This is a genomic window from Pseudomonas sp. PK-RTE-24, from assembly GCF_054052265.1.
Window position 1 is genome coordinate 515,316 of sequence record NZ_CM133224.1, and the last position, 56,420, is coordinate 571,735.

A 56,420-nucleotide genomic window follows, 5' to 3' on the forward strand; every position below is an offset into this window, starting at 1 on the left:
AACCACCAGAGCTGGGTGGATATTCTGGTGCTGCAATACGTGCTCAACCGCAAGATTCAACCGCTGAAGTTTTTCCTCAAGCAGGAGCTGATCTGGGTCCCGGTAATCGGGCTGGCCTGGTGGGCGCTGGGCTTTCCGTTCATGAAGCGCTACTCCAAGGCGTACCTGGAAAAACACCCGGAGAAGAAAGGCAAGGACCTGGAAACCACGCGCAAGACCTGCGCGAAATTCCGCCATAACCCGGTGGGGATTTTCAACTTCGTCGAAGGCACACGCTTCACCGAAGGCAAGCATGCGCAGCAGCAGTCACCGTTCAAGTACCTGCTCAAGCCCAAGGCCGGCGGGATCGCCTTTGTGCTGGATGCGATGGGCGAACAGCTGGAGTCGATCGTCAACGTGACGATTCATTATCCAGCGGGGCGTCCAGGGTTCTGGGATTTGCTCTGCGGCAATGTGCGCGATGTGGTGGTGCATTTTGAGGAAATCAAAATCCCGCCGGCATTCATCGGCAAGAACTACGACCAGGACGGCGAGTATAGATTGCAGTTCCAGGGCTGGATCAATCAGCTGTGGCTGGACAAGGATGCGTTGCTGGAGCAGATGCACCGCGAATATCCACCCAAACACTGACCCCTGTGGGAGCGAGCCTGCTCGCGAAAGCGGTGGATCAGCTTGCAAAGATGTTGAATGAGATAAAGCTTTCGCGAGCAGGCTCGCTCCACAGTTGATCGTTCCCACGCTCCGCGTGGGAATGCAGCCCGGGACGCTCCGCGTCCCTGCCGAAGCGGACGCGGAGCGTCCAATGAGGCATTCCCACGCGGAGCGTGGGAAGGATCACCCAACACTAAAAAGCCCGCCGATGATCACTCACCGGCGGGCTTTTCATTGATGGCTAACGCTTAAATCGCGCCACGCTGCCGCAACAGCTCCAGCACTTGCTTGACGCTTTCTTCCAGACTCAGCGACTGCGTGTCGATCACCAGGTCGGCGTTGAGCGGCACGTCGTACGGGAAGGATTCGCCCGGGATATTGTCGCCGCCAGCAGCGTACAGCCCTTGCGGATCACGCTCGGCGCACACGGTCGGCGAGGCCTGCACGTAGACCGTCAGCAAGCGATCCTTGCCGATCAGTTCCTTGGCCTGCTCGCGACCTTCGGCACTTGGCGCGACGAACGCGGCCAGGGTCAGCAGCCCCGCTTCGTTGAACTGACGCGCCACGTGGGCGGCTCGACGCCAGTTCTCGGTACGCCCGGCGCGATCCTGTGGCAGACCTTTGTTCAAGTCATGACGCAGGTTCTGGCCATCCAGTACAAACACCGCGCGGCCCATGTCGAACAGCTTGCGCTCGACCGCATACGCCAGGGTGCTTTTACCCGCGCCGGACAGGCCGCTGAACAGCACGGTGGCCGGTTGCTGGCCGAAGCGCTGGGCACGTTCTTCGGTCGCCACGTGGGCCAGTTTGCCGTGGTGGGTGGCGGTGCCATGGGCCACTGGCTGAGCGACGATCATGCCGGCGCCAACGGTGCCGTTGGTCAGGCGATCGATGACGATGAACGCGCCGGTGGTGCGGTTGCTTTCGTAACCGTCGAGGGCGATCGGCGCGTCGAGCGCGATCTTTACCTTGCCGATTTCGTTGAGCTGCAACGCGCTCGCCGGGCCTTCTTCCAATGTGTTCACGTCGACCTTGTTGACGATGCTGGCGATGGAGCCCGGCACGTAACTGGTGGCGCGTTTGATGTCGTATTTCTTGCCCGGCAGCATCGGCTCTTCAGCCATCCACACCAGCATCGCTTCGAAGCTGTCGGTGACCGGCGGCACGTTGTCGGCATGCACCAACAGGTCGCCACGGGAGATATCGATTTCGTCTTCCATGGTCAGGGTTACCGCCTGACCGGGACCTGCGTGCTCCAGTTCACCTTCGAAGGTGACGATGGATTTCACCCGGCTGCTCTTGCCCGACGGCAGCACCACGACTTCGTCGCCCTTGTGCACGATGCCGCTGGCCAGGGTGCCGGCGAAACCACGGAAATTCAGGTTCGGACGGTTGACGTACTGCACCGGGAAACGCAGATCGGTGAAGTTGCGATCGCCCGCCACTTCCACTGTCTCGAGAATTTCCATCAGCGACTGGCCGGTGTACCACGGCGAGCGCTCGGACTTGTTCACCACGTTGTCGCCTTTAAGGGCAGACATCGGCACGAAGTGCATGCTGGTCGGCTTCATCTTCAAGCCTTCGGCGAACTTCAGGTAGTCGGCCTTGATCGACTCGAACACGCCTTCGTTGAAGTCCTTCAAGTCCATCTTGTTGATGGCAACGACGATGTGTTTGATGCCCAGCAACGAAGCAATGAAGCTGTGACGACGGGTCTGGGTCTGCACGCCGTAACGGGCGTCGACCAGAATGATCGCCAGGTCACAGGTGGACGCACCGGTGGCCATGTTGCGGGTGTACTGCTCATGGCCGGGGGTGTCGGCGATGATGAATTTGCGCTTGGCGGTGGAGAAATAGCGGTAAGCGACATCAATGGTGATGCCCTGCTCACGCTCGGCCTGCAGACCGTCGACCAGCAATGCCAGGTCGATGTCGTCACCGGTGGTGCCGACTTTCTTCGAATCGCGGGTGATCGCTTCGAGGTGATCTTCGTAGATCATCTTCGAGTCGTGCAGCAGGCGCCCGATCAGGGTGCTCTTGCCGTCATCGACGTTACCGCAGGTCAAAAAGCGCAGCAGCTCTTTACGTTCGTGCTGGCCCAGGTAGGCGAGGATGTCCTCGCTGATCAAATCAGAAACATGCGACATGACAGCCCCTTAGAAATAGCCTTGACGTTTTTTGTCTTCCATCGAGCCTGCGCCATCGTGGTCGATGACCCGGCCCTGGCGCTCGGAAGTTCGCGTCAGGAGCATTTCCTGAATGATGTCCGTCAGGCTTTCGGCCTCGGACTCCACCGCGCCCGTCAACGGGTAGCAGCCAAGGGTGCGGAACCGCACTTTCTTTTTCACGATGCGCGCTTTGTCTTCATCGGACAGGTGCTCGAGGATGCGCTCGTCGTCGATCATGATCAGCGTGCCGTTCTTCTCGATCACTTCGCGTTCGGCGGCGAAGTACAGGGGCACAATCGGAATGCCTTCGAGATAGATGTACTGCCAGATGTCCAGCTCGGTCCAGTTCGACAACGGGAACACACGAATGGATTCGCCCTTGTTGACCTTGCCGTTGTAGACGTTCCACAGCTCCGGACGCTGGTTTTTCGGGTCCCAGCGGTGCTTGCTGTCACGGAACGAGTACACGCGCTCTTTGGCGCGGGATTTCTCTTCATCGCGACGGGCGCCGCCGAACGCTGCGTCGAAACCATGCTTGTCGAGTGCCTGTTTCAGGCCTTCGGTTTTCATGATGTCGGTGTGCTTGGCGCTGCCGTGGGTGAACGGGTTGATGTTCTGCGCCACGCCATCGGGGTTGATGTGGGTAATCAGGTCCAGGCCCAAGTCTTCGACCATCTTGTCGCGGAACTTGTACATTTCCTGGAATTTCCAGCGGGTGTCGACGTGCATCACCGGAAACGGCAGTTTGCCCGGGAAGAACGCCTTGCGTGCCAGGTGCAGCATCACGGCGGAGTCTTTACCGATGGAGTACAGCATCACCGGGTTATCGAACTCGGCGGCCACCTCGCGGATGATGTGGATGCTTTCCGCCTCCAGCTGTTTCAGATGCGTCAGTTTGTCGACCATGGCTACTCACGAAAGCTTTCTTATGAACGGCCAGCGGGCCGTGTTCGAGCGAGGAATCCTAGCACAGCGACCTCTTCTAATCAGGACGCCAACTAGATCGAAAGGGTATATGAATATGCCCACCAGTTCGGCCGTCAGGGCCGAACGTGGGAGCGAGCCTGCTCGCGAAGGCGGAGTGTCAGGCACCTTTGTATTGAAGGTCTGACGCCTTCGCGAGCAGGCTCGCTCCCACAGGAGTTTGCGGTGAGCTCAGATCGGGTTGGGGCAATCGATGAAGATGTGCTCAAGGGCAAAGCGCTTCGCCAGATACTCGCCCAGCGCCTGCACGCCATAGCGTTCGGTGGCGTGATGGCCGGCGGCAATGAAGCTGATGTCGTTTTCCCTGGCACTGTGGAAAGTCTGCTCGGAGGCCTCGCCACTGATGAACAGATCGACCCCCGCCGCCACGCCCTGATCGATATAACCCTGGCCGCCGCCAGTGCACCAGCCGACGCGGCGGATCATGCCGCTGCCTTCGATCAGCAGCGGCTCGCGGCCCATGACTTCTTGCACCTTGCGCGCGAAATCCCGCGCAGTCATCGGCTCATTCAGCGAACCGACCAGCCCGACGACTTTCGGGTTGCTCGGGTCCAACGGCCCTTCAACAGTGATGTCGAGCTGACGCGCCAGTTGCACGTTGTTGCCAACGTCCGGGTGCAGATCCAGCGGCAGGTGATAAGCGAGCAGACTGATGTCGTGCTTGAGCAAGGTTTTCAAGCGGCGCTGTTTCATGCCGGTGACGCAGGGGTTTTCGCCTTTCCAGAAATACCCGTGGTGGACCAGGATCAGGTCGGCCTCGGCCTCGACGGCGGCATCGAGCAACGCCTGGCTGGCGGTGACGCCACTGACGATGCGCATCACCTGCGGGCGGCCTTCGACCTGTAATCCGTTGGGGCAATAATCGGCAATTTTCGCACTGCCCAGGTAACGGTCGGCTTCTTCGACGAGGGTGCTGAGGGCAACGGCCATGAAAGACTCCTAAATATCCCGTTCAGAGGCGCGCGCGGCCTCGTATAATGCGCGACATTATGGGCGGTCTGACCTCGCCTGCAACCTTTCCAGGAACGTGCTTAATGCTCAAGGCGCTGCGTTTTTTTGGCTGGCCGCTGTTGGCCGGTGTGCTTATCGCTCTGTTGATTATTCAGCGTTACCCCGAGTGGGTCGGGCTGCCGAGCCTCGATGTCAATCTGCAACAGGCGCCACAGACCACCATCGTGCAACAGGGGCCGGTGTCCTATGCGGATGCGGTGGGCATCGCCGCGCCGTCGGTGGTCAACCTGTACACCACCAAGGTCATCAACAAACCGGCGCATCCCTTGTTCGAGGATCCGCAGTTCCGCCGTTTCTTCGGTGACAACTCGCCGAAACAGAAGCGCATGGAATCGAGCCTCGGTTCCGGGGTGATCATGAGCCCGGAAGGCTACATCCTCACCAACAACCACGTCACCAGCGGCGCCGACCAGATTGTCGTGGCATTGAAGGACGGTCGCGAAACACTCGCACGGGTGATTGGCAGCGATCCTGAGACTGACCTGGCTGTCCTGAAGATCGACCTGAAAAACCTCCCGGCAATCACCGTCGGCCGCTCCGACAGCATTCGCATCGGTGACGTCGCGCTCGCTATCGGCAACCCGTTCGGCGTCGGTCAGACCGTGACCATGGGCATCATCAGCGCCACCGGCCGCAATCAGTTGGGCCTGAACAACTACGAAGACTTCATCCAGACCGATGCGGCGATCAACCCGGGCAACTCCGGCGGTGCGCTGGTCGATGCCAACGGCAACCTCACCGGAATCAACACGGCGATCTTTTCCAAGTCCGGCGGCTCGCAAGGCATCGGCTTTGCCATTCCGGTGAAACTGGCGATGGAAGTGATGAAGTCGATTATCGAGCACGGCCAGGTGATTCGTGGCTGGCTGGGCATCGAAGTGCAACCGCTGACTCAGGAACTGGCGGAGTCGTTTGGCTTGTCCGGGCGCCCTGGGATCGTCGTCGCCGGAATCTTCCGTGACGGCCCGGCGCAGAAAGCCGGCCTGCAACTGGGCGATGTGATTCTGAGCATCGATGGCGAGCCCGCCGGCGATGGTCGCCGCTCGATGAACCAGGTGGCGCGGATCAAACCGACCGACAAGGTGACAATTCAGGTCATGCGCAACGGCAAGGAACTGAAGCTGACGGCTGAAATCGGCCTGCGTCCACCACCGGCACCGGTGAAAGAAAAAGAAGAGTAAAAATGTTTTCGCGCCAGCGGCGCGAATAACAGACATTCTCAACGGGCATGTTATATTGTTTCAATTCTAGCAATTGGAACAACATAACATGTCGTCTCGCAAAAAGGCCTCACTGTTGGGCCTGACTCTGGGTTTGCTCTGCGATCCCGCCTTCGCCGATGAGCCGCAGCCCGTTGAGCTGGAAGCCATCAGCGTCACCTCCGACTACGAATCACCCACCGGCCCGGTCAGCGGTTATCGCGCGACTCGCTCGGCCAGTGCGACCAAAACCGACACGGCGATACGCGATATCCCACAAGCCATCAGCGTGGTCCCGGCCAGCGTGCTCTCGGATCTGGGCAGCAGCAGCGTCGAACGTGCGCTGGATTTTGCTGGCGGCGTATCGAAGCAGAACAACTTCGGCGGCCTGACCCTGTACGAATACAGCGTGCGCGGCTTCACCACGTCCGAGTTCTACAAGGACGGTTTCAGCGCCAATCGCGGCTACCCGAGCACGCCAGATGCGGCCAACATCGAGCGCATCGAAGTGCTCAAAGGCCCGGCCGCCAGCCTGTACGGCCGGGGCGATCCCGGCGGTACGGTGAACATCGTCACCAAGAAACCGCAGCCCGAAGCGTTCACCACTGTGCAAACCAGCGCCGGCAGTTGGGACCGCTACCGCACCGCGCTGGACGTCAACACGCCCCTCGATGATCAGGGCGATTTGCTCTCGCGCATCAACCTCGCCGTAGAAGACAACAACAGCTTTCGCGACCACGTCGACAGCCAGCGGGTCTTCGTTGCGCCCTCGATCAGTCGGCAGTTGAGCCCGGACACATCGCTGCTGGTGGAGAGCGAAATCGTCCGTCACAACTCGACGTTCGATCGTGGCGTTGTGGCGCCGAACAACAAATGGAGCGGCGTATCGCGCTCGACGTTCTTGGGCGAGCCCAACGACGGCAACATCGACAACCACAACAACCTGCTCCAGGCCACTCTTGAACACCATCTGAACGACAGCTGGAAACTGCGTCTGGCCAGCCACTACAAGGAAGGCAAGCTCTGGGGCGACGCCACGGAACAACGCGCGCTGAACGCCGACGGCCATACGGTCAACCGCCGCTTGCGCGAACGCGACACGAGTTGGCACGACAGCATCACCCAACTGGAACTGCGCGGTCTGTTCGACCTCGGGCCGTGGCAGCATGAATTGCTGATCGGCACCGAGTACGAGAATTACCGCAAGGACGAACGCGTCACCACCATTGCTGGCGGCCCCTACGCCATCGACATCTATAAGCCGGTCTACGGCCAGCCGAAACCCAACGGCGCACGCTCGGGCACCGACTTCTTCGAACACGTCGAAAGTCATGCGCTGAATCTGCAGGACCAGATCATCTTCACCGACAAGCTGCGCGGCATGCTCGGCGCGCGCTTCGAGCACTTCGATCAGCGCATCGACGATCACAGCCGCAACGCCAAAAGTCAGCAACGCCACGACGCGCTGACTCAACGCGCCGGCCTGCTCTATCAGCTCACGCCTAATACCGGCCTGTTCGCCAACGCCTCGACTTCGTTCAAACCGAACAACGGCCTGGATGCATCGGGCAAATCCTTCGACCCGGAAGAAGGTGTCGGTTACGAAGTGGGGATCAAGAACGAACTCTTCGATGAGCGGGTGAGCAGCACCCTCGCCTTCTTCCACATCGACAAGGAAAACGTCCTCGCCCTTGATCCGGGCACTGACACCAGCCGCGCGATGGGCAAGGCGCGCAGTCAGGGCTTCGATTGGCAAGTGAGCGGCCAGGTGACCGACGCGGTGCGGGTCATCGGCGCCTTCGCCTACATCGACGCCGAGGTGACCAAGGGCGACGCGACCATTCCTACCGGCAGCCGCATCCTCGGCGTGGCGAAACGCAGCGGCAGTCTGCTGGGTGTGTATGAATTTCAGGATGGCCGTCTGCGCGGTTCAGACGTCGGCGCAGCGTTCACCTACGTCGGCGATCGCTCGGGCGAATCCGGCAGCGACTTCGAATTGCCGGCCTACCAGACCGTCGACTTGCTCGCACATTACAAGGCCAGCGACAACGTCACGGTCGGCCTGAACCTGAACAACATCTTCGACGAGAAATATTACGAGCGCTCCTACAGCAACTACTGGGTCAACCCCGGCGAGCCGCGCAATTTCACCGTCAGCCTGACACTCAACCTGTAAAAGGACGTCATCATGCACTACGGCAAATCCCTTCTGCTCATCGCTGCGCTATTCACCGGCCAAGTGTCGGCCCACGGCCTGTGGACAGAGGAACGACGCGGCAACATCGAGGTGGTCTACGGTCACGGCGCCGAAGACAACGCCTTCAAGGCACAAAAAGTCAGCGGTGCCTGGGCTTATGACGCAAGCGGCAAAATGATCCCGGTCAGCGTCGAGCGCCTGGCCGATCATGCCCGTTTGAAACCATTGAAGCCGCCGGCGCTGATGGCCGTGGCGCTGAACAATGGCATGTGGTCGCAGACGGCGGACAAGAAGTGGATCAACGAGGGACGCAGCAAAGTGCCCGGCGCCACCGAGGCCACGCAGACCTTCAAGTACAGCCTGTCGATCTATCAGCCGGGGGCGAAATTGCCGAAACTGGACCAGATCAAACTGCTGATCCTGCCGGAGGTCGATCCGCTGACGGTCGGGCCGGGCAAATCGTTACCGGTGCGGGTGCTGCTCGATGGCAAACCGGCGGCAGGTGTGAAGTTATATGGCGACTATCGCAGCGCGCCAAACACCCTGAGCACCGAGACCGACAAGGACGGGCGTGCGCAGGTGCTGGTGCGTAATGAAGGGTTGAATGTGATTGCGGCGCAGGTTGAAGTGCCGGTGAAGGACAGTGTGGATGTGGACAGTCGTGGGTTGTTCAGTTCACTGACGTTCCTTGGCGAGCCGCATCACGAATAAAAGCACACCCTCACCCCAGCCCTCTCCCGGCGGGAGAGGGAGCCGACCGAGTTGTCTTGCGGGATACATCGACCTGAAAGACCGAGTTGATTATGGATTCAATACAAATCGTTCAAGTCGGTGAACCTCTGCAATATTCCCCATTCAGCCCCCTCTCCCTCTGGGAGAGGGGGCCGACCGAGTTGTCTTGCGGGATACATCGACCTGAAAGACCGAGTTGATTATGGATTCAATACAAATCGTTCAAGTCGGTGAACCTCTGCAATATTCCCCATTCAGTCCCCTCTCCCTCTGGGAGAGGGGGCCGACCGAGTTGTCTTGCGGGATACATCGACCTGAAAGACCGAGTTGATTATGGATTCAATACAAATCGTTCAAGTCGGTGAACCTCTGCAATATTCCCCGTTCAGTCCCCTCTCCCTCTGGGAGAGGGGGCCGACCGAGTTGTCTTGCGGGATACATCGACCTGAAAGACCGAGTTGATTATGGATTCAATACAAATCGTTCAAGTCGGTGAACCTCTGCAATATTCCCATTCAGTCCCCTCTCACTCTGGGAGAGGGGGCCGACCGAGTTGTCTTGCGGGATACATCGACCTGAAAGACCGAGTTGATTATGGATTCAATACAAATCGTTCAAGTCGGTGAACCTCTGCAATATTCCCCATTCAGTCCCCTCTCCCTCTGGGAGAGGGGGCCGACCGAGTTGTCTTGCGGGATACATCGACCTGAAAGACCGAGTTGATTATGGATTCAATACAAATCGTTCAAGTCGGTGAACCTCTGCAATATTCCCCGTTCAGTCCCCTCTCCCTCTGGGAGAGGGGGCCGACCGAGTTGTCTTGCGGGATACATCGACCTGAAAACCGAGTTGATTATGGATTCAATACAAATCGTTCAAGTCGGTGAACCTCTGCAATATTCCCCATTCAGTCCCCTCTCCCTCTGGGAGAGGGCTAGGGTGAGGGGCTTTTGCTTTTAGAGGTCGCCAAGGCCGTCGATCAACGCCTGATTCTGCTCCGGCGTACCCACCGATATCCGCAAGAACTGCGCAATCCGTTCCTGCTTGAAGTGCCGCACGATCACGCCCTGCTCGCGCAGCTTGGCCGCCATGCCCGCCGCATCATGCTGCGGGTGGCGAGCGAAGATGAAGTTGGCCGCCGACGGCAGCACTTCAAAGCCTTTAGCCTGCAACTGCGCCACCACCCATTCGCGGCTCTCGATCACCTGACGACAGGTCTTGTCGAAATACTCGCGATCTTCGAAAGCCGCCGCCGCGCCGACAATCGCCAGACGATCCAGTGGATAGGAGTTGAAGCTGTTCTTGATCCGCTCCAACGCCTCGATCAGATCCGGGTGCCCTACCGCCAGACCGACACGCAGGCCGGCCAGCGAGCGTGACTTGGACAGCGTCTGCGTCACCAGCAGGTTCGGATAGCGATCCACCAGATTGATCGCCGTCTCGCCACCGAAGTCGATGTACGCCTCATCCACGACTACAACCGAATCTGGACTGGCCTTGAGGATTTGCTCGACGGCGTCCAGCGCCAGCAGGCATCCGGTCGGGGCGTTCGGGTTGGGGAAAATGATCCCGCCATTCGGTTTGGCGTAGTCGGCCGGGTTGATCTGGAATTGCGCATCCAGTGGCACCGCATCGAATTCAATGCCGTACAGACCGCAGTAGACCGGATAGAAGCTGTAGCTGATGTCCGGGAACAGCAGCGGCTGATCGTGTTGCAGCAGACCGTGGAAGATGTGCGCGAGCACTTCGTCCGAACCGTTGCCAAGGAACACCTGACTGGTTTGCACGCCGTAATATTCGGCCACGGCGTTTTTCAGCAGATCACTGTTCGGGTCCGGATACAGGCGCAAGTTGTCGTTGAGTTCGGCTTGCATCGCCGCCAGCGCTTTTGGCGACGGGCCATACGGATTTTCGTTGGTATTGAGCTTGACCAGTTTGGTCAGCTTCGGCTGTTCGCCCGGCACGTAGGGCACCAGATCCTTGACGAACGGGCTCCAGAATTTACTCATCGCTCAGTTCCCCTGCCCTTTCAGAAAGTCTTGGTCTTTGATGCGGTATTCGGCGCTGCGCGCGTGGGCGCTCAGCGATTCACCACGGGCCAGTACCGATGCAGTTTTGCCCAGTTCGGAAGCGCCGGCCTCGGAGCAGAAGATGATCGACGAGCGCTTCTGGAAGTCGTAGACGCCAAGCGGCGAGGAGAACCGCGCGGTGCCGGAAGTCGGCAACACGTGGTTCGGACCGGCGCAGTAATCGCCCAACGCTTCGGAAGTGTGGCGGCCCATGAAGATCGCACCGGCGTGACGAATCTGCGGCAACCAGGCTTGTGGATCGGCGACCGACAACTCCAGGTGTTCCGGGGCGATACGATTGGCGACTTCGATGGCCTGGGCCATGTCAGTGACCTGGATCAGCGCACCACGGCCATTGATCGAAGTTTCGATGATGGTCGCGCGGTCCATGGTCGGCAGCAGTTTGTCGATGCTCGCGGCTACCTTGTCGAGGAACTCGGCATCGGGGCTGACCAGAATCGCTTGCGCGTCTTCGTCGTGCTCGGCCTGGGAGAAAAGGTCCATGGCGATCCAGTCCGGATCGGTCTGGCCGTCGCAGACCACAAGAATTTCCGAAGGGCCGGCAATCATGTCGATGCCGACCTGACCGAACACATGGCGCTTGGCGGTGGCGACATAGATATTGCCCGGGCCGACAACCTTGTCGACACGCGGCACGCTTTCGGTGCCGTACGCCAGTGCGGCAACTGCTTGCGCGCCGCCGATGGTGAACACGCGGTCGACACCGGCGATGCAGGCAGCGGCCAGCACCAGCTCGTTGATTTCACCGCGCGGGGTCGGCACGACCATGACCACTTCGGTCACGCCGGCGACCTTGGCCGGAATCGCGTTCATCAATACCGACGACGGATACGAGGCCTTGCCGCCCGGCACGTAAAGGCCTGCGCGATCCAGTGGCGTGACTTTCTGGCCGAGCACCGTGCCGTCAGCCTCGGTGTAGCTCCAGGAATCCTGCTTCTGTTTTTCGTGATAACTGCGCACGCGAGCGGCGGCTTTTTCCAAGGCCTCGCGTTGCGGCACGGTGATGCGGGTCAGGGCCAGTTCGAGACGCTCGCGCGGCAGGATCAGGTCGGCCATCGAGGCGACTTCGAGGCCGTCGAACTTCTGGGTGAACTCGACCAGCGCCGCGTCACCGCGCTCGCGCACAGCCTTGATGATGTCCAGTACGCGCTGATTGACCGAGTCGTCAGACACACTTTCCCAGCTCAGCAGATGATCCAGATGATGCGCGAAATCCGGGTCAGCAGCGTTGAGTCGGCGAATTGCAGTCGGTGCGGTCATAGCGAGAGCCTCATAGGAATTGGCAAAAAACTCAGGCGCCCGAAACTAGCATTCGATCCGCTTGGGCACCTGAGAATTCTGGCTATGAGGCGGATAGACGGCGCGGCCTCGGGCCGCGCTGGTAGATCAGCCGCGGTGTCGCGATTCCACTGCGTTGCGCAGGGTGTCGATCAACGCCTGGATTCGGGCGTGCTGCATTTTCATTGAAGCCTTGTTGACCACCAGACGCGAGCTGATCGTGGCGATCAGTTCCTGTGGCTCCAGGCCGTTGGCGCGCAGGGTGTTACCGGTGTCGACCACGTCGATGATCTTGTCGGCCAGCCCGATCAGCGGCGCCAGTTCCATCGAGCCGTACAGCTTGATGATGTCGACCTGACGGCCCTGCTCGGCGTAATAACGCTTGGCAACGTTAACGAACTTGGTCGCCACGCGCAGACGGCCCTTGGGCTCGGCCGCGCCGATCTTGCCGGCGGTCATCAGCTTGCACTGGGCGATCTGCAGGTCCAGCGGCTCATACAGGCCCTGGCCGCTGTATTCCATCAGCACGTCCTTACCGGCAACGCCGAGGTCGGCCGCGCCATGCTCGACATAGGTCGGCACGTCGGTGGCACGCACGATCAGCAGACGCACGTCGTCCTGGGTCGTGGGAATGATCAGCTTGCGGCTCTTGTCCGGATTCTCGGTCGGCACGATGCCCGCTTCAGCGAGAAGCGGCAGGGTGTCGTCAAGGATGCGGCCCTTGGACAGTGCGATGGTCAACATGGGAAACGTCAGTCCTTATCAAGGTACTCATGCCCGGTCGCAATCGGCGCCGGACACACATCGAGGGTGCGTACACCCTCGACTCGAAACGAATTCAGCGGACACGTCCCTGTGTCCCGATGCAGCGATCAGCCCGGAACGCGACGGATCTTGGCACCCAGCATTTGCAGTTTTTCTTCGATGCACTCGTAACCACGGTCTATGTGGTAGATGCGGTCGATCAGCGTGTCGCCTTCGGCAACCAGCGCCGAGATCACCAGACTGGCCGATGCGCGCAGGTCGGTGGCCATGACTGGCGCGCCCTTGAGCTTCTCGATACCGGTGACGATGGCAGTGTTGCCTTCAACCTGGATATGCGCGCCCATGCGGTGCAGCTCGTACACGTGCATGAAGCGGTTTTCGAAGATCGTCTCGATCACCGCACCAGTGCCTTCGGCAATGGCATTGAGCGAGATGAACTGCGCCTGCATGTCAGTCGGGAACGCCGGGTACGGCGCGGTGCGCACGTTGACCGCCTTCGGGCGCTTGCCGTGCATGTTCAGCTCGATCCAGTCTTCACCGCAGGTGATTTCCGCACCGGCTTCACGCAGCTTTTCCAGCACCGCTTCGAGAATGGTCGGATCGGTGTCCTTGACCTTCACGCGGCCACCGGTCACGGCAGCAGCGACCAGATAGGTGCCGGTTTCGATACGGTCAGGCATGACCTTGTAGAACGCCGAACCCAGACGCTCGACGCCATCGATGGTGATGGTGTCGGTGCCGGCGCCGGAAACCTTGGCGCCCATGGCATTGAGGAAGTTCGCCAGGTCGACCACTTCAGGTTCGCGCGCGGCGTTCTGCAACACGCTGCGGCCTTTGGCCAGTGCAGCGGCCATCATGATGTTCTCGGTACCGGTCACGCTGACGGTGTCGAAGAAGAAGTGCGCGCCGCGCAAACCACCTTCAGGTGCCTTGGCCTTGATGTAGCCGCCTTCGACGTCGATGACCGCGCCCATGGCTTCCAGACCGCGGATGTGCAGGTCGACCGGACGCGAACCGATGGCGCAACCGCCAGGCAGTGCGACTTCGGCTTCACCGAAACGCGCGACCATCGGGCCGAGCACAAGGATCGACGCACGCATGGTTTTCACCAGTTCGTACGGCGCGATCAGGGTCTTGATGGTGCGCGGGTCGATTTCGACGCTGAGCTTCTCGTCGATTACCGGCTCAATGCCCATGCGCCCGAACAGCTCGATCATGGTGGTGATGTCGTGCAGGTGCGGCAGGTTGCCAACGGTGACCGGGCCATCGCACAGCAAGGTCGCGGCCAGAATCGGCAGGGCGGAGTTCTTCGCGCCGGAAATGCGGATCTCGCCATCAAGACGAGCGCCACCGGTAATAATCAATTTATCCATTAGTATCTCGACGCCCTAGGGCTCAGGTGCGCTCGGCCCAGGCCGCGCGGCTGAAAAATTTCATAGTGACCGCATGGATGCTGCCATCGGTGATCCATGGGTTCAAATGGGCATAGACCTGCTGCTGACGCTTCACCGGGCTCAACGCCGCCAGTTCATCGCTAATCACGTTCAGCTGGAAGTTGCAGCCTTCGCCTTCAACTTCTACCAGCGTTCCTGGCAGCTTTCCTTCAAGGAAGCTCTTCACTTCTACGGCCTGCATGCTCAACCTCAATCGGCGCCCTGTGCGCACGGGTCGGACATCATACAAAAAAGCCCCGCGCCTGCGAACCCCGCAACGCAGGACTCTGACGGGGGGCTTCTTTATAGATGATGGTTCAGGGTTGCGCCAACAGCTCGGTCAGTTCACTGACCTGAGCGATTTCGCGCATGTCATCAGGCATCGCACGGATGCTGACTGCCTTGCCGGCCGCCTGCGCATCGCGCATGAAGCACAGCAGCAACGACAGGCCGACGCTGCTGGACTTCTGCACCGCCGAACAATCGATGACCAGCGCGGACGCCTTGCTCGACTTGATCAGCGCCTGCCCTTCCTTGCGCAGCTCAGGCCCGGTGCGGTAATCCAGCACGCCGCTGAGCACCAGCTCGTCGACATCACTCATACGAACTGCCGCCTCACTCATTGCGCTGGCTTCGCGGCGGCTTTGTCGGTTTCCTGCTTGGCCTTGGCCACTTCACCGGCCCAGCCATCGATGGTCTTGTCCAGATCGTTGCCATTGCGTTGCATGGCGTCGGCGAACTGGTCACGGAACAGCTTGCCGATGTTGATGCCGTTGATGATCACGTTACGCAGCTTCCACTCGCCGCTGATCTTCTCAAGCGTGTACTGCACCGGATAGATCGCGCCATTGCTGCCCTTGACGGTCATGTTGACGCTGGTGCGGTCGCCCGATTCGTCTTTGGCCGGATCAACCGTGATGCCCTGGTTGTTGTATTCCAGCAGAGCGTTGCCATAGAACTGGAACAGACCGCGCTTGAAGTTTTCCTGAAAGCGCTGCATCTGCTCAGGCGTGGCCTTGCGCGAATACTTCACGGTCATGATGCTTTTGGAGATGCCCTCGGCATCCACCACCGGCCCCACAATGCTGTTGAGCGCCGCATAGAAATCCTGCGGATCCTGCTTGTACTTCTCTTTATTTGCCTGCAAGTCGGCAAGCATCCGGTTCGTGGTGTCCTGAATCAGGTCATGAGCCGATTGCCCCGGTGCAGCGTTAGCCATCAACGGCAGGGCCGCGAGCAACACCAACAGGCCACGTCGCAAGATAGAGATCATTCAAAAGCTCCTCATTTGGCGTCTTTGCTAACGGTATTGAGCAGGAATTTACCGATCAGGTCTTCCAGTACCAGTGACGACTGCGTGTCGTGGATGGTTCCACCGTCTTTCAACTGGGTGTCTTCACCACCGACGCTGATACCGATGTATTTCTCGCCCAGCAGACCCGCGGTGAGGATAGATGCAGTCGAATCGACCGGCAGGTTGTCGACCTTTTTATCCACTTGCAGCGTGACCCGACCGGTGAAGCTGTCGCGATCCAGATCAATAGCGGTGACCTTGCCGATGGTCACACCGGCCATGGTCACTTTGGCTCTGACCGTCAGACCGGCGATATTGTCGAAATACGCATACAACTTGTAAGTGTCGGTGGACGAAGTCGGAGACAGGCCGCTGACGCGCAAGGCGAGCAGCAGCAAAGCCAGGATCCCTGCCAGCAGGAACAGGCCGACACCGATTTCCAGGGTGCGGTTTTGCATCAGAAATCTCCAAACATCAAAGCGGTCAGAATAAAGTCCAGGCCGAGCACTGCCAGCGAGGCAAACACCACGGTCTTGGTGGTGGCACGACTGATCCCCTCGGAAGTGGGTTCACAGTCATAGCCTTGGAATACGGCGATCCAGGTCACCACAAAGGCGAAAACGACACTTTTGATCACGCCATTGAGCACATCACTGGTGAAGTTGACGCTGTTCTGCATGTTCGCCCAGTACGAGCCTTCATAAACGCCCAGCCAGTCGACTGCGACCCACGAACCGCCCCAGATGCCGACGACGCTGAAGATCATCGCCAGCACCGGCAGGGAAATGAAGCCGGCCCACAGGCGCGGGGCAATGATGTACTTGAGCGGATCGACACCGATCATTTCCAGGCTGGACAGCTGCTCGGTGGATTTCATGTTGCCGATCTCGGCGGTCAACGCCGAACCGGCCCGGCCGGCAAACAGCAACGCCGTGACCACCGGCCCCAGTTCACGCAGCAGTGTCAGGGCGACCATCTGCCCCACCGCCTGCTCTGAACCATAGCTGGAAAGAATGCTGAAGCCCTGCAACGCCAGGACCATGCCGATGAAAATGCCGGAGACCACGATGATCACCAGCGACATGACGCCGACCGAATGCAGTTGCTTGACCAACAGGCCGAACCCACCGCTGATACCGCCACGGCCCAGCAGGGCGTGAAACAGGAACAGGGTCGCCCGACCAAACACCGCGACCGCGTCGATCGCCGATTCGCCGAACCGACGCACGCGTTCCATCAATGAAATTCTGCGCATCAACGCTTCCCCAGAAGATCTGCGCGGTAATCCGTCGCTGGAAAGTGATACGGCACCGGGCCATCGGGATCACCGGTCATGAACTGACGGATACGCGGGTCATCCGAATTCATCAGCTCATCCGGCGTGCCCTGCCCCAGCACCTGACCATCGCCCACGACATAGATGTAGTCGGCAATGCTCGCCGTTTCCGCCAGGTCGTGCGAGACCACGATGCTGGTGATTCCCAGTGCATCGTTGAGCAGGCGGATCAGGCGCACCAGCACGCCCATGGCGATCGGGTCCTGGCCCACGAAGGGCTCGTCGTACATGAGAATTTGCGGATCGAGGGCAATCGCCCGGGCCAGCGCCACGCGGCGCTTCATGCCGCCGGACAGTTCGTCCGGCATCAGGTCGATGGCGCCACGCAGCCCCACGGCCTGCAATTTCAGCAGGACGATGTCGCGAATCATGTCTTCCGGCAGTTGCGTGTGCACCCGCAGCGGAAAGGCCACGTTCTCGAACACATCGAGGTCGGTGAACAGCGCACCGCTCTGAAACAGCACGCCCATGTGCTTGCGCGCATCGAACAGATCACTGCGCGACAGCGTCGGCAGGTTCTGCCCGTTGACCCAGACTTCGCCGCCGGACGGCCGCAACTGCGCGCCCATCAGGCGCAGCAGCGTAGTCTTGCCGCAGCCGGAAGGCCCCATGATGCCGGTGACCTTGCCGCGCGGGATGCGGATATCGACGTTATTGAAAATGCTCCGCGCACCGCGCTTGAAGGAGACTCCCTTCAGCTCGACCGCGTAGGCGTTATCGGCACTCATCTAAACTCCTTGCGATGCAGCCTCTCACTGGGATGCCAGACTTTCCTCGGAAACACCTGCATCCCGGGCAGGCCGAACTGGCGGCGAACTATATCACTCCAAAGGCTGAGCGCCCAAGCGAGAACCCGGCCAAGATCGCCGACCGAAGAGGGCCTGAGCGAGTTTCAGAGGGTTTTGGTAACCAGTAATGACAAAGCACGTCGAACTTGCGTGAGGCTTTGCCACATAACCGCTATAATCGCCGCCTTTTCATCGGCCCATACGATTCTGACATGAGCAAAACCCGCGACCTGATTCAATCGGCACAACGCACCATCCGCCTCGAAGTGGAAGCCGTCCAAGGCTTGATGGCCCATATCGACGCCGATTTCGTACGCGCTTGCGAGATGATTCTGGCCAGCAAGGGCCGTGTGGTCGTGGTCGGCATGGGCAAATCCGGGCACGTCGGCAACAAGATCGCCGCCACCCTGGCCAGCACCGGTACTCCTGCGTTTTTCGTGCATCCGGCCGAAGCCAGCCACGGCGACATGGGCATGATCACCCGCGACGATGTGATTCTGGCCCTGTCGAACTCCGGCTCGACCAACGAAATCGTAACGCTGCTGCCATTGATCAAACGCCTGGGTATCCAGCTGATCAGCGTCACCGGCAATCCACAGTCGCCATTGGCGAAGGCTGCCGAGGTCAATCTCAATGTGCATGTCGAGCACGAAGCCTGCCCGCTGAATCTGGCACCGACCTCTTCGACCACGGCCGCACTGGTCATGGGCGATGCCCTGGCCGTGGCGCTGCTGGAAGCTCGTGGTTTCACCGCTGAAGATTTCGCGTTCTCGCATCCTGGCGGTGCCCTTGGCCGTCGCCTGCTGCTGAAAGTCGAAAACGTCATGCACGCCGGACAGGAGCTGCCGCAGGTACAACGCGGTACCCTGCTCAAGGACGCGCTGATGGAAATGACCCGCAAGGGTCTGGGCATGACCGCTATTATTGAGGCCGATGGCAAGCTCGCCGGGATCTTCACCGACGGTGATTTGCGCCGCACGCTGGATCGCGCCATCGACATCCGCAGCGCCACCATCGACCAGGTGATGACTGCACACGGCAAGACCGCCCGGCCCGACATGCTCGCCGCCGAAGCCCTGAAAATCATGGAAGACCATCGAATCAACGCCCTGGTAGTCGTCGACGAGGAGGATCGCCCGATCGGCGCCTTCAACCTCTCCGATCTGCTGCGCGCAGGAGTCATGTAATGAGCAACGATCTGCTGCAACGCGGCAAAGCGATCAAACTGGCAGTGTTCGACGTCGACGGTGTGCTCACCGACGGGCGCCTGTACTTCCTCGAAGACGGCAGCGAGTTCAAGACCTTCAACACGCTCGACGGCCAGGGCATCAAGATGCTGATGAATGCCGGCGTGCAGACGGCGATCATCAGTGGTCGCAAGACCCCGGTGGTCGAGCGCCGCGCGAAAAACCTCGGCATCCCGCATCTGTTTCAGGGGCGCGAGGACAAACTGGTGGTACTCGACGGTCTGCTCGCGCAACTGGGCCTAAGCTATGAAGAAGTCGCCTATCTCGGTGACGATCTGCCAGACTTGCCGGTGATCCGCCGTGTAGGGCTGGGCATGGCGGTGGCCAACGCTGCCGATTTCGTCCGCGAACACGCCCACGGCGTTACCCGCGCCCGTGGCGGCGAAGGTGCCGCCCGCGAATTCTGCGAATTGATCCTGCGCGCCCAGGGCCGCCTCGAAGCGGCCAACGCCGCGTACCTGTGAGCCTGACCATGTTTAGCAAAAAGTTTCGCAATTTCCTGCTGTTCGGCTGCATCGCGGCGATTTTCGCTGCGGTCGGCTACTGGAACATCAGCCCGGAGCGCTTCCTCGACAAGCCGCCGGTCTCGGCCGCCGAGAATCCGATCGACTGGTACGCGACCAACACGCATACCATTCAATACCTGCCCGACGGCAAGGTGCAGTACGAGATGACCTCCGACAAGGCCGAGCACGTCAAGGCCACCGATGTCACTCTGGTAACCAAGCCTGATTTGAACATGTACCGCGGCACCGACTTCCCGTGGCACGTGACCAGCGAGCGCGGCGAAGTGAATTCGGGCGGCACCGAAGTTGAATTGATCGATTCGGTACGCGTACAGCGCACCGATGAGAAACAGCGCGGCACCCTGATCACCAGCACCCGCATGACCGTGTTCCCGCAGCAAGAATATGCGCAGACCGCGCAACCCGTTAGAATCGAGGGCGCTGGCGGCGTATCGACTGGCGTCGGAATGAAAGCGTACCTGAAGGACAGCAGGATACACCTGCAATCGAACGTAAGAGGACAGTATGAGGCTCGTTAAAACCCTCCCTATTTTGCTCAGTCTGGGCGCAGCACTGGGAAGCGCGAGCGCCTGGTCCCTGCCGAACGATCAGCAGCAGCCTATCCGCATTCAGGCCGACGACGCCCAACTGGACGACAAGAATGGCATCGCCACCTATAAAGGTGACGTGATCATTACCCAAGGCTCGATGATCGTTAAAGGCAACACCGTGACCATGACGCGCGCGCCCAATGGCGACATCGACGTGGTGACCTCGGTAGGCAACCTGGCTTACTTCGAGCAGTTGCAGACCCAGGGCGACGCCAACCCGGTCAAGGGCTACGGCGTGACGATTCAATACCACGCCCAGCAGAACCGGGTGGTGCTGATCGACAAGGCCAAGGTTATCGACAAGGATAACAACGTCACCCAGGGCGAAAAAATCGTCTACGACACCGTGAAGAAACTGGCCAGCGCCGGTCGCGCCACGGGCAGCAAGGTCACCGAATCGCGTCCGCGCATCGACATGGTGATCCAGCCGAAGAAGAAAACCGAAGAGAAATCCCAGTAATGGCAACTCTGAAAGCTCAGCATCTGGCCAAGGCCTATAAAAGCCGCCAGGTCGTGCGTGACGTCAGCCTGTCGATCGACAGCGGGCAGATCGTCGGCTTGCTCGGCCCGAACGGCGCCGGCAAGACTACGTGCTTCTACATGATCGTTGGCCTGGTGCAGGCAGATCAGGGCCGTGTGCTGATCGATGATCTGGACGTCAGCCACCAGCCGATGCACGGCCGCGCCAAGGCCGGTATCGGCTATCTGCCGCAAGAAGCGTCGATCTTCCGCAAACTGTCGGTCGCCGACAACATCATGGCGATCCTCGAGACCCGTCCGGAGCTGGACAAGGCCGGTCGTCGCAAGGAGCTGGAAAGCCTGCTGCAGGAATTCCACATCAGCCACATCCGCGACAACCTCGGCATGAGCCTGTCCGGCGGTGAGCGTCGCCGGGTGGAAATCGCTCGCGCCCTGGCCACTGCACCCAAGTTCATCCTGCTCGACGAACCGTTCGCCGGTGTCGACCCGATCTCGGTCGGCGACATCAAGCAGATCATCCATCACCTCAAGGCCAAGGGCATCGGTGTGCTGATCACCGACCACAACGTGCGTGAGACGCTGGATATCTGCGAAACCGCTTACATCGTCAACGACGGTCAACTGATCGCTGAAGGCGATGCCGAGACCATCCTGGCCAACGATCTGGTCAAGGAAGTGTATCTGGGTCACGAGTTCCGCCTGTAAGCGCGACAGCGCTGTATCGATTCAAGGCGCATTTATCCGCTTTAATTGTTACAGCGCTCTAGGCAAACACTTCAGTTTCAGGCATATAATTTGCTTAAGTTTGGCGCTTCGGCGCCCTGTAGTGGATGGCGCAAAGCGCCGGCGAATAAGGTGTTAAGCCCCTGCCATGAAACCATCGCTAGTCTTGAGAATGGGCCAGCAGCTGACGATGACACCGCAGCTGCAACAGGCCATCCGCCTGCTCCAATTGTCGACCCTGGACCTGCAACAGGAGATCCAGGAGGCTCTGGAATCCAATCCGATGCTCGAGCGCCAGGAAGAAGGCGACGACTTCGACAATGCCGATCCGCTGGCCGACAACGCCGAACAGAAGCCCGCCGAAATCCAGGAACCCTCCTACCAGGAAACCGCCCCGACGGTGGATAACCTCGAGGATGGCGATTGGAACGAGCGTATCCCCAACGAACTGCCAGTGGATACTGCCTGGGAAGACGTCTACCAGACCAGCGCCAGCAGCCTGCCGAGCAGCGATGACGATGAGTGGGATTTCACCACCCGCACGTCGGCCGGCGAGAGCCTGCAAAGCCATCTGCTCTGGCAACTGAACCTGGCACCGATGTCCGACACCGATCGCCTGATCGCCGTGACTCTGATCGACTGCATCAACAATCAGGGCTATCTGGACGAAACACTCGAAGAGATTCTTGAAGCGTTCGACCCGGAACTGGACATCGAGCTCGACGAAATCGAAGCTGTCCTGCATCGCATCCAGCAATTCGAGCCCGCCGGTATCGGCGCACGCAACCTCAGCGAATGCCTGCTGCTGCAATTGCGCCAGCTGCCCGCGAAGACGCCGTGGCTGACCGAGGCCAAGCGTCTGGTCGCCGATTACATCGACCTGCTCGGCAGCCGCGATTACAGCCAGTTGATGCGCCGGATGAAGCTCAAGGAAGACGAGCTGCGCCAGGTCATCGAACTGGTGCAGAGCCTCAATCCGCGTCCCGGCTCACAGATCGAGTCGACCGAAGCCGAATACGTCATTCCCGACGTGATCGTGCGCAAGGACAACGAGCGCTGGCTGGTCGAGCTGAACCAGGAATCGGTGCCTCGCCTGCGCGTCAACGCCCAGTACGCCGGTTTTGTGAAGCGTGCCGACACCAGCGCCGACAACACTTTCATGCGCAACCAGTTGCAGGAGGCCCGCTGGTTCATCAAGAGCCTGCAGAGCCGCAACGAAACCCTGATGAAAGTGGCCACGCAGATCGTCGAACATCAGCGCGGCTTCCTCGAGTACGGCGACGAAGCAATGAAGCCGTTGGTATTGCATGACATCGCCGAAGCGGTCGGCATGCACGAATCGACGATTTCCCGGGTGACCACACAAAAATTCATGCATACCCCGCGCGGTATTTATGAGCTGAAATACTTTTTCTCCAGCCACGTCAGCACCTCCGAAGGCGGCGAATGCTCGTCCACGGCGATCCGCGCGATCATCAAGAAACTGGTCGCTGCGGAAAATCAGAAAAAGCCGTTGAGTGACAGCAAGATCGCTGGTTTACTGGAGGCACAAGGCATTCAGGTGGCTCGCCGCACCGTCGCCAAGTACCGCGAATCCCTCGGAATCGCGCCTTCGAGCGAACGCAAGCGGTTGATGTAAGCCACGTTACAGCGTTCCAGTGGCAGGCTTTTCGGCCTGCCGCTTTATGCACTGGCAACGAAGGAGAAGCTGTATGCAAGTCAACATCAGTGGACACCAACTGGAAGTGACCCAACCTCTGCGTTCCTACATCGAGGAAAAACTCCAGCGACTGGAGCGACATTTCGACAAGATCACCAACGTGCAGGTCACGATGTGCGTCGAAAAGCTGAAACAGAAGATCGAAGCCACCTTGCATATCCCCGGCAGTGAAGTGGTCGCAAACGCAGAAGATACCGACATGTACGCTGCGATCGACTCACTTACCGACAAGCTGGATCGCCAACTCAAAAAGCATAAGGAAAAGACCCAGAGCCTCCTCCAGGGCGCGACCGGTCGTTAACACCCCTATCCATGATCCGACTTGAAACCATCCTGACCCCCGGCCGTTCCCAAGTGAACGCGCCGGGCGGCAGCAAGAAAAAAGCCCTCGAACAGATTGCCAACCTGATCCACCGCGAAGTGCCGGATCTGGCGATGCAGGATGTCTTCGAGGCGCTGATCGCCCGTGAAAAACTCGGCTCCACCGGTTTTGGCAACGGCATCGCCATTCCCCACTGCCGCCTCAAGGGCTGCGCGGGGCCAGTGAGCGCCCTGCTGCACCTCGAAGCCCCGATCGATTTCGACGCCATCGACGGCGCTCCGGTGGACCTGTTGTTCGTACTGCTGGTCCCGGAAGCCGCAACCGACGCGCATCTGGAGTTGTTGCGCCAGATCGCCAGCATGCTCGACCGCAAGGAAGTGCGCGACAAATTGCGCAGCGCTCCGAGCAATGAAGCCTTGTACCAGGTCGTACTGGACGAGCAGAACGGGCACTAATCATGCGTTTGATCATTGTCAGTGGCCGTTCGGGCTCGGGTAAAAGTACCGCCCTGAATGTCCTTGAGGACAACGGCTACTACTGCATCGACAATCTGCCGGCCGGTTTGCTGCCGGAACTGGCCGAGCGAGCGCTGATTCACACAGAACTGGCGCAGCCGCTGGTCGCCGTGTCGATCGATGCGCGCAACCTGCCCAGCCATCTGTCACGTTTCCCTGAGTTGCTCGAAGACGTGCGTGCCAAGCATATCAAGTGCGATGTGCTGTACCTGGACGCCGATGAAGAAACCCTGCTCAAGCGTTTTTCCGAGACCCGTCGTCGTCACCCGCTGAGCAACGCCAATCGCTCACTGGCCGAGGCGATTCACGACGAAACCGCCCTGCTCGGTCCGATCGCCGATCTGGCCGACCTGAAGATCAACACCACCAGTCTGAATCTGTATCAACTGCGCGACACCATCAAGTTGCGCCTGTTGAATCAACCGGAGCCCGGTACGGCGTTTCTGGTCGAGTCGTTCGGCTTCAAGCGCGGCATGCCGGTCGACGCCGACCTGGTGTTCGACGTGCGCTGCCTGCCCAATCCGTACTGGAAACCGGAGCTGCGCGCTCAGTCGGGCCTTGATGCACCGGTGGCCGAGTACCTGGCGCAGCAGCCGGATGTCGAAGAAATGTATCAGGACATCTACGCCTACCTGAACAAGTGGCTGCCACGCTTCGCCGCCAGCAACCGCGCCTACGTCACCATTGCCATTGGCTGCACCGGCGGGCATCACCGCTCCGTCTACCTGACCGAACGACTGGGTCAGGCCCTGCAGAAAACCCTGAAGAACGTCCAGGTTCGCCACCGCGACCTCACCTAAAGGATTTACACCGCGATGCCTGCTCGTGAAATCGAAATCATCAATAAGCTGGGCCTGCATGCCCGGGCATCGGCCAAATTTGTCGGCGTGGCGGGTCAGTATCCAGACTGCACGATCCGAGTGGGACGCACACCTGAAACGACTGTCGACGGCAAGAGCATCATGGCAATGATGATGCTCGCGGCGGGTAAAGGCACCAAGATCCATTTGAGCACCGAAGGCGAACAGGCTCAGGAAGCCATGGACGCATTGGTCGATCTGATCGAAAGGTATTTCGACGAAGGTGAATAATCCTCGAGGCGGGGACACTGTTCCTCGCCTCCATTCACCCCAACGCCGTATCCATCACCATCATCAGACAAAACCCGATCAGAAGGCCCAGACTGGCCAGCTTGTCATGCCCATGACGGCGCGATTCCGGGATCACTTCGTGGGTCACCACCAGCAACATCGCCCCCGCCGCCAGTGCCAGCCCCAACGGCAACAGCACCTGAGCCAGACTCACGAGCCACGCACACAGCAGCGCAAATATCGGTTCGACCAGCCCCGACGCCGCGCCGATCAGAAACGCCCTGACCCGCGACATTCCCGCCCCGGCCAGCACCAGAGCAATCACCAGTCCTTCCGGCACATCCTGCAACGCAATGCCCATCGCCAGACTGTCGGCGTCCGCCATCCCGCCTCCGGCAGATACGCCAACCGCCATGCCTTCCGGAATGTTGTGCGCGATGATGGCGAACACGAACAGCCAGATTCGCGGTGGAATTACCGGATGCTCCAGCGTGCCGACGAGCATTTCCGGCGAGGCACCGCAAATGCGCCGATCCACCAGATACAGACCGAACGCACCGAGCAGGATGCCGAAGCAGATCAGGCCACTGGCGGCCCACGGCGTCAGGCCAAGGCTCTCAGCTGCAGCTATGCCCGGCACGATCAACGAAAACGCCGTCGCCGCCAGCATCACCCCGGCACCAAATCCCAGCAAGGTGTCGCTGAGTGCCTGCGGCATGCGGCGGATCACCAGCACCGGCACCGCGCCAAGCGCCGTGCCCAAGGCGCAGATGGCACCGCCCTGCAAGGCACGTAACAGCCTCGGTTCCAGATTCAGCCATTGCAAAGCGTGGGCGACCAGTAAAGTCATACCCGCCAACAGCAAAAGCGAACCCACCGCGTAACGAAACATGCGCCCACTGCCAATCGCCAGTGTTTCCGTGCCCATAGTCAGCCCTGATTGTTTTTATTGAAGGCTTAAACCAGTGCGGCCTGATAGCGCGCAGCAACTTCCGGCCAGTTGATCACGTTGTAGAACGCGTTGATGTATTCCGGGCGACGGTTCTGGTAACGCAGGTAGTAAGCGTGCTCCCAGACATCGAGGCCAAGGATCGGGGTGTTGCCGTTCATCAACGGGCTGTCCTGGTTGCCGCTGCTTTCCACGACCAGTTTTTTCTCCGGTGTCACGCTCAGCCACGCCCAGCCGCTGCCAAAACGGGTCAGCGCGGCTTTGGTGAACGCTTCCCTGAAACTGTCGAGTCCGCCCAGTTGCTCGTCGATGGCCTTGGCCAGCGCGCCGCTGGGCTTGCCGCCACCGTTGGGCACCATCACTTCCCAGAACAGCGAATGGTTGGCGTGGCCGCCGCCCTGATTGATCACCGCCGCGCGAAGTTTTTCCGGCAGTTGCTGCACGCTGGCGACGAGTTTTTCCACCGGCCACTCGGCGAACTCGGTGCCTTCCACGGCGGCGTTGAGGTTGTTGATGTAGGTCTGGTGATGCTTGGTGTAATGGATTTCCATGGTCTGCGCATCGATGTGCGGCTCGAGGGCATCGTAGGCGTAAGGCAAGGCAGGCAAGGTAAAAGCCATTTCAATGGACTCCATACTGATGAGAAGTTGAGGCGCGGCGGGCATTGCCGGTGTCCGGATGCAGCAGGCGCTGGGTGCGTGGGTATTCGCCGTGCTCGCTGATGAAGTTCAACAGTTCGACATAGGTCTTGCTGCTCTGGCGCAGCGCCGCCTCACGCAGGGCCGGACGCAAGCGCTCGTCCTGCATGGTCTGCAACAAACGTTGATGGATGGCACAGAGATATTCGGCGCTCTCCTCCGGTTGGTTCAGGCGCAGATGCAGGTCAGCCAGGTTGTGATGTGAGACGACGCAGGCCGCCACCGCTTCGTCGGCATCCGCCCAGCGTTCGAACAACACTTGCGCCAGGGCCAGGGCTTGCAGGTAAGCCTCGCGGGCGTCGATCAGTTCGCCCAGCATGAAGCAGCGATTGGCCCGTTCGATCGTGCGTTTCCAGTGCTCCATGATGAGCCTCCAAAGCGGTTGCGGGGTTTACACGCCGCCGGCGGTGAGTTTCTCGGGGTTGAGCAACTCTTTCAGCTGGCTGCGCGACAGGCGGGTGTGTTCCAGGGCGACGTCGATCACCGCACAGCCTTCCTTGCAGGCGTTAGCGCGCAACGGATCTGGCGACTCATCCAGCGCCGGCTTTCGAGGTAGGGCTGCTCGTGCAAGGCAGAACTCATGATCCGTGACTCGTCCGGAAATGAGATTTATTATTAGATGATAATGAGAACCAAAACAAGCGTTCGAGTTTGCGCTGTTCATTTGTGGGAGCGAGCCTGCTCGCGAATGCGCCGTGTCAGCCAGCACATTTGCAACTGATCCACCGCTTTCGCGAGCAGGCTCGCTCCCACAGGGGATTTGTGCGAAGCGAATAAAAAAGGCGCGCCATCCACAACGGATGGCGCGCCTTTTTTTGTTGGCGGATTCGCGGCTTAGCTGCCGGCGACAGTCATCCGCTCGATCAACACAGACCCGGTGCGAATGTTGCTGCGCAGTTCCAGATCATTACCCACTGCGACAATCTGCTTGAACATGTCACGCATGTTGCCGGCGATGGTCACTTCCTGCACGGCGAACTGGATCTCGCCGTTTTCCACCCAGAAGCCCGCAGCGCCGCGCGAATAGTCACCGGTGACCATGTTCAGGCCATGGCCCATCAACTCGGTGACCAGCAATCCCCGGCCCATGCGCTTGAGCAGTGCTGCCTGATCCTCGTCGCCATGGGTGACGAACAGGTTGTGCACCCCGCCCGCGTTGGCGGTGCTCGGCATGCCCAGTTTCCGTCCGGAATAGGTGCCGAGGATGTAGGAGACCAACTCGCCCTTTTCGACGAACGGTTTCGCGTAAGTCGCCAGGCCATCACCGTCGTAGGAAGCACTGCCCATGGCACGCATCAGATGCGGACGCTCATCAATGGTCAGCCATTCCGGGAACAGCTTCTGCCCCAGTGTGCCTTCCAGAAACGACGATTTGCGATACAGGCTGCCGCCGGATACTGCCGAGAGGAAGCTGCCGAACAGACCGCCCGCCAGTTCGGCGGAAAACAGCACCGGCACTTCGCAGGTCGGCACCGGCCGCGCGCCCAGACGGCTCGCCGCCCGTTGCGCGGCACGCTGGCCGATGCTCACCGGATCGGCGAGCAGACTGCCCTGGCGATTGACGTCATACCAGTAATCGCGCTGCATCTGCCCGTCAGCTTCGGCGATCATCACGCAACTCAGGCTGTGCCGGGTCGACGCGTAACCGCCGATGAAACCGTGGCTGTTGCCATAAACCCGGCAGCCCTGATGGGTGCTGAGGGTGGTGCCGTCGGCGTTCTTGATCCGCGCATCGGCATCGAACGCCGCTGCCTCGCAGAGCAAAGCCTTCTCGATGGCCTGTTCCGGGGTGATGTCCCATTCGTGGAACAGGTCGAAGTCCTGCACATCCCTGGCCATCAGTGCGGCGTCGGCCAGACCCGAGGCTTCGTCCTCGGAGGTGTGTTTGGCTATCGCGAGTGCTGCAGCGACGGTTTCACGAATCGCCTCCGGCCCGGTGGCCGAGGTGCTGGCCGAGCCTTTGCGCTGGCCGACGTACAGGGTGATGCCAAAACCCTGATCACGATTGAATTCAACGGTTTCGACCTCGCGCTGACGCACCGAGGTCGACAGCCCCTGCTCCAGCGACACCGCGACTTCACAGGCGCTGGCGCCTTGGCGCTTGGCTTCGGCGATGATCTGCTCGACCTGTTCTTGCAGTGCCGGCAATGCCTGCGGGCCGACGCTTTGAACTGCACTCATGCTCATCTCCACTCAAATTCTGCTTTCGGCTGGGGTCATCGAGCGACCGGGCCGGACAAGCGGCCCCCGACTGGTTATCATGGCGGCGTTTCTTTGCGGACTGCCACCATGGTTGATTCTTACGACGACTCCCTCGATACGGGAGAAAAAAGCAAATCTCAGGTCAAACGCGAGTTGCATGCGCTGGTTGACCTCGGCGAGCGCCTGACCACACTCAAGCCTGATCTGGTCGCCAAACTGCCGTTGACCGACGCTTTGCGCCGGGCATTGGCCGATGCGCCCAAGCACACCGCGAACATCGCGCGTAAACGGCATTTGCAGTTCATCGGCAAACTGATGCGCGACCAGGACACTGACGCGATTCTGACTCTGCTCGATCAACTCGATGCCTCCACTCGCCAGTACAACGAGCGTTTCCATAATCTGGAACGCTGGCGTGACCGCCTGATCGCGGGCGATGACGCCGTGCTGGAGAAATTCGTCATCGAGTACCCGGACGCCGATCGCCAGCAATTGCGTTCCCTGATCCGTCAGGCCCAGCATGAGGTTGCGCAAAACAAACCACCTGCTTCGAGCCGCAAGATCTTCAAATACATTCGGGAGCTGGACGAGACTCAACGCGGCCTGCGTTGAAAATCGCCACCGGGTGGCCGTCCTGCGCGCCACCCGAAAGCCCCACCGTTCTTATGCGCCCGTGCCACCCACGGTAATCGCATCGATTTTCAGCGTTGGCTGGCCGACACCCACCGGCACCGACTGCCCATCCTTACCGCACGTACCCACACCGCTATCCAGCGCCAGATCGTTACCAACCATCGACACCCGGCTCATCGCCTCGGGGCCGTTGCCGATCAATGTCGCGCCTTTGACCGGTGCGGTGATCTTGCCGTCCTCGATCAGATAAGCCTCGCTCGTCGAGAACACGAACTTGCCGCTGGTGATATCGACCTGACCGCCGCCGAGGTTGGCGCAGTAGATGCCCTTCTTCACCGAAGCGATGATTTCCGCCGGATCACTTTCGCCACCGAGCATGTAGGTGTTGGTCATGCGTGGCATCGGCAGATGCGCATAGGATTCGCGACGACCGTTACCGGTGCGCGCCACGCCCATCAGCCGCGCATTGAGCTTGTCTTGCATGTAGCCCTTGAGCACGCCGTTTTCGATCAGCGTGGTGCACTCGGTTGGTGTGCCTTCGTCATCGACGCTCAGCGAACCGCGACGACCGCTCAAGGTGCCGTCATCGACGATGGTGCAAAGCTTGGAGGCAACCATTTCGCCCATGCGCCCGCTATAGGCCGAGCTGCCCTTGCGGTTGAAATCGCCTTCCAGACCGTGACCGACCGCTTCGTGCAGCAGCACCCCGGACCAGCCGGAACCCAGCACCACCGGCAAGGTACCGGCCGGCGCTGGAATTGCTTCAAGGTTGACCAGTGCCTGGCGCAGCGCTTCGCGGGCATAACCCATGGCGCGGTCTTCGGCGAGGAAGTAGCGGTAATCGGTACGCCCGCCGCCGCCATGCCCGCCGCGTTCGCGCCGGCCGTTCTGCTCAACGATGACGCTGACATTGAAGCGCACCAGCGGTCGCACGTCGGCGGCCAGGCCACCGTCGGTGGAGGCCACCAGAATCCGCTCCCAGACCCCGGCCATGCTCACGCTGACCTGCTGAATCCGTGGATCGAGTGCGCGGGTGGCGACGTCGATGCGTTTGAGCAACTCGACTTTTTCCGCGCGGCTGAGCACTTCCAGCGGGTTATCCGGCGCGTACAGCTGCGCGACGTCCTGGCTGGTGAATGCCTGCACGGTGCCGTTCTGTCCGGCACGGGAGATCGAACGCGCGGCGCGGGCCGCTGCGCCGAGGGCCTCGAGGGTGATCGCGTTGCTGTAGGCAAAACCGGTCTTCTCACCGGACTGTGCACGCACGCCGACACCCTGATCGAGGTTGAAGCTGCCTTCCTTGACGATGCCGTCTTCCAACGCCCATGACTCGGAAATCTGGCCCTGGAAATACAGGTCGGCGGCATCGATGCCCGGTCCGGCCAGATCGCCGAGCACGCCTTGCAGGCTCTCGATCGTGACACCGCCGGGTGCCAACAGGTGATCACTGACTGAGGACAACAACTCGCTCATAGGTTTACGCCTTAAATTCGTGTTCTGAAGCAGGCCGCTGGGCGCCCTGCGAGAAAAACCGCCGATGACGCGTCACCGGCATGCGCGCCCGGATGGACGCTTGTTCATCGCTGTCGCGGGCGGCCAGCAACACCGCCTCGCCTTGATCCTGTTGGGCCAGTACGCGCCCCCACGGGTCGACAATCGCCGCATGCCCGAAGGTTTCACGCGGTCCGGGATGGCTGCCGCCCTGCGCGGCCGCCAGGATATAACACTGTGTTTCGATGGCCCGCGCGCGGATCAGTACATCCCAGTGCGCGGCGCCGGTCACGGCCGTAAACGCCGACGGTGCAGTAATCAATTCGGCACCGGCGGCACGCAATTCACTGTACAGCTCCGGGAAACGCAAGTCGTAACACACGCTCAGACCGACTCGCCCCACCGGCGTATCCGCCACCACTACATTACCGCCATAAGCATAGTCATCGGATTCACGGTACCGGCCGCGATTGTCGGCGACATCGACATCGAACAGATGCAGCTTGTCATAGCGCGCGACCACCTCGCCGTGCTCGTTGATCAGCAATGAGCAGGCATTGGCTTTGGCCGTGGGTTGACCCAACGGTGGCAACGGCAACGTGCCGGCGACTATCCATAAGGTGAGGTCGCGGGCGGTCTGTTTCAACCATGGCAGGATCGGCCCTTCGCCCAAGGCCTCGGCGCGGCCGATATCGGCGACGTCGCGACGGCCCATGGCGGCGAAGTTTTCCGGCAGCACCGCGAGTTTCGCCCCGCCGGCGGCGGCCTGTTCAAGCAGGCGCCGGGCCTGGGCCAGATTGGCCGGCACGTCGCTCTGGCTGACCATTTGAATCACCGCTAAAGACATGGCCGCTCCTCGGGATTTGCATATGACTGTGTAGGAGCTGCCGAAGGCTGCGATCTGTTGATTTTTTTTAAGAGCCAGATCAAAAGATCGCAGCCTTCGGCAGCTCCTACAGGGGTAGTGTCTGCTAGTTAAAAAGGCTTGTCGAAGGTGATTTTCGGCTCTTTCCATGGGCCTTTGACGGTGTACTTGACGCTGGCGAAGCGCGCGACGCGGTCGCCGATCAGCTTGTCGATGAGGAACAGCGCGCCGCCGACCGCCGGTGCGCCGACGAGCAGCGCGGCGATCGGCAGGTTGTTGGTCACCGGCAGTGTCACCAGCAATTTCGCATCGACCTTGTCACCGACCAGATCCAGCGTGCCGTCCAATTCCAGATTGCTCGAAGGCCCGGTCAGGCGAATCGGCTCACGTGTCACGTAGACACCATTGTTCGCCACCAGCAAACCTTTGACCCGGTCGTAGCTCAGGCCTTTGCCGAACAGGTCGGAGAAGTCCAGACGCAGGCGCCGGCCGATCGAGTTGAAGTTGAGCAGGCCGAACACCCGCAGCGCCTGAGCACCGCCTTCCACTTCAACGAACTGGCCTTTGTTCAGCGAGGCATCGAGGGTGCCGGAGAAGCGCTTGGTCGCCAGCCACGCCGGCGAGCCCGGCCAACGGCCGTCGACATCCATATGGAATTCTTCGCTGGTCACGCTCGGCGCGAAGCCCCAGCCTTTGAGCACGTCGGCCAGATTCTTGCCGCCAATGCGGCCCTTGTACCAACTGCTGGTCGCCCCCGGCGCGCCTTCCCAGCCGCCGTTGCCTTGCAGCAGGATACCCTTGAGGCCCATGTCGAGGTTGTTCAACGCGATGCCCTTGGCGGTCGGCCGCACTTTCAGCGACCAGCCACCGACCAGATCGGGGCCGAGGAACAACTGATTGAGGGTGATATCCAGCGCCGGGATTTTCGTCGGGTCGACCGACGCCAATGGATCAGGCGCGTTCTCGTCAGCCTGCACCGCCGGGTCCGGCGCCGGCAGTTTCACGTATTGCAGATTCACCGCAATCGGTACGCCCTTGGCATCCGGCAGGCTGGCGCTGCCCTTGGCCTGTTGGCTGTCGAGCGCCAGGTTCCACGCGCCTGGCTTGCGATTGATCTGCACCGAAGCCTGATCCAGCGTGGTGCCGAACGCGGTCAATTTGCCGACCTTGATGTCAGCACTGCTGAGCAGTTGTTTGGCGCTGCCGCCCGGATCCCCGCCAGCGTACTTGCTGGCCAGATCCTGCCACGGCGCGACGTCCAGTTCCGACAGCACCCCGCGTATGCGCAGGCCCTTGGCGCCCGGCAACACCGCTTCGCCAGCACCGAGAAACAGTTCGCCACGGCCGTCGGCGAAATTGCTCGGCGGCGCGGCAAAAGTGAAATTGGCCAGTTGATCGTAGTTGAACCAGTACCGCCGCTCCTGCCCTTGCAAGGTCATGCGGAATACCGTGTCGCGTCCGACATCGGCGGTCATGCCGAACGGCGCCGGCAGATCCACCGCCACGCCTTTGAGGCTGGAGCTGACCAACAACTGGCTGTCGGCCCCGGAAAGATTCAGCTGCAACTGATACGGAATCGTCCCGGACACCGGCAACGGCTGGGTCACGCCCAGCCAATCGGTGAGCTTTTTCACTTCAACCTGCCCCGACGCCGCAACCCGGGTCTTGATCTGGTTGGGGCTGCCATCAGCGAAGATCTGCGCAGTGACCGGTTTGTCGAAGGCCCGTGCAGAGATGTTCTGGCCGCTGAGGCCTTTATTGCTGTCGAAGCGGAAATCGCCCTTGAGCTGGCTCAGTTCGAGCTTCGGTTCGGCCAGTTTCAGCCGCGCGTTGGCCGTTTTGAAATCGACGAGGATTTTCGGCTGCTCGCCCTTGGCCAGCGGAATATCCAGCTTGAGCTTGCCATTCAGATCACCCGCGCCCTCCCAACCGGCAAAGGTCTCACCAGTGCCGATCGGCGCATCCTGAAGAATCTTCAAGCCGTCGCCCAGGCCACCGGCAAATGCGCCATCCAGGAACAAATGCGAGTTCTGCCCGGCCGGTACATGAGGAATATTGACGAAGACATCGCTGACTTGGGTGTCGAGCAACTGGCCTTTGCTGGCCCAGATGCGCACGCCGCTGTCTTCGATGAACACATCGCCGCTGACTTTGCTCACATGCGGCCAGCCCGGCTGAAACGCCAGCTCGGCGTCGTGCACTTTGAAGAACAGGCTGATGCTGCGATCAGCCTCGCCAGCGTTCTTGCTCAGCGAGCCCTGATACTGGAAGAAGCCCTGGTCCACTGCGCCTTTGAGGATCGCTGTGCGCAGCCACTCATCAAGCGCCGGGCTCAACACCGCCGGCAGGTATTTCGCGGTGTAGCGACCGTCGCCATCAACCAGGCCGACGCGCAGGTCCATGTAGTCTTCCTGGCTATGGTCAAAGTGCAGGCGAATGAGGAAATCGCCGGCAATCTTGCCCTCCTCGCCCAATACCTTGAGGTATGGCGCAATCAGGGTGAAGCCATCCTTGTCGAGCTTCCAGGTCAGCCGCGCATTGGCCTGCAGGTATTGCCATGGCTTGGCGAAAATCGGATCGAGGTGCAGGACGAAATCCTTGCTGTCGAGGCGCAACTCGCCGCCGTCGAGGTTGCCGCTCAGGCTGCCACTGATGTTGCGCGCCGCCGGAGCGCCGTGGTAGGCATCGAAACCGACATTGTCGAGGTTGGCGGCAAAGCCGAATTTGCTGCCATCGGTGGCGGTCGGGCGGAAGTCCAGCAGCACATTACGCAGGCCGCCGGTTACCTTCAAACGCTCGACCACTGTGGCGAAGCTTTGTGGCAACGGCCCCAGCGCATTGAGCAGCGGCGTGATCGGGGTCAGATCGAGGCGATCGGCCTGCAGATGCCAGAGCTCTTCAGCCTTGGCGCTGGCGCGAGTCTGCTGCACCTGCACATGGGATTCCCAGCGGGTTTCGCCGAAGCTCATCGCCAGTGAATCGAGGGTGACTTTCACCCCTTCGGCTGTGTTGCGGTAATAGGCGTTGAGCGCCAGATTGTTGATCTGGATCGGCTTGCGCTCGGCGTAGGCACCGGTCACTTGCGGCGCATTCAGGCGCAACGCGGCGCTTTGCAAAGCGCCTTCGGACCAATCGACCCAGAGTTCGCCGCCGGCCTTGATCTCGGAAAAATTCCATTGCTGGGTCAGGCGCTCGGGAAGCCATTTCGACCAGTCGCTCTGCGGCAGGCTGGCATAACCCTCGATGGCGCTGTTCTGCCATTGATCGGGACGCAGCTGGCTGCGCAGGCTCAGCGCGACAGGCTGGCCATCGGGCAAGGTCAGACGCGCGTCGAGACGCTGGCGGCTGGCGCCGGTACGCAGATTGAGGCCGACATAGGTGAGCGTCATGGGCGGGTGATCGAGCGGTTGCAGAGTCACCTGGCTGTCGAGCACCGACAATTGTCTGATCATCTGCGAGCGCTGGAACAGTTGCGCCGCATCGAACGGCTGATCCTTCTGCACCGGCAGCCCTTCCAGCGCCCAGGTACCGTCTTCGGCTTCCTTGAGGCTGATCTTCAAACCGTTGAGTTCGATATGCGCGAGGCGTACTTCGCGGGCCAACACGCTGCCCCACATATCCGGCACTACCCGTACGCGGTCGAGGCGCAGCGCGTTGGCGCCGTCGCCGACCATCACGTCATGGGCCAGCAGGATCGGCGCGAAACCGCTCCAGTTGCCTTCCAGCTCACCGATCTGCAAGGGCATGCCGAGGGCGGCGCTGGCCTTGTCTTCGATGTCGGCGCGGTATTCGGCCACCAGTGGCGTCAGCTCGCGGCCGAGGCTGACGTACAACGCCATCAACACCAGAACCAACGCGCACAGGCCCAGCCCCCAGCGGGTGAGTGCGGCCAGAATGCGTGTCAGACGCTCCATGTCAGTTGGCTCCCATGGCAAAAAAACTGCGAAAAGCTGAGGCCAGCCGCGTTGAATGAAGGGTGATGCAGGGTTTCAGAGCAGCACCACGTCATATTGTTCCTGGGAATACATGGTTTCCACCTGGAAGCGTATGGTGCGACCGATGAAGCCTTCAAGCTCGGCGACGTTACCGGACTCTTCATCAAGCAGACGATCGACCACTTTCTGGTTGGCCAGCACCCGATAACCCTCGGCCTGATAGGCCCGCGCCTCGCGCAGAATCTCGCGGAAGATCTCGTAACAGATGGTTTCGGCGGTCTTCAGCTTGCCGCGTCCCTGACAACTGCTGCACGGTTCGCACAGCACCTGCTCAAGGCTTTCGCGGGTGCGCTTGCGGGTCATCTGCACCAGGCCCAACTCGGTGATGCCGATGATGTTGGTCTTGGCGTGGTCGCGCTCCAGCTGTTTCTCCAGAGTGCGCAGGACCTGACGCTGGTGCTCTTCATCTTCCATGTCGATGAAGTCGATGATGATGATCCCGCCGAGATTGCGCAGGCGCATCTGCCGGGCGATCGCCGTGGCCGCTTCGAGATTGGTCTTGAAAATGGTTTCTTCGAGGTTGCGATGACCGACGAACGCCCCGGTGTTGACGTCGATGGTGGTCATGGCTTCCGCCGGATCGATCACCAGATACCCCCCGGACTTCAGCGGCACCTTGCGCTCCAGCGCGCGCTGGATTTCGTCTTCGACACCGTACAGATCGAAGATCGGCCGCTCGCCCGGATAGTGTTCCAGACGATCGGCGATTTCCGGCATCAGTTCGGCGACAAACTGCGTGGTTTTCTGGAAGGTTTCCCGGGAATCGATGCGGATCTTTTCGATTTTCGGATTGACCAGGTCACGCAGGGTGCGCAGGGCCAGGCCGAGGTCTTCGTAAATCACGCTCGGCGCGGCGATGGTCTTGATCTGCTCGTTGATCTGGTCCCAGAGGCGCCGCAGGTAGCGGATGTCCATGAGAATTTCATCAGCGCCCGCGCCTTCCGCGGCCGTGCGCAGAATGAAACCGCCGGCCTCCTTGATGCCTTCTTTGGCCACGCAATCACTGACCACCTGCTTGAGGCGCTCGCGCTCGGCTTCGTCTTCGATCTTCAGGGAAATGCCGACGTGGGCGGTGCGCGGCATGTACACCAGATAACGCGAAGGAATCGACAGTTGCGTGGTCAGGCGTGCGCCTTTAGAGCCGATCGGGTCTTTGGTGACTTGCACCACCAGACTTTGGCCTTCGTGCACCAGCGAACTGATGCTTTCCACCGCCGGGCCTTCACGCAGGGAGATTTCGGCGGCGTGAATGAAAGCTGCACGATCGAGGCCGATGTCAACAAATGCCGCCTGCATGCCCGGCAGGACGCGAACGATCTTGCCTTTATAGATGTTGCCGACGATCCCGCGTTTCTGCGTGCGCTCGACGTGGACTTCTTGCAGCACACCGTTTTCGACCACCGCCACGCGCGACTCCATCGGCGTGATGTTGATCAGAATCTCTTCACTCATGGCAGGATCTCGTTCAGGCATGTTCACGATAGTGGCCGCATCTGGATTCGTACGACGCTCAGGGCGTGTTCAGGTTTTGCCAACAGGGTATGCCGAAATGGCCCAACACCTCGCAGGTTTCGCACAACGGCAAGCCGACCACCGCCGAATAGCTGCCGTCGAGCCCGGCGACAAACACCGCACCCAGGCCCTGAATGCCATAGCCGCCGGCCTTGTCGCGCGGTTCGCCACTGGCCCAGTAGGCGCCGGCCTCATCGCAGCTGATGCTGCGGAAACGCACGCGACTGCGCACCACCCGCGACTCGCAGCGCTCGCCTTCAAGTACGGCGATGGCGGTCAGCACTTCGTGTTCGTTGCCGGACAACATCATCAGCATGGCGCATGCGTCGGCTTCGTCCACCGGTTTGCCAAGTATTTTGCCGTCGAGCACCACTGCGGTGTCGGCGCCAAGCACGCAGAACGGCTGATCAGAGACGACCGAACAGCGACCGGCCTCAGCCTTGCCACGCGCAAGGCGTTCGACATAGGCCGAAGGGGATTCTTCAGGAAGCGGGGTTTCGTCGATGTCCGCGCTGATGGCGGAGAACTGCACGCCGATCTGCGTGAGCAATTCACGGCGACGCGGTGAGCCGGAGGCGAGGTAAAGCAGTTTCATCAAAACATCTCCCTGTTCAGTGCCCTGCTTCACCGGCTCAATAGATTCTGTAGCGTCGGCACATCCCGCGAAGGGCGAAGCTGACCCACGGCCAGAGCAAGGCACTGACCAGCGCCGGCAAGACCAGCGCCAGGGTTGGCTGACGGTTGCCGGTCAGAGCGCTCAGCCACAGTTGCGCCAACTGTGCGAGGCCGAAGATCACCAGGATCACCAGGCACTGCTGCCACATCGGGAACATGCGCAGACGCTGCTGCAACGACAACACGAGGAAAGTAATCAGGGTCAGGATCAGCGCGTTCTGCCCGAGCAGGTCGCCCTGCAGGACATCTTCGGCCAGTCCCAGACAGAAGGCGGTGACCATGCCGACCGTGTGCGGCATGTACAGCGCCCAGAAGGTCACGAGCAAGGCCAGCCACAGCGGGCGAAGGATTTCCATGAAGATCGGCAACGGTGAAACGCTGAGCAGGATGCCGACGAAGAACGTCAGCCAGATCATCCAGCCGTTTCCGGATTTTTTCGCGCCGACCATTATTCTCGTCCCCCGGTAGTCGCTGGCGGTTTCGCCGGTGGTTTGCTCGCGGCGGGCGGTTTGGCAGCGGCCGGAGCGGCAGCGGGCGGTTTGCTCGCGGCAGGCTTGGCAGGCGTGGTGGCAGGCGCCGCTGCTTCAGCGGCCGGCGCTGCGGTAGCGGTCGACGGCGTGGCAGGCATGATCAACGGTTTCGGCACGCTGGCCGGCAACATCGGGCCGCCGCCGTGGGCATCGAGCTGTTCCTGCGCCTGGGCCGCGTCATTGGCGCGTTCCTCGGCAGTGCGGCTGTCGCTGAACACCAGCAGCAGATAGCGGCTGCGGTTCAGGGCGGCAGTCGGCACGGCGCGGACAATGGCAAACGGTTGGCCGGAATCGTGGATGACTTCCTTGACCGTGGCCACCGGATAACCGGCCGGAAAACGCTGGCCAAGGCCGGAGCTGACCAGCAGATCGCCTTCCTTGATGTCCGCCGTGTCGGCGACATGACGCAATTCCAGGCGCTCAGGGTTGCCGGTGCCACTGGCAATCGCGCGCAGACCGTTACGATTCACCTGCACCGGAATGCTATGAGTGGTGTCGGTCAGCAGCAGGACCCGCGAGGTGTACGGCATCAACTCAACCACCTGGCCCATCAGCCCGCGTGCATCGAGCACCGGTTGGCCGAGCACGACGCCGTCGCGCTCACCTTTGTTGATGATGATGCGATGGGTGAAGGGGTTGGGGTCCATGCCGATCAGCTCGGCCACTTCGACCTTTTCATTGACCAGTGCGGAGGAGTTGAGCAACTCGCGCAGCCGAACGTTCTGCTCGGTCAGGGCAGCGAGCTTTTGCATGCGCCCCTGCAACAGCAGGTTTTCGGTCTTGAGTTTTTCGTTTTCGGCGACGAGCTCGGTGCGGCTGCCGAACTGACTGGCGACCCCTTCCCACAAGCGGCCGGGCAGGTCAGTGATCCAGTAGGCATCCATGAGCACCAGCGACGCTTGCTTGCGCGCGGGCTTGAGCAGGTCGAAACGTGCATCGACCACCATCAGCGCGACCGCGAGCACGGCCAGCACCAACAGGCGCACGCCCAACGAAGGGCCTTTGGTGAAAAGCGGTTTAATAAGCCGCTCCTCCCAGGCAAATGTTCTGTTTATTCATACGGCATCAAACCGGCCTGGATGAAGACTGACAGAAGATAAACGCCAACAGGCAGCACTGCAAAGTGCTGCCTGTGCGTTCACCCACGTATTGCATTCGAAGCTTATTCGCTCGAAAGCAGATCCATGGTGTGCTTATCCATCATTTCCAGCGCACGGCCACCGCCGCGAGCAACGCAAGTCAGCGGATCTTCGGCAACGATCACCGGCAGACCCGTTTCCTGGGCCAGCAACTTGTCGAGGTCACGCAGCAGCGCGCCACCACCGGTCAGCACCAGGCCACGCTCGGCGATGTCGGAAGCCAGTTCCGGCGGCGATTGCTCCAGCGCGCTTTTCACCGCCTGAACGATGGTGGCCAGCGACTCTTGCAGAGCCTCGAGCACTTCGTTGGAGTTCAGGGTGAATGCGCGTGGAACGCCTTCGGCCAGGTTGCGACCGCGAACATCGACTTCGCGTACTTCGCCGCCCGGGTAGGCCGTACCGATTTCCTGCTTGATGCGCTCAGCGGTGGATTCACCGATCAGGCTGCCGTAGTTGCGGCGCACGTAGGTGATGATCGCTTCGTCGAAACGGTCGCCGCCGACACGTACGGATTCGGCGTAAACCACACCGTTCAGGGAGATCAGGGCGATCTCGGTGGTACCACCACCGATATCCACGACCATCGAACCGCGCGCTTCTTCAACCGGCAGACCGGCACCGATCGCAGCAGCCATCGGCTCTTCGATCAGGAACACTTCACGGGCACCGGCGCCAAGGGCCGATTCACGGATGGCGCGACGCTCAACCTGGGTGGACTTGCATGGAACGCAGATCAGCACACGAGGGCTGGGCTGCAGGAAACTGTTTTCGTGAACCTTGTTGATAAAGTACTGCAGCATCTTTTCGCAGACGCTGAAGTCGGCGATCACGCCATCCTTCATCGGACGAATGGCAGCAATGTTGCCCGGCGTACGGCCGAGCATGCGCTTGGCCTCGGTGCCGACAGCAACGACACTTTTCTGGTTACCGTGTGTCCGAATGGCCACAACCGATGGCTCATTCAGGACGATACCGCGCTCGCGCACGTAAATAAGGGTGTTGGCAGTGCCCAGGTCAATGGAAAGATCGCTGGAAAACATGCCACGCAGTTTCTTGAACATGGGAAAGGGACCCTAGGCAACGCGTGGGTAAAAAAGTGCGGCAAACTCTAACAACGACAGGGATTTTGGGCAAGGCGCCAATATGTTAAATTGGCCGCTTTTCTGTGCACCAAGCCCCACAATCGCGGCCTTATGACCGTAGAAGTGCGGTAGTGTTCCGACAATCTAACACACGGACGCCGTCCGTTCTGTTTTCCACTGGAGAATCCCGATGGCGCTAGAACGCTCCGACGTGGAAAAAATCGCGCATCTGGCCTGCCTTGGCCTCAACGATGCCGATCTTCCGCACATTACTTCCGCCCTCAACAGCATTCTCGGGCTGGTCGACGAAATGCAGGCCGTTGATACCGACGGTATCGAGCCGCTGGCCCACCCCCTGGAAGCCAGTCAGCGCCTGCGCGCCGACGTGGTGACCGAGACGAATAATCGCGAGGCCTACCAGTCCATCGCACCAGCGGTCGAAAACGGCCTGTATCTGGTTCCGAAAGTCATCGACTAAAGGGAAAGAGCCTGCAATGCATCAAATGACTCTGGCCGAGATCGCCCGCGGTCTCGCCGATAAAAAGTTTTCCTCCGAAGAGCTGACCAAAGTCCTGCTGGCGCGTATTACCCAGCTCGATCCGCAGCTCAACAGTTTCATCAGCCTCACCGAGGATCTGGCCATCGAGCAGGCGAAAGCCGCCGATGCACGCCGGGCCAATGGTGAGAGCGGCGCCCTGCTCGGCGCGCCGATCGCCCACAAGGACCTGTTCTGCACCCTGGGCATCCGCACCAGCTGCGGCTCGAAGATGCTCGACAACTTCAAAGCCCCGTATGACGCCACTGTCGTTGCGAAACTGGCCGCTGCCGGCGCCGTGACCCTGGGCAAGACCAACATGGACGAATTCGCCATGGGTTCGGCCAACGAGTCGAGCTGGTACGGCGCGGTGAAAAACCCGTGGAACCTGGAACACGTGCCGGGCGGTTCGTCCGGTGGTTCGGCCGCCGCCGTGGCCGCTCGCCTGCTGCCTGCCGCCACCGCCACCGACACCGGCGGTTCGATCCGCCAGCCGGCAGCATTCACCAACCTCACCGGTTTGAAGCCGACCTACGGTCGCGTTTCGCGCTGGGGCATGATTGCCTACGCGTCCAGCCTTGATCAGGGCGGTCCGTTGGCGCGCACGGCCGAAGATTGCGCGATTCTGCTGCAAGGCATGGCCGGCTTCGACCCGAACGACTCCACCAGCATCGATGAGCCGGTGCCGGATTACTCCGCCGGCCTGGGCGAGTCGCTGCAAGGCCTTCGCATCGGCGTGCCGAAGGAATACTTCAGCGCCGGTCTCGACCCGCGCATTGCCGAGCTGATCCAGAACAGCATCCAGCAGTTGCAGAAGCTCGGTGCGGTGATCAAGGAAATCAGCCTGCCGAACATGCAGCACGCCATTCCTGCGTACTACGTGATCGCCCCGGCAGAAGCGTCTTCCAACCTGTCGCGTTTCGACGGCGTGCGTTTCGGCCACCGCTGCGAAAACCCGGAAAACCTCATCGACCTGTACAAGCGCTCCCGTGGCGAAGGCTTCGGCGCGGAAGTACAGCGCCGGATCATGGTCGGTGCCTACGCGCTGTCCGCCGGTTACTACGACGCCTACTACCTGAAAGCGCAGAAGATCCGCCGTCTGGTGAAGAACGATTTCATGGCTGCGTTCAATGAAGTCGACATCATCCTCGGCCCGACCACGCCGAACCCGGCCTGGAAGCTTGGCGCGAAGAACAGCGACCCGGTCGCTGCCTATCTGGAAGACGTCTACACCATCACCGCCAACCTCGCTGGCCTGCCGGGCCTGTCGATGCCGGCCGGTTTTGTCGACGGTCTGCCGGTGGGCGTGCAGTTGCTCGCGCCGTACTTCCAGGAGGGCCGCCTGTTGAACGTTGCCCACCAGTATCAGCTCAACACTGACTGGCACACCCGCACCCCAACCGGCTTCTGAGGAGACACACATGCAATGGGAAGTCGTGATCGGGCTGGAGATTCACACTCAGCTCACCACCCGGTCGAAAATCTTTTCCGGTAGTTCCACCACATTCGGTTCCGAGCCGAACACCCAGGCCAGCCTGATCGACCTGGGCATGCCCGGCGTGCTGCCGGTGCTCAACCAGGAAGCGGTGCGCATGGCGGTGATGTTCGGTCTGGCAATTGACGCCGAGATCGGCCAGCACAACGTGTTCGCCCGGAAAAACTATTTCTACCCGGATCTGCCGAAGGGCTACCAGATCAGCCAGATGGAATTGCCGATCGTTGGCAAAGGCCACCTGGACATCGCCCTGGAAGACGGCACGGTCAAACGCGTCGGCATCACCCGTGCGCACCTGGAAGAAGACGCCGGCAAGAGCCTGCACGAAGAATTCAACGGTGCCACCGGCATCGACCTGAACCGTGCCGGCACGCCGCTGCTGGAAATCGTTTCCGAACCGGACATGCGCAGCGCCAAGGAAGCCGTGGCTTACGTCAAGGCGATCCACGCGCTGGTGCGTTACCTGGGCATCTGCGACGGCAACATGGCCGAAGGCTCGCTGCGTTGCGACTGCAACGTCTCGGTACGGCCGAAAGGCCAGGTCGAGTTCGGCACTCGCTGCGAGATCAAGAACGTCAACTCGTTCCGTTTCATCGAGAAGGCGATCAACTCCGAGATCCAGCGCCAGATCGAGCTGATCGAAGACGGCGGCAAAGTGATCCAGCAGACCCGCCTGTACGATCCGAACAAGGACGAGACCCGTCCGATGCGTTCGAAAGAGGAAGCCAACGACTACCGTTACTTCCCCGATCCGGACCTGCTGCCGGTGGTCATCGAAGAGTCGTTCCTCGGTGAAGTGCGTGCGACCCTGCCGGAACTGCCACCGCAAAAGCGCGAACGCTTCCAGAGCCAGTTCGGTCTGTCGGCCTACGACGCCAACGTGCTGGCCACCAGCCGTGAACAGGCGGATTACTTCGAGAAAGTCGCAGCCATCGGCGGCGACGCGAAACTGGCGGCGAACTGGGTGATGGTCGAGTTGGGCAGCCTGCTCAACAAGCAGGGCCTGGACATCGAGGATTCGCCAGTCTCCGCCGAGCAACTGGGCGGCATGCTGCAGCGCATCAAGGACAACACCATCTCCGGCAAGATCGCCAAGGTGGTGTTCGAAGCGATGGCCAATGGTGAAGGCAGTGCTGACGAGATCATCGAGAAGCGCGGCCTCAAGCAAGTCACCGACACCGGCGCGATCTCGGCCGTGCTCGACGAAATGCTCGCGGCCAACGCCGAACAGGTCGAACAGTACCGCGCGGCAGACGAAGCCAAACGCGGCAAGATGTTCGGCTTCTTCGTCGGCCAGGCCATGAAAGCCTCGAAAGGCAAGGCCAACCCGCAGCAGGTGAACGAACTGCTGAAAAGCAAGCTCGAAGGCTGACCACCAATGGAGCCAGATCCAAAGCCTGGCTCCATCCCCTGTGGAAGGGACCTGTGGCGAGGGGATTTATCCCCGTTGGGCCGCGAAGCGGCCCTAATTGCTGAGCTTGATTTGCACCAGATAAACCGAGTTCTCAGTTTTGGGACTGCTGCGCAGTCCAACGGGGATAAATCCCCTCGCCACAGGTCCCTCCTACATTTGATCCGGGATACCTTTGAATGAAGCGTCTGTTGCTGAGCAGCGCCCTGCTCTCTCTGCTGGCCGGTTGCGCCAGTACCGACACCATCGACCCGCACGGTTATGACCAGACCGGCGTCGCCTCCTATTACGGAGCCAGGCATCACGGTAAACGCACCGCCAGCGGCGAAGCGTTCAACCAGCATTCCCTGACCGCCGCCCACCGCCAGTTGCCGTTCGGCACGCGGGTGAAGGTCACCAATCTGAAAAACGATGAATCAGTCGTGGTCCGCATCAATGACCGTGGCCCGCACACCCGTGGCCGGCTGATCGATCTGTCACGCGAGGCCGCCGATGAGATCGGCATGCTGCGCAGCGGCACCGCACGGGTTCGCGTGCAGGCCCTCGACTGATGGAGCGCCGACCATTTTCGGACTAGCCGATCTGCCGCTGATCAACGTCATCGAACTGCTCAGCGGCCTGTGTCTTTTGCTCATCGGCGCCGAGCTGATGGTGCGCGCCGCCGTGCGTCTGGCCGAGCGCCTGCATGTGCGTCCGTTGATCATCGGCCTGACCATCGTCGCCCTCGGCAGCAGCGCGCCGCAGATGACCGTCAGCCTGCAAGCGGCGTTGACCGACAACCCGGACATCGCCGTCGGCAGCGTGGTCGGCAGCGGCATCTTCAATATCCTCGTAACCCTTGGCCTCTCGGCACTGATCATCCCGCTGCGCGTGTCGCGGCAACTGGTGCGCCTGGATATCCCGCTGATGATCGGTGCCAGCCTGCTGGTATTCATCCTCGCCTGGAATAAAGACCTCGGGCGTTTCGACGGCGTCGTGCTGCTCGGCGCTTTGGCGCTGTACCTCGGCTTGCTGTTGCGTCAGTCGCGACATTCGACGCGCCCTCATACAGAGCGACCAACCGAGACGCAGCAATCCTGGTTGATCAGTGTGCTGATGATTCTCGCTGGCCTGGCCATGCTGGTGTTCGCCGGGCGTTTGCTGCTCGGCGCCGCCGTGGTCGTGGCCACCGACCTGGGCCTGTCGGAACGGGTCATCGGCCTGACCGTGGTTGCGGTCGGCACCTCGCTGCCGGAACTGGCGACCTCGCTGATCGCTGCGTTGCGCGGGCAGCGTGACATTGCCGTGGGCAACGTGATCGGCGCCAATCTGTTTAACCTGCTCGGAGTGCTCGGGCTGACCGCGCTGCTCGCACCGACGCCGCTTTCCGTCTCTCCCAACGCGCTGGATTTTGACTTGCCAGTGATGCTCGGCGTCGCTGCGCTGTGTCTGCCAGTGTTTTACTCGGGCTACCGCGTGACTCGAGCCGAAGGCTTGCTGCTGCTCGGTTTGTATCTGGTCTACGGGCTGCATGTGGTGTCGTTCACCACCGGCATGCCGCTGGCCGGCAAACTCGAGCGCTTGATGCTGTTTTATGTCCTGCCGGCGCTGCTGACGTTTCTGCTGTTCACGTCGATCCGCGCCTGGCGTCGCCAACACCACAAGAGAGATGTGCCATGAGCGAGTCGAAGCAGTCCGGGGTTGAAATCCGTCGTCAGGTCATGGGCGATGCGTTCGTTGATCGCGCCTTGGGCAACGCCACCGAGTTCACCCAGCCGTTGCAGGATTTCGTCAATGAACACGCCTGGGGTGGCGTGTGGAATCGTGAGGGGCTGCCGCTGAAAACCCGCAGCCTGATTACCCTCGCCGCGCTGACCGCGTTGAAGTGTCCGCAAGAGTTGAAGGGCCACGTGCGCGGTGCGCTGAACAACGGCTGCACGGTGGAAGAGATTCGCGAAGCACTGCTGCATTGCGCGGTGTATGCCGGCGTGCCAGCGGCGATCGATGCGTTTCGCGCGGCGCAGGAAGTGATCGACAGCTATCAGAAACCGCAGTGACCGCCTTCGCGAGCAGGCTCGCTCCCACAGTTGGAATGCGTTTCCCTGTGGGAGCGAGCCTGCTCGCGAAGAGGCCCTGACAGACACTGCAAATCCTTGGTCAGATCCACCCACCCCACTGCAACACAAAGATCCCGACATTGGTGGTAATAGCCGCCATCAACGTGGTCATCACGATAATCGCTGCTGCAAGCTCATGATTGCCCTGCGCCGCCCGGGCCATGACGAAACTCGCCGCCGCCGTCGGGCTGCCAAAGTAGAGAAACAGAATCCCCAGCTCCGCGCCGCGAAAGCCCCACAGCCATGCCCCCAGTGTCGCCAGCACCGGCAGACCGATCATCTTCACCAGGCTGGAACTGAGCGCCATGTTGCCGCTCTTGCGCAGCGCCGCCAGTGACAGCGTGCCGCCGATACAGATCAGCGCCAGTGGCAACGTGGTCTGCGCCAGATACTGGCCGGAGGTCTCCAGCCAGCCCGGCAGTCCGATCTTGAAATAGGCAAACGGCGCTGCCGAAATCACGCTGATGATCAGCGGGTTGCTGAACACGCTTTTGCAGATGCTCCACGGATCGGACTTGATCACCGGGCTGTATACCGCCAGCACGATGGTCGACAGGGTGTTGTAGAACAGGATCACCAGCGCCGCGAGAATCGCCCCGAGGGAAATGCCGTACTCGCCGTACATGCTCGCGGCGAGCGCCAGGCCTATCACGCCGTTGTTGCCGCGAAACGCACCCTGGGTGTAGATGCCGCGATCTTCGCGCGGACACCTGAAAATCGCCCACCCCCAGGCCACAGCGAAACTCACCAGCGTTGCGAGGGAAAAGTAGATCAGTAGCGAAGGTTGCAGCGCGGCGTGCAGGTCGGCGTGGAGGATGCCGAGAAACAGCAGCGCCGGCATGGTCACGTTGAACACCAGCGACGAGGCGGTGTGGATGAAGTTGTCGTTGATCCAGTCGATGCGCTTGAGCAGCACACCGAGAAACAGCATGGCAAACACCGGCGCGGTGATGTTCAGGGTTTCAAGAAAGATTGCCAGCATGCCGGAGAGCCTTGGGTGAGCTTAGTCAGGGGGGCAATGATAAAGCAAAAGCCCCTCACCCTAGCCCTCTCCCAAAGGGAGAGGGAACCGATCGGGGGATATTTAAACAATCCACCGACCTGAAATGACATCGTCGAATCCATAATCGACCCGATTTGTCAGGTCGATGTATAGCGCCAAACAACTCGGTCGGCCCCCTCTCCCTCCGGGAGAGGGCTGGGGTGAGGGGCTTTTGATCTTCCATGAAACGATCAGGTAATCGGCGCCGGGTTGAACAAGGTGATGTCGTTGTGCAGCTTGTGTTTCTCCGCCCAGGTCTGTTGCTTGCCACTGGCAACATCCAGGTAATAGTGAAACAACTCCCAGCCGAGTTCTTCGATGGTCGCGCGCCCGGTGGCAATGCGTCCGGCGTCGATGTCGATCAGGTCCGGCCAGCGCTGCGCCAGTTCAGTCCGCGTCGAAACCTTGACCACCGGCGCCATGGCCAGCCCGTAAGGCGTGCCGCGACCGGTGGTGAACACGTGCAGGTTCATCCCTGCTGCCAGTTGCAACGTACCGCAGACAAAATCGCTGGCCGGCGTCGCGCAGAAAATCAGGCCCTTGTGCTTGAAACGCTCGCCCGGGCCGAGCACGCCATTGATCGCGCTGCTGCCGGACTTGACGATCGAGCCCAGCGACTTCTCGACAATGTTCGACAACCCGCCCTTCTTGTTGCCCGGCGTGGTGTTGGCGCTGCGATCGGCCTCGCCCTTGGCCAGGTAACGGTCGTACCAGTCCATCTCGCGTACCAGCTCTTCGGCGACGGTTTGCGTCTGCGCCCGCGACGTCAGCAGGTAGATCGCATCGCGCACTTCGGTGACTTCGGAAAACATCACCGTCGCCCCCGCACGCAACAGCAAGTCCGAGGCATAACCCAGCGCCGGGTTGGCGGTGATGCCGGAAAACGCATCGCTGCCGCCGCACTGCATACCGAGAATCAGCTCGGAGGCCGGCACGGTTTCGCGGCGGCGCTGGTCGAGTTTCTTCAAGCGCACTTCAGCCAGTTCCATGATCTGCTCAATCATTTCGGTGAAGCCGTGACTGGAATCCTGCAAGCGGTACAACCACGGATCGCTGAGATCCACCGAGGCATCGTCCTCGTGCATCACCTGCCCGGCCTGCAATTTCTCGCAGCCCAGACCGATCACCAGTGCTTCGCCGCCCAGGTTCGGGTTGCGCGCCAGATTGCGCACGGTACGAATCGGGATGTAGGCGTCGGTCGCGGTAATCGCCACACCGCAGCCATAACTGTGGGTCAGCGCCACCACGTCATCGACGTGCGGGTACTTCGGCAGCAGCTCTTCCTTGATGCGCTTGACCGCGTGATCGAGCACGCCGGTGACGCACTGCACGGTGGTGGTGATGCCGAGAATGTTGCGCGTGCCGACGGTGCCGTCGGCGTTGCGATAACCCTCGAACGTGAAGCCTTCCAGCGGTGCCTGCGCATCCGGCACATCGGTGGACAGCGGCAAGCTGTCCAGCGGCGGCGCGGTGGGCATGCGCAGTTGATCTTCCTTGACCCAACTGCCGCGACGGATCGGCTGCAAGGCATAGCCGATGATCTGCCCGTAACGAATCACCGGGCCGCCTTCGGGAATATCCTCCAAGGTGACCTTGTGGCTCTGCGGTACGAAATCCAAGGTGACCAGGCCGTCGGCGAACTCAGTACCGGCCGGTACGCCCTGATCGTTGACCACCACTACAACGTTGTCCCGCTCGTGCAGGCGGATGTAGCGCGGCGAGTCGGAATGTTCAATCAACTGCATGACGCCGCTCCTCAGGAATGCGCTTGAGACAAATTGCCGGTGGCTTCATTGCCGCCCTTGGCTGGCGGCTCTTTCAAGACCACACGCTTGATCGGGCCGACGATTACCAGATAGCTGAACACCGCGACCAGTGCGTTGGCACCGACAAACACCAGCGCCCACTTGAACGAGCCGGTGGAGCTGATGATGTAGCCGATGACGATCGGCGTGGTGATCGAAGCGATGTTGCCGAAGGTGTTGAACAAGCCACCGCTCAGACCGGCGATCTGTTTCGGCGAAGTGTCGGAAACCACCGCCCAGCCCAGTGCGCCAACGCCTTTGCCGAAGAATGCCAGAGCCATGAAGCCCACCACCATCCATTCCACGTCAACATAGTTGCACGCGACGATGCTGCTCGACACCAGCAGGCCGGCGATGATCGGCGCCTTGCGGGCGAAGGTCAGCGAATGGCCCTTGCGCAGCAGGTAGTCGGAAATCACCCCGCCGAGCACGCCGCCGATAAAGCCGCAAATGGCCGGCAACGAAGCGATGAAACCGGCCTTGAGAATGGTCATGCCACGCTCTTGCACCAGATACACCGGGAACCAGGTCAGGAAGAAATAGGTGATGCCGTTGATGCAGTACTGGCCCAGATACACTCCCAGCATCATGCGGTTGGTCAGCAGCTGACGGATGTAATCCCACTTCGGACCGTCGGACTTCTTGCCCTTCTGATCCATGTCGACCATGCCGCCGTTGTCAGCGATGTGCTTGAACTCGGCCTCGTTGACGCGTGGGTGTTCGCGCGGGCTGTAGATGACTTTCAGCCACACCAGCGAGAACACGATACCGAGGATACCCATGACGATGAACACGTGCTCCCAGCCGAAGCTGTAGACGATCCAGCCCATCAACGGCGCGAACAGCACGGTGGCAAAGTATTGCGCCGAATTGAAGATCGCCGAAGCGGTTCCGCGTTCAGCGGTCGGGAACCACGCCGCCACGATGCGCGCGTTGCCGGGGAACGATGGCGCCTCGGCCAGGCCCACCAGGAAACGCAGCATGAACAGCGCAACCACTGCCGTGGACATGCCGAATTCACCGACGAAGCCTTGCAGCACGGTGAACAGCGACCAGGTGAAAATGCTCAGGGCATAGACTTTTTTCGAGCCGAAGCGATCGAGCAGCCAGCCACCGGGAATTTGCCCGGCCACGTAAGCCCAACCGAATGCGGAGAAGATGTAGCCGAGGGTGACGGCGTCAATGCCAAGGTCCTTTTGCAGGCTGGAGCCGGCAATGGCGATCGTGGCACGGTCGGCGTAGTTGATCGTGGTCACCAGAAACAGCATGAGCAGGATCAAATAGCGGACGTGAGTCGGCTTGGAGGATTGCATGCAGATGTACTCCCACTGATTATTTTTATGCGGGGTGAAGCTTCTTTGGTCTTGCATTTATTGCCTGTAGGAGCTGCCGAAGGCTGCGATCTTTTGATCTTGATCTTGAAAAAAAAGATCAAAAGATCGCAGCCTTCGGCAGCTCCTACAGGGGTATTGCGTGTATCAGGAGCCTACATAGGCGGTTTTCACCACGGTGTAGAACTCTTGTGCATAGCGGCCCTGCTCACGGGAGCCGTAGGACGAACCTTTACGCCCGCCGAACGGTACGTGGTAATCCACACCGGCGGTCGGCAGGTTGACCATCACCATCCCGGCCTGGGAGTGGCGCTTGAAGTGGTTGGCGTACTTCAGCGAGGTGGTGGCGATGCCGGCCGACAAGCCGAATTCGGTGTCGTTGGCCATTGCCAGCGCGGCTTCGTAATCGGCCACACGAACAATGTTGGCCACCGGGCCGAAGATCTCTTCGCGGCTGATGCGCATCGACGCTTCGCTGTCGGCGAACAGCGTTGGCGCGAGGAAGTAGCCCTCGGTGTCGCAAGTCACCACACCGCCGCCGCTGACCAGACGTGCACCTTCGGACTGGCCGATGTCGATGTACTTCATGTCCTGTTCCAGCTGCGCCTGGGAGACCACCGGACCGATGTCGGTGCCGGCCTTCAGCGCGTGGCCGACCTTGATCGACTTCATGCGCTCGGCCATCGCTTCAACGAACTTGTCGTGAATGCCGGCGGTGACGATCAGACGGCTCGACGCTGTGCAGCGCTGGCCGGTGGAGTAGAACGCGCTCTGTACCGACAGCTCGACCGCTTGCTTGAGGTCGGCGTCGTCGAGAATGATCTGTGGGTTCTTGCCGCCCATTTCCAGCTGCACCTTGGCCTGGCGCGAAACGCAGTTGACGGCGATCTGGCGGCCAACGCCCACCGAACCGGTGAAGCTGATGCCGTCGACTTTCGGGCTGTTGACCAACGCCTCGCCAACCACGCGACCGCTGCCCATTACCAGGTTGAATACACCGGCCGGGAAGCCCGCGCGGGAGATGATTTCCGCCAGCGCCCAGGCGCAGCCCGGCACCAGATCGGCAGGCTTGAGCACGACGCAGTTGCCGTAGGCCAGGGCCGGAGCAATTTTCCACGCCGGGATGGCGATCGGGAAGTTCCACGGCGTGATCAGACCGACCACGCCCAGGGCTTCGCGAGTGACTTCGACGTTGACGCCCGGGCGTACCGACGGCACGTAGTCACCGGACAGACGCAGGCATTCACCGGCGAAGAACTTGAAAATGTTGCCGGCGCGGGTCACTTCACCGATCGCCTCCGGCAGGGTCTTGCCTTCTTCACGGGCCAGCAGGGTGCCAAGCTCTTCGCGACGGGCGAGAATTTCCGTGCCGACTTTATCCAGCGAATCGTGACGAGCCTGGATGCCCGACGTGGAGTACGCCGGAAACGCAGCGCGGGCAGCGTCGATTGCGGCGTTGACCTGGGTCAGGTCAGCCTTGGCGTAGTCGCCGATGGTGTCGCTGAGTTCGGACGGGTTGATGTTGGCCGAGTAATCGGCACCGGCGACCCATTCGCCATTGATGTAGTTGTCGTAGCGTTTTGCAGTTGTCACAGGGCAGCCCTCAACTCTAAAAGCCATCACGCAAAAAGCCGCTGATTGCTCAGCGGCCTCGCTTTTCTCGTTTACTGCGCGCCTTGCTTGTCGATCAGCGCGGCGAGCATTTCGTACTCTTCGCCGGTCAGGTCGGTCAGCGGCGCACGCACCGGACCTGCGTCATAGCCGGCGATTTTTGCACCTGCCTTGACGATACTCACGGCGTAACCGGCCTTGCGGTTGCGGATGTCCAGGTACGGCAGGAAGAAGTCGTCGATGATCTTGCCGACGGAGGCGTGATCTTCGCGAGCGATCGCGTGGTAGAAGTCCATCGCGGTTTTCGGGATGAAGTTGAACACCGCCGAGGAGTACACCGGCACGCCCAAAGCCTTGTAGGCAGCGGCGTAGACTTCAGCGGTCGGCAGACCACCCAGGTAGCTGAAGCGATCACCGAGGCGGCGACGGATCGACACCATCAACTCGATATCGCCCAGGCCATCCTTGTAGCCGATCAGGTTCGGGCAGCGCTCGGCCAGACGTTCCAGCAGCGGCGCGGTGAGACGGCAAACGTTGCGGTTGTAGACGACCACGCCGATCTTCACCGATTTGCACACGGCTTCAACGTGGGCGGCAACACCGTCCTGGCTCGCTTCGGTCAGGTAGTGCGGCAGCAGCAGCAGACCTTTGGCGCCCAGACGCTCGGCTTCCTGAGCGTATTCGATGGCCTGGCGGGTCGAACCACCAACGCCAGCGAGGATTGGCACGCTGGATGCGCAGGTGTCGACGGCAGTCTTGATGATTTCCGAGTATTCGCTGGCGGCCAGGGAGAAGAACTCACCGGTGCCACCGGCGGCGAACAGAGCCGAAGCGCCATACGGAGCCAGCCATTCCAGGCGTTTGATGTAGCCCGCGCGGTTGAAATCGCCCTGCGCGTTGAAATCGGTCACCGGGAAAGACAGCAGGCCGGCAGAGAGGATGGACTTCAGTTCTTGTGGATTCATTATTCGAACACCCTGGTAGCAACGTTTTATTGTGAGTGGACCATTCAGCCTTCGCCGAAGTTGTAGGTCATCGTACAACTTAAAAAATAACCGTCAACTGCATTTCATCGTTGGCAGGGCTTTTTTGTCGGACAAGATTGGCTTTTGCGCTTTATGAAATGGCTACAAGGCTCGCGCTTGACGCGTTCGAGGGCTGAAATATCTGGTCTGGATTCGTTTAATTCTGAGGCGACCTGCGGCTCGTAAAGTACGTCGACTGCCACGAAGGATCGTGGCGGACCACACAAAGGAAGCCGCTATGTCGATGCATTTTGCCGCCCCCACCCTCACCCACGTCGCCCCTGCGCAAGACGATTGCGTGACGCTTCAGCTCTCGCAATTGCCGGACATCCTCACCGTGCAGGTCCCGGATTCCAGCGATTTCGCAGCAAACTGGAGCGTCTACGCGGTCCTCGGCAGCGATGCCGAGGAACCTGAATGGGAAGGTGATGAGGTGGACACTGGCGCCTGGGACGACGCCGAGGATGAAATGGAAAAGTTGCTCGACATCGAGGTGCAGCTGCCGAAAGAGGCATTGCAACCGTACCTGAACCGCGAGGTGGAGCTGCGTTACAAGTTTCGCGATGAGTCGAGCATGGAGCCGTATTCGCTGCCGCTGCGAATGCGCATAGAGGCGTAAGACTCAGCTTCGCTGCGCCTGCGCCTCTTCATGAGCCTGGCGCAGTCTTTCACGGCTATTGGTCAGGTGCAGACGCATCGCCGCACGCGCGGCATCGGAGTCCTGACGGGCAATCGCGTCGTAGATTTCCTCGTGCTCGCGGCTCAGGCGGCTCATGTAATGCTGTTGATCGTCGTGGGCCAAGCGCGCCGAGTTCAGCCGCGTACGCGGAATGATGCTGGTGCCCAGGTGCGTCATGATGTCGGTGAAGTAGCGGTTGCCGGTGGACAGGGCAATTTCCAGGTGGAAAGCGAAGTCCGACGACACCGCATCGCTGGCATGGGAGGCGCTTTCGTTCAAGGCGTCGAGGGCGGCGCGCATGGTTGCCAGTTGTTCGGGGCTGCGGCGTTGCGCGGCAAGGCCGGCGGATTCGACTTCGAGGCTGATGCGCAATTCGAGAATCGCCAGCACGTCACGCAGGGTGACAACGGTGGCCGGATCAATGCGGAAACCGCTCGGGCTCGGCGTATCGAGAACAAAGGTGCCGATGCCGTGGCGGGTTTCTACCTGGCCGGCGGCCTGCAGACGGGAAATTGCCTCGCGGACCACGGTGCGGCTGACGCCATGGGCTTCCATGATCGCCGACTCGGTGGGCAACTTGTCGCCACGCTTGAGCAGGCCATCGCGGATCTGCTCGCTCAACACCGTCACCAATTCCTGGGCGAGGCTGCGGCGCTTGCGGGGGAGGCGCGGGGTGTCGATCAGCTTTTCCATGGTCTGCATCTTGTCTCGAAAGTTCGGCTTGGCGCCATCATAGCTCAAGCGGGTTGTACGATCACCGGGCAGATCACATTGCCCCACTGTGGGAGCGAGCCTGCTCGCGAAAGCGGTGGTTCAGACGACAGATTCGTCGACCGATATGACCCCTTCGCGAGCAGGCTCGCTCCCACAGGTGGGTGTTCAGACAGTTATGGCCTGTTCGACCAGACGACCGCTGTCGATCCGCACGTGCCGTGGATGGAATCGTTTCAAACTGCTTCGGTGACCGACGCTGACAATGCTCAGCCCCGGAATCTCATCGATCAACGCCTGATACAAGGTCGCCTCGTCCTCTTCATCCATCGCCGATGTAGCCTCGTCCATGTACAGCCATTGCGGTGCGTAGAGAAGCGCGCGGGCGAAGGCCAGGCGTTGTTGCTCGCCCGGTGAAAGCATGCGCTGCCAGTGATTGGCTTCATCCAGCCGCCCAATCAAATGTGGCAGACGACAGGTTTCCAGCACCTGTGCATAACGTTCTGGCGCGTAGGTGTCGCCCGGTTGTGGATAACTCAACGCTTCACGCAATGTGCCGATCGGCAGATAAGGCTTCTGCGGCAGGAACAGATAACGCGCCGCCGGCAAACGAATATTGCCGTGCCCCGCCGGCCACAAATGCCCCATCGCTCGCAGCAGTGTCGACTTGCCGCTGCCGGACCGCCCGCTGAGCATCACGCGCTCACCCGGTTCAACGGTCATGTCGGCGTCGGTCAGCAGGTGACGACCATCGGCCAGATCGAGGCCGAGGTTGTGCACCTGCAACTCACTGCCCTGGTTCTGCACGTCAATGGCCGGGGTGCGTTGTTCGTTGTCGCTCATGGCCTGACGGAAACTCAGCAAACGATCACAGGTGGCGCGCCACGCGGCGAGATCCGAGTAGGCGGTGATGAACCAGCTGAAATTCTCCTGCACGTTGCCGAACGCCGAGTTGATTTGCATCAGCTCGCCCAGTTCGATCTTGCCGGACAGATAGCGCGGTGCGGCGACGACAAACGGGAAAATGATTGCGATCTGCCCGTAGCCGGAGGTGAAGAACGTCAGGCGCTTGGACACGCGCATGATGTCCCAGAAATTGTGCCAGACCAGTCCGAAGCGATTGCTCAAGCGGCGGTTTTCATTGGGTTCGCCGTTGTACAAGGCGATGCTTTCCGCATTCTCACGCACGCGCACCATGGAAAAACGCAGGTCTGCTTCGAAGCGTTGTTGCTTGTTGTTCAGACCGATCAGACGGCGACCGATCAAATGCGTCAGCCAACTGCCGACCGCCGCGTACAACAGTGCGCACCAGAACATGTAGCCGGGAATCTCGATGCCGAACACTTCGATACTGCCCGACACGCCCCACAAAATGATCGAGAACGACACCAGACTGACAATCGTGCGCAGCAGCCCGAGGCCCAGGCTCAGGGTGTTGGCGGTGTAAGTGTTGAGGTCTTCGGAAATCCGCTGGTCGGGGTTATCGGTATAACCGCCCTGCTCCAGCTGGTAGTAATTCTTGTGGTCCAGCCAGCGCTTGAAGTGCTTTTCGGTCAGCCACGCCCGCCAGCGGATCGTCAGCATCTGCGTCAGATACAACCGATACACCGCGCCGAGAATCGCCACCGTCGCGATGCCGCAGAAATACAGGATCAACTGCCAGAACGCGGCTTCATCCTTTCTCTGCAAAGCGTTGTAGAAATCCTTGTACCAACTGTTGATCCACACCGAGATCGCTACGCTGAACAGCGTCAGCGCAATTACGGC

General features: G+C 60.6%; 54 protein-coding genes and 1 pseudogene (2 of these 55 cut by a window edge). 22 read left to right on the plus strand and 33 right to left on the minus strand.

Annotated elements, in window-relative coordinates:
- Positions 1–630, plus strand: partial view of an acyltransferase gene (locus tag ACV8MC_RS02340; protein WP_056782964.1) — the 3' portion only. Its footprint begins 276 nt before the window's first position; only the last 630 of its 906 coding nucleotides appear in the window; the start codon falls outside the window, past its left edge; its stop codon occupies positions 628–630.
- A 269-nt stretch (positions 631–899) separates the two neighbouring features.
- On the opposite strand, the gene cysN is transcribed toward ACV8MC_RS02340, so the two are convergent.
- From cysN to ACV8MC_RS02355, 3 genes are all read right to left on the minus strand, one after another.
- The gene (gene cysN / locus ACV8MC_RS02345; protein ID WP_323621674.1) at positions 900–2,798 is read right to left on the minus strand and encodes a sulfate adenylyltransferase subunit CysN; all 1,899 of its coding nucleotides are present in this window, start codon (positions 2,796–2,798) and stop codon (positions 900–902) included.
- Positions 2,799–2,807: 9 nt separating this feature from the next.
- Positions 2,808–3,725: a sulfate adenylyltransferase subunit CysD gene (gene cysD / locus ACV8MC_RS02350; RefSeq protein ID WP_016771664.1), complete on the minus strand. Its 918-nt coding sequence runs from the start codon at positions 3,723–3,725 to the stop codon at positions 2,808–2,810.
- A 249-nt stretch (positions 3,726–3,974) separates the two neighbouring features.
- A complete protein-coding gene (locus ACV8MC_RS02355) occupies positions 3,975–4,733 on the minus strand; it encodes a Nif3-like dinuclear metal center hexameric protein (RefSeq protein WP_024011629.1) in 759 nt (252 codons plus the stop codon).
- Positions 4,734–4,837: 104 nt separating this feature from the next.
- Between ACV8MC_RS02355 and algW the strand changes: the two genes are divergently transcribed.
- From algW to ACV8MC_RS02370, 3 genes are all read left to right on the plus strand, one after another.
- Positions 4,838–5,995, plus strand: coding sequence for a Do family serine endopeptidase AlgW (algW, locus tag ACV8MC_RS02360; protein ID WP_016770590.1), 1,158 nt, complete (start codon positions 4,838–4,840; stop codon positions 5,993–5,995).
- Positions 5,996–6,083: 88 nt separating this feature from the next.
- A complete protein-coding gene (locus tag ACV8MC_RS02365; protein WP_457264352.1) occupies positions 6,084–8,189 on the plus strand; it encodes a TonB-dependent siderophore receptor in 2,106 nt (701 codons plus the stop codon).
- Between the two features lie 12 nt (positions 8,190–8,201).
- Complete coding sequence (locus ACV8MC_RS02370; protein ID WP_457264354.1) at positions 8,202–8,921, plus strand: DUF4198 domain-containing protein; 720 nt, start codon at positions 8,202–8,204, stop codon at positions 8,919–8,921.
- A gap of 977 nt (positions 8,922–9,898) precedes the next feature.
- Here the strand turns inward: ACV8MC_RS02370 and hisC are convergent.
- The 10 genes from hisC to ACV8MC_RS02420 form a co-directional block, all read right to left on the minus strand.
- Positions 9,899–10,951, minus strand: coding sequence for a histidinol-phosphate transaminase (gene hisC / locus ACV8MC_RS02375; RefSeq protein WP_457264356.1), 1,053 nt, complete (start codon positions 10,949–10,951; stop codon positions 9,899–9,901).
- 3 nt (positions 10,952–10,954) lie between these two features.
- Entirely contained in the window at positions 10,955–12,292 is a 1,338-nt protein-coding gene (gene hisD / locus ACV8MC_RS02380) for a histidinol dehydrogenase (protein WP_041477986.1), read from the minus strand.
- Positions 12,293–12,418: 126 nt separating this feature from the next.
- Entirely contained in the window at positions 12,419–13,054 is a 636-nt protein-coding gene (gene hisG, locus ACV8MC_RS02385) for an ATP phosphoribosyltransferase (protein ID WP_016771668.1), read from the minus strand.
- A gap of 128 nt (positions 13,055–13,182) precedes the next feature.
- Entirely contained in the window at positions 13,183–14,448 is a 1,266-nt protein-coding gene (gene murA / locus ACV8MC_RS02390; protein WP_016771669.1) for a UDP-N-acetylglucosamine 1-carboxyvinyltransferase, read from the minus strand.
- A gap of 22 nt (positions 14,449–14,470) precedes the next feature.
- Complete coding sequence (locus tag ACV8MC_RS02395) at positions 14,471–14,710, minus strand: BolA family protein (protein ID WP_016771670.1); 240 nt, start codon at positions 14,708–14,710, stop codon at positions 14,471–14,473.
- Positions 14,711–14,825: 115 nt separating this feature from the next.
- The gene (locus ACV8MC_RS02400; RefSeq protein WP_076565864.1) at positions 14,826–15,131 is read right to left on the minus strand and encodes an STAS domain-containing protein; all 306 of its coding nucleotides are present in this window, start codon (positions 15,129–15,131) and stop codon (positions 14,826–14,828) included.
- Positions 15,128–15,781: an MlaC/ttg2D family ABC transporter substrate-binding protein gene (locus ACV8MC_RS02405; protein WP_076565863.1), complete on the minus strand. Its 654-nt coding sequence runs from the start codon at positions 15,779–15,781 to the stop codon at positions 15,128–15,130. The genes ACV8MC_RS02400 and ACV8MC_RS02405 overlap by 4 nt, the downstream gene beginning before the upstream one ends.
- 11 nt (positions 15,782–15,792) lie before the next feature.
- Entirely contained in the window at positions 15,793–16,260 is a 468-nt protein-coding gene (mlaD, locus tag ACV8MC_RS02410; protein ID WP_016771673.1) for an outer membrane lipid asymmetry maintenance protein MlaD, read from the minus strand.
- Positions 16,260–17,057, minus strand: coding sequence for a lipid asymmetry maintenance ABC transporter permease subunit MlaE (gene mlaE / locus ACV8MC_RS02415; RefSeq protein WP_016771674.1), 798 nt, complete (start codon positions 17,055–17,057; stop codon positions 16,260–16,262). The genes mlaD and mlaE overlap by 1 nt, the downstream gene beginning before the upstream one ends.
- On the minus strand, positions 17,057–17,866 hold the full coding sequence (locus ACV8MC_RS02420; protein ID WP_056782943.1) for an ATP-binding cassette domain-containing protein: 810 nt from the start codon (positions 17,864–17,866) through the stop codon (positions 17,057–17,059). Before ACV8MC_RS02420 ends, mlaE begins: the two co-directional genes overlap by 1 nt.
- Before the next feature lie 272 nt (positions 17,867–18,138).
- Here ACV8MC_RS02420 and ACV8MC_RS02425 point away from each other — a divergent pair, with 272 nt between their 5' ends.
- The 10 genes from ACV8MC_RS02425 (at position 18,139) to ACV8MC_RS02470 (ending at position 25,141) form a co-directional block, all read left to right on the plus strand.
- The gene (locus ACV8MC_RS02425) at positions 18,139–19,113 is read left to right on the plus strand and encodes a KpsF/GutQ family sugar-phosphate isomerase (RefSeq protein ID WP_041477981.1); all 975 of its coding nucleotides are present in this window, start codon (positions 18,139–18,141) and stop codon (positions 19,111–19,113) included.
- Complete coding sequence (locus ACV8MC_RS02430; protein WP_016771677.1) at positions 19,113–19,637, plus strand: KdsC family phosphatase; 525 nt, start codon at positions 19,113–19,115, stop codon at positions 19,635–19,637. Before ACV8MC_RS02425 ends, ACV8MC_RS02430 begins: the two co-directional genes overlap by 1 nt.
- A gap of 8 nt (positions 19,638–19,645) precedes the next feature.
- Positions 19,646–20,218, plus strand: coding sequence for an LPS export ABC transporter periplasmic protein LptC (gene lptC / locus ACV8MC_RS02435; protein WP_024011622.1), 573 nt, complete (start codon positions 19,646–19,648; stop codon positions 20,216–20,218).
- A complete protein-coding gene (gene lptA / locus ACV8MC_RS02440) occupies positions 20,205–20,750 on the plus strand; it encodes a lipopolysaccharide transport periplasmic protein LptA (protein ID WP_016771679.1) in 546 nt (181 codons plus the stop codon). Before lptC ends, lptA begins: the two co-directional genes overlap by 14 nt.
- Positions 20,750–21,475 carry an LPS export ABC transporter ATP-binding protein gene (gene lptB / locus ACV8MC_RS02445; RefSeq protein ID WP_024011621.1) on the plus strand — a complete coding sequence of 242 codons (726 nt, stop codon included), beginning with the start codon at positions 20,750–20,752 and terminating at the stop codon, positions 21,473–21,475. The genes lptA and lptB overlap by 1 nt, the downstream gene beginning before the upstream one ends.
- 166 nt (positions 21,476–21,641) lie before the next feature.
- A complete protein-coding gene (locus tag ACV8MC_RS02450; RefSeq protein WP_041477979.1) occupies positions 21,642–23,132 on the plus strand; it encodes an RNA polymerase factor sigma-54 in 1,491 nt (496 codons plus the stop codon).
- Positions 23,133–23,205: 73 nt separating this feature from the next.
- Complete coding sequence (gene hpf, locus ACV8MC_RS02455; RefSeq protein WP_007912419.1) at positions 23,206–23,514, plus strand: ribosome hibernation-promoting factor, HPF/YfiA family; 309 nt, start codon at positions 23,206–23,208, stop codon at positions 23,512–23,514.
- Between the two features lie 11 nt (positions 23,515–23,525).
- Positions 23,526–23,990, plus strand: a complete 465-nt coding sequence (ptsN, locus tag ACV8MC_RS02460; protein ID WP_041477978.1) for a PTS IIA-like nitrogen regulatory protein PtsN — start codon at positions 23,526–23,528, stop codon at positions 23,988–23,990.
- 2 nt (positions 23,991–23,992) lie between these two features.
- A complete protein-coding gene (gene rapZ, locus ACV8MC_RS02465; RefSeq protein WP_041477977.1) occupies positions 23,993–24,850 on the plus strand; it encodes an RNase adapter RapZ in 858 nt (285 codons plus the stop codon).
- Positions 24,851–24,865: 15 nt separating this feature from the next.
- Entirely contained in the window at positions 24,866–25,141 is a 276-nt protein-coding gene (locus tag ACV8MC_RS02470) for an HPr family phosphocarrier protein (protein WP_016771685.1), read from the plus strand.
- Positions 25,142–25,175: 34 nt separating this feature from the next.
- Here ACV8MC_RS02470 and ACV8MC_RS02475 read toward each other — a convergent pair whose 3' ends face one another.
- From ACV8MC_RS02475 to pmbA, 5 genes and pseudogenes are all read right to left on the minus strand, one after another.
- A complete protein-coding gene (locus ACV8MC_RS02475) occupies positions 25,176–26,069 on the minus strand; it encodes a ZIP family metal transporter (RefSeq protein WP_041477976.1) in 894 nt (297 codons plus the stop codon).
- A gap of 29 nt (positions 26,070–26,098) precedes the next feature.
- Positions 26,099–26,710 carry a superoxide dismutase gene (locus tag ACV8MC_RS02480; RefSeq protein ID WP_236169662.1) on the minus strand — a complete coding sequence of 204 codons (612 nt, stop codon included), beginning with the start codon at positions 26,708–26,710 and terminating at the stop codon, positions 26,099–26,101.
- A 1-nt stretch (position 26,711) separates the two neighbouring features.
- Entirely contained in the window at positions 26,712–27,152 is a 441-nt protein-coding gene (locus ACV8MC_RS02485) for a hypothetical protein (RefSeq protein WP_042608764.1), read from the minus strand.
- Between the two features lie 137 nt (positions 27,153–27,289).
- A pseudogene (locus ACV8MC_RS02490) lies at positions 27,290–27,370 on the minus strand (FagA protein); the annotation flags it as partial.
- Positions 27,371–27,622: 252 nt separating this feature from the next.
- A complete protein-coding gene (pmbA, locus tag ACV8MC_RS02495; protein WP_024011613.1) occupies positions 27,623–28,969 on the minus strand; it encodes a metalloprotease PmbA in 1,347 nt (448 codons plus the stop codon).
- Between the two features lie 108 nt (positions 28,970–29,077).
- On the opposite strand from pmbA, the gene yjgA reads away from it, so the two are divergent.
- Positions 29,078–29,602, plus strand: a complete 525-nt coding sequence (yjgA, locus tag ACV8MC_RS02500) for a ribosome biogenesis factor YjgA (protein ID WP_016771692.1) — start codon at positions 29,078–29,080, stop codon at positions 29,600–29,602.
- Between the two features lie 51 nt (positions 29,603–29,653).
- On the opposite strand, the gene tldD is transcribed toward yjgA, so the two are convergent.
- From tldD to mreB, 8 genes are all read right to left on the minus strand, one after another.
- Entirely contained in the window at positions 29,654–31,096 is a 1,443-nt protein-coding gene (gene tldD / locus ACV8MC_RS02505) for a metalloprotease TldD (RefSeq protein ID WP_016771693.1), read from the minus strand.
- 4 nt (positions 31,097–31,100) lie between these two features.
- Positions 31,101–31,961 (minus strand): carbon-nitrogen hydrolase family protein, encoded by an 861-nt coding sequence (locus ACV8MC_RS02510; protein WP_056782936.1) that lies wholly within the window; start codon positions 31,959–31,961, stop codon positions 31,101–31,103.
- A 128-nt stretch (positions 31,962–32,089) separates the two neighbouring features.
- A complete protein-coding gene (locus ACV8MC_RS02515) occupies positions 32,090–35,893 on the minus strand; it encodes a YhdP family protein (RefSeq protein WP_457264363.1) in 3,804 nt (1,267 codons plus the stop codon).
- Between the two features lie 75 nt (positions 35,894–35,968).
- Positions 35,969–37,426 carry a ribonuclease G gene (gene rng / locus ACV8MC_RS02520; protein WP_016771696.1) on the minus strand — a complete coding sequence of 486 codons (1,458 nt, stop codon included), beginning with the start codon at positions 37,424–37,426 and terminating at the stop codon, positions 35,969–35,971.
- A 58-nt stretch (positions 37,427–37,484) separates the two neighbouring features.
- Complete coding sequence (locus tag ACV8MC_RS02525) at positions 37,485–38,081, minus strand: Maf family protein (RefSeq protein WP_457264365.1); 597 nt, start codon at positions 38,079–38,081, stop codon at positions 37,485–37,487.
- Positions 38,082–38,118: 37 nt separating this feature from the next.
- Positions 38,119–38,610 carry a rod shape-determining protein MreD gene (gene mreD, locus ACV8MC_RS02530; RefSeq protein WP_024011608.1) on the minus strand — a complete coding sequence of 164 codons (492 nt, stop codon included), beginning with the start codon at positions 38,608–38,610 and terminating at the stop codon, positions 38,119–38,121.
- Complete coding sequence (gene mreC, locus ACV8MC_RS02535; protein ID WP_231507578.1) at positions 38,610–39,677, minus strand: rod shape-determining protein MreC; 1,068 nt, start codon at positions 39,675–39,677, stop codon at positions 38,610–38,612. Before mreC ends, mreD begins: the two co-directional genes overlap by 1 nt.
- Before the next feature lie 176 nt (positions 39,678–39,853).
- The gene (gene mreB / locus ACV8MC_RS02540; protein WP_002555108.1) at positions 39,854–40,891 is read right to left on the minus strand and encodes a rod shape-determining protein MreB; all 1,038 of its coding nucleotides are present in this window, start codon (positions 40,889–40,891) and stop codon (positions 39,854–39,856) included.
- A 211-nt stretch (positions 40,892–41,102) separates the two neighbouring features.
- Here mreB and gatC point away from each other — a divergent pair, with 211 nt between their 5' ends.
- The 6 genes from gatC (at position 41,103) to ACV8MC_RS02570 (ending at position 46,389) form a co-directional block, all read left to right on the plus strand.
- Positions 41,103–41,390, plus strand: coding sequence for an Asp-tRNA(Asn)/Glu-tRNA(Gln) amidotransferase subunit GatC (gene gatC, locus ACV8MC_RS02545; RefSeq protein WP_024011606.1), 288 nt, complete (start codon positions 41,103–41,105; stop codon positions 41,388–41,390).
- Positions 41,391–41,406: 16 nt separating this feature from the next.
- Entirely contained in the window at positions 41,407–42,858 is a 1,452-nt protein-coding gene (gatA, locus tag ACV8MC_RS02550) for an Asp-tRNA(Asn)/Glu-tRNA(Gln) amidotransferase subunit GatA (RefSeq protein ID WP_056782927.1), read from the plus strand.
- Between the two features lie 10 nt (positions 42,859–42,868).
- A complete protein-coding gene (gene gatB, locus ACV8MC_RS02555) occupies positions 42,869–44,314 on the plus strand; it encodes an Asp-tRNA(Asn)/Glu-tRNA(Gln) amidotransferase subunit GatB (RefSeq protein WP_016771702.1) in 1,446 nt (481 codons plus the stop codon).
- Between the two features lie 218 nt (positions 44,315–44,532).
- Positions 44,533–44,904: a septal ring lytic transglycosylase RlpA family protein gene (locus ACV8MC_RS02560; protein WP_056782925.1), complete on the plus strand. Its 372-nt coding sequence runs from the start codon at positions 44,533–44,535 to the stop codon at positions 44,902–44,904.
- A 97-nt stretch (positions 44,905–45,001) separates the two neighbouring features.
- Positions 45,002–46,012, plus strand: a complete 1,011-nt coding sequence (locus ACV8MC_RS02565; RefSeq protein ID WP_375123754.1) for a calcium/sodium antiporter — start codon at positions 45,002–45,004, stop codon at positions 46,010–46,012.
- Positions 46,009–46,389, plus strand: coding sequence for a carboxymuconolactone decarboxylase family protein (locus ACV8MC_RS02570; RefSeq protein ID WP_024011602.1), 381 nt, complete (start codon positions 46,009–46,011; stop codon positions 46,387–46,389). The genes ACV8MC_RS02565 and ACV8MC_RS02570 overlap by 4 nt, the downstream gene beginning before the upstream one ends.
- 100 nt (positions 46,390–46,489) lie before the next feature.
- Here the strand turns inward: ACV8MC_RS02570 and ACV8MC_RS02575 are convergent, their stop codons facing one another.
- The 5 genes from ACV8MC_RS02575 to kdgD all read right to left on the minus strand — a co-directional run bounded on the left by ACV8MC_RS02575 (position 46,490) and on the right by kdgD (position 53,203).
- Positions 46,490–47,431, minus strand: coding sequence for an AEC family transporter (locus tag ACV8MC_RS02575; RefSeq protein WP_457264368.1), 942 nt, complete (start codon positions 47,429–47,431; stop codon positions 46,490–46,492).
- Positions 47,432–47,682: 251 nt separating this feature from the next.
- Positions 47,683–49,236 (minus strand): galactarate dehydratase, encoded by a 1,554-nt coding sequence (gene garD / locus ACV8MC_RS02580; RefSeq protein ID WP_016771706.1) that lies wholly within the window; start codon positions 49,234–49,236, stop codon positions 47,683–47,685.
- A gap of 11 nt (positions 49,237–49,247) precedes the next feature.
- Positions 49,248–50,609 (minus strand): MFS transporter, encoded by a 1,362-nt coding sequence (locus ACV8MC_RS02585; RefSeq protein ID WP_041477964.1) that lies wholly within the window; start codon positions 50,607–50,609, stop codon positions 49,248–49,250.
- A 165-nt stretch (positions 50,610–50,774) separates the two neighbouring features.
- The gene (locus tag ACV8MC_RS02590) at positions 50,775–52,220 is read right to left on the minus strand and encodes an aldehyde dehydrogenase family protein (protein ID WP_041477963.1); all 1,446 of its coding nucleotides are present in this window, start codon (positions 52,218–52,220) and stop codon (positions 50,775–50,777) included.
- Between the two features lie 71 nt (positions 52,221–52,291).
- Positions 52,292–53,203 carry a 5-dehydro-4-deoxyglucarate dehydratase gene (gene kdgD, locus ACV8MC_RS02595; protein WP_457264371.1) on the minus strand — a complete coding sequence of 304 codons (912 nt, stop codon included), beginning with the start codon at positions 53,201–53,203 and terminating at the stop codon, positions 52,292–52,294.
- Positions 53,204–53,501: 298 nt separating this feature from the next.
- Here kdgD and ACV8MC_RS02600 point away from each other — a divergent pair, with 298 nt between their 5' ends.
- The gene (locus ACV8MC_RS02600; protein WP_056782919.1) at positions 53,502–53,882 is read left to right on the plus strand and encodes a hypothetical protein; all 381 of its coding nucleotides are present in this window, start codon (positions 53,502–53,504) and stop codon (positions 53,880–53,882) included.
- Positions 53,883–53,885: 3 nt separating this feature from the next.
- On the opposite strand, the gene ACV8MC_RS02605 is transcribed toward ACV8MC_RS02600, so the two are convergent.
- Both ACV8MC_RS02605 and ACV8MC_RS02610 read right to left on the minus strand, forming a co-directional pair.
- Entirely contained in the window at positions 53,886–54,635 is a 750-nt protein-coding gene (locus ACV8MC_RS02605; protein ID WP_177327011.1) for a FadR/GntR family transcriptional regulator, read from the minus strand.
- A 186-nt stretch (positions 54,636–54,821) separates the two neighbouring features.
- A protein-coding gene (locus ACV8MC_RS02610; protein WP_236169670.1) for an ABC transporter ATP-binding protein/permease crosses the window boundary here: on the minus strand, positions 54,822–56,420 show its 3' portion. Its footprint extends 129 nt past the window's final position; 1,599 of the gene's 1,728 nt are visible here — the last part of the coding sequence; its start codon lies beyond the right edge, outside the window; the stop codon is at positions 54,822–54,824.

Excerpts from the sequence above, each read along its gene's own strand:
- ACV8MC_RS02560 (WP_056782925.1), top strand. The coding sequence starts at position 44,533 with ATGAAGCGTCTGTTGCTGAGCAGCGCCCTGCTCTCTCTGCTGGCCGGT.
- ACV8MC_RS02575 (WP_457264368.1), bottom strand. The coding sequence starts at position 47,431 with ATGCTGGCAATCTTTCTTGAAACCCTGAACATCACCGCGCCGGTGTTT.
- ACV8MC_RS02420 (WP_056782943.1), bottom strand. The coding sequence starts at position 17,866 with ATGAGTGCCGATAACGCCTACGCGGTCGAGCTGAAGGGAGTCTCCTTC.
- hisC (WP_457264356.1), bottom strand. The coding sequence starts at position 10,951 with ATGAGTAAATTCTGGAGCCCGTTCGTCAAGGATCTGGTGCCCTACGTG.
- murA (WP_016771669.1), bottom strand. The coding sequence starts at position 14,448 with ATGGATAAATTGATTATTACCGGTGGCGCTCGTCTTGATGGCGAGATC.
- ACV8MC_RS02425 (WP_041477981.1), top strand. The coding sequence starts at position 18,139 with ATGAGCAAAACCCGCGACCTGATTCAATCGGCACAACGCACCATCCGC.
- pmbA (WP_024011613.1), bottom strand. The coding sequence starts at position 28,969 with ATGAGTGCAGTTCAAAGCGTCGGCCCGCAGGCATTGCCGGCACTGCAA.
- lptB (WP_024011621.1), top strand. The coding sequence starts at position 20,750 with ATGGCAACTCTGAAAGCTCAGCATCTGGCCAAGGCCTATAAAAGCCGC.
- mreD (WP_024011608.1), bottom strand. The coding sequence starts at position 38,610 with ATGGTCGGCGCGAAAAAATCCGGAAACGGCTGGATGATCTGGCTGACG.
- gatA (WP_056782927.1), top strand. The coding sequence starts at position 41,407 with ATGCATCAAATGACTCTGGCCGAGATCGCCCGCGGTCTCGCCGATAAA.
- ACV8MC_RS02525 (WP_457264365.1), bottom strand. The coding sequence starts at position 38,081 with ATGAAACTGCTTTACCTCGCCTCCGGCTCACCGCGTCGCCGTGAATTG.
- ACV8MC_RS02365 (WP_457264352.1), top strand. The coding sequence starts at position 6,084 with ATGTCGTCTCGCAAAAAGGCCTCACTGTTGGGCCTGACTCTGGGTTTG.
- yjgA (WP_016771692.1), top strand. The coding sequence starts at position 29,078 with ATGGTTGATTCTTACGACGACTCCCTCGATACGGGAGAAAAAAGCAAA.
- ACV8MC_RS02605 (WP_177327011.1), bottom strand. The coding sequence starts at position 54,635 with ATGGAAAAGCTGATCGACACCCCGCGCCTCCCCCGCAAGCGCCGCAGC.
- gatC (WP_024011606.1), top strand. The coding sequence starts at position 41,103 with ATGGCGCTAGAACGCTCCGACGTGGAAAAAATCGCGCATCTGGCCTGC.
- ACV8MC_RS02395 (WP_016771670.1), bottom strand. The coding sequence starts at position 14,710 with ATGCAGGCCGTAGAAGTGAAGAGCTTCCTTGAAGGAAAGCTGCCAGGA.
- ACV8MC_RS02585 (WP_041477964.1), bottom strand. The coding sequence starts at position 50,609 with ATGCAATCCTCCAAGCCGACTCACGTCCGCTATTTGATCCTGCTCATG.
- hisD (WP_041477986.1), bottom strand. The coding sequence starts at position 12,292 with ATGACCGCACCGACTGCAATTCGCCGACTCAACGCTGCTGACCCGGAT.
- tldD (WP_016771693.1), bottom strand. The coding sequence starts at position 31,096 with ATGAGCGAGTTGTTGTCCTCAGTCAGTGATCACCTGTTGGCACCCGGC.
- ACV8MC_RS02570 (WP_024011602.1), top strand. The coding sequence starts at position 46,009 with ATGAGCGAGTCGAAGCAGTCCGGGGTTGAAATCCGTCGTCAGGTCATG.
- cysN (WP_323621674.1), bottom strand. The coding sequence starts at position 2,798 with ATGTCGCATGTTTCTGATTTGATCAGCGAGGACATCCTCGCCTACCTG.
- lptC (WP_024011622.1), top strand. The coding sequence starts at position 19,646 with ATGTTTAGCAAAAAGTTTCGCAATTTCCTGCTGTTCGGCTGCATCGCG.
- ACV8MC_RS02355 (WP_024011629.1), bottom strand. The coding sequence starts at position 4,733 with ATGGCCGTTGCCCTCAGCACCCTCGTCGAAGAAGCCGACCGTTACCTG.
- kdgD (WP_457264371.1), bottom strand. The coding sequence starts at position 53,203 with ATGAATCCACAAGAACTGAAGTCCATCCTCTCTGCCGGCCTGCTGTCT.
- rng (WP_016771696.1), bottom strand. The coding sequence starts at position 37,426 with ATGAGTGAAGAGATTCTGATCAACATCACGCCGATGGAGTCGCGCGTG.
- ACV8MC_RS02475 (WP_041477976.1), bottom strand. The coding sequence starts at position 26,069 with ATGGGCACGGAAACACTGGCGATTGGCAGTGGGCGCATGTTTCGTTAC.
- hpf (WP_007912419.1), top strand. The coding sequence starts at position 23,206 with ATGCAAGTCAACATCAGTGGACACCAACTGGAAGTGACCCAACCTCTG.
- ACV8MC_RS02565 (WP_375123754.1), top strand. The coding sequence starts at position 45,002 with ATGGTGCGCGCCGCCGTGCGTCTGGCCGAGCGCCTGCATGTGCGTCCG.
- mreB (WP_002555108.1), bottom strand. The coding sequence starts at position 40,891 with ATGTTCAAGAAACTGCGTGGCATGTTTTCCAGCGATCTTTCCATTGAC.
- garD (WP_016771706.1), bottom strand. The coding sequence starts at position 49,236 with ATGCAGTTGATTGAACATTCCGACTCGCCGCGCTACATCCGCCTGCAC.
- ACV8MC_RS02470 (WP_016771685.1), top strand. The coding sequence starts at position 24,866 with ATGCCTGCTCGTGAAATCGAAATCATCAATAAGCTGGGCCTGCATGCC.
- hisG (WP_016771668.1), bottom strand. The coding sequence starts at position 13,054 with ATGTTGACCATCGCACTGTCCAAGGGCCGCATCCTTGACGACACCCTG.
- ACV8MC_RS02450 (WP_041477979.1), top strand. The coding sequence starts at position 21,642 with ATGAAACCATCGCTAGTCTTGAGAATGGGCCAGCAGCTGACGATGACA.
- rapZ (WP_041477977.1), top strand. The coding sequence starts at position 23,993 with ATGCGTTTGATCATTGTCAGTGGCCGTTCGGGCTCGGGTAAAAGTACC.
- ACV8MC_RS02485 (WP_042608764.1), bottom strand. The coding sequence starts at position 27,152 with ATGGAGCACTGGAAACGCACGATCGAACGGGCCAATCGCTGCTTCATG.
- ACV8MC_RS02480 (WP_236169662.1), bottom strand. The coding sequence starts at position 26,710 with ATGGCTTTTACCTTGCCTGCCTTGCCTTACGCCTACGATGCCCTCGAG.
- ACV8MC_RS02405 (WP_076565863.1), bottom strand. The coding sequence starts at position 15,781 with ATGATCTCTATCTTGCGACGTGGCCTGTTGGTGTTGCTCGCGGCCCTG.
- ACV8MC_RS02600 (WP_056782919.1), top strand. The coding sequence starts at position 53,502 with ATGTCGATGCATTTTGCCGCCCCCACCCTCACCCACGTCGCCCCTGCG.
- ACV8MC_RS02370 (WP_457264354.1), top strand. The coding sequence starts at position 8,202 with ATGCACTACGGCAAATCCCTTCTGCTCATCGCTGCGCTATTCACCGGC.
- ACV8MC_RS02400 (WP_076565864.1), bottom strand. The coding sequence starts at position 15,131 with ATGAGTGAGGCGGCAGTTCGTATGAGTGATGTCGACGAGCTGGTGCTC.
- ACV8MC_RS02510 (WP_056782936.1), bottom strand. The coding sequence starts at position 31,961 with ATGTCTTTAGCGGTGATTCAAATGGTCAGCCAGAGCGACGTGCCGGCC.
- ptsN (WP_041477978.1), top strand. The coding sequence starts at position 23,526 with ATGATCCGACTTGAAACCATCCTGACCCCCGGCCGTTCCCAAGTGAAC.
- lptA (WP_016771679.1), top strand. The coding sequence starts at position 20,205 with ATGAGGCTCGTTAAAACCCTCCCTATTTTGCTCAGTCTGGGCGCAGCA.
- mlaE (WP_016771674.1), bottom strand. The coding sequence starts at position 17,057 with ATGCGCAGAATTTCATTGATGGAACGCGTGCGTCGGTTCGGCGAATCG.
- ACV8MC_RS02430 (WP_016771677.1), top strand. The coding sequence starts at position 19,113 with ATGAGCAACGATCTGCTGCAACGCGGCAAAGCGATCAAACTGGCAGTG.
- mlaD (WP_016771673.1), bottom strand. The coding sequence starts at position 16,260 with ATGCAAAACCGCACCCTGGAAATCGGTGTCGGCCTGTTCCTGCTGGCA.
- algW (WP_016770590.1), top strand. The coding sequence starts at position 4,838 with ATGCTCAAGGCGCTGCGTTTTTTTGGCTGGCCGCTGTTGGCCGGTGTG.
- cysD (WP_016771664.1), bottom strand. The coding sequence starts at position 3,725 with ATGGTCGACAAACTGACGCATCTGAAACAGCTGGAGGCGGAAAGCATC.
- gatB (WP_016771702.1), top strand. The coding sequence starts at position 42,869 with ATGCAATGGGAAGTCGTGATCGGGCTGGAGATTCACACTCAGCTCACC.
- ACV8MC_RS02515 (WP_457264363.1), bottom strand. The coding sequence starts at position 35,893 with ATGGAGCGTCTGACACGCATTCTGGCCGCACTCACCCGCTGGGGGCTG.